Source organism: Ralstonia chuxiongensis (assembly GCF_024158925.1).
In the GTDB taxonomy this organism is placed as follows: Bacteria; Pseudomonadota; Gammaproteobacteria; order Burkholderiales; family Burkholderiaceae; genus Ralstonia; species Ralstonia chuxiongensis.
The window spans coordinates 518,384-574,444 of record NZ_JAMYWC010000001.1 but is presented as its reverse complement, the minus strand read 5'-3'; the positions used below and the strand labels follow the sequence as shown (position 1 = coordinate 574,444).

General features: G+C 65.1%; 53 protein-coding genes and 1 pseudogene (2 of these 54 only partly in view). 28 read left to right on the top strand and 26 right to left on the bottom strand.

Annotated elements, in window-relative coordinates:
• Positions 1–575, top strand: the 3' portion of a protein-coding gene (locus NKG59_RS02425) for an alpha/beta fold hydrolase (RefSeq protein ID WP_253534872.1). 238 nt of this gene lie to the left of the window's left edge; only the last 575 of its 813 coding nucleotides appear in the window; its start codon lies beyond the left edge, outside the window; the stop codon is at positions 573–575.
• A 300-nt stretch (positions 576–875) separates the two neighbouring features.
• Entirely contained in the window at positions 876–2,039 is a 1,164-nt protein-coding gene (locus tag NKG59_RS02420) for an alkane 1-monooxygenase (protein WP_253534870.1), read from the top strand.
• 9 nt (positions 2,040–2,048) lie between these two features.
• Here the strand turns inward: NKG59_RS02420 and NKG59_RS02415 are convergent, their stop codons facing one another.
• On the bottom strand, positions 2,049–2,312 hold the full coding sequence (locus tag NKG59_RS02415; protein WP_253534868.1) for a cupin domain-containing protein: 264 nt from the start codon (positions 2,310–2,312) through the stop codon (positions 2,049–2,051).
• A 227-nt stretch (positions 2,313–2,539) separates the two neighbouring features.
• Between NKG59_RS02415 and NKG59_RS02410 the strand changes: the two genes are divergently transcribed.
• The 3 genes from NKG59_RS02410 to NKG59_RS02400 all read left to right on the top strand — a co-directional run bounded on the left by NKG59_RS02410 (position 2,540) and on the right by NKG59_RS02400 (position 5,049).
• Positions 2,540–3,439 (top strand): helix-turn-helix domain-containing protein, encoded by a 900-nt coding sequence (locus NKG59_RS02410; protein ID WP_253534866.1) that lies wholly within the window; start codon positions 2,540–2,542, stop codon positions 3,437–3,439.
• A gap of 95 nt (positions 3,440–3,534) precedes the next feature.
• On the top strand, positions 3,535–4,425 hold the full coding sequence (locus tag NKG59_RS02405) for an NmrA family NAD(P)-binding protein (RefSeq protein ID WP_253534864.1): 891 nt from the start codon (positions 3,535–3,537) through the stop codon (positions 4,423–4,425).
• 102 nt (positions 4,426–4,527) lie between these two features.
• The gene (locus NKG59_RS02400; RefSeq protein WP_253535674.1) at positions 4,528–5,049 is read left to right on the top strand and encodes a BON domain-containing protein; all 522 of its coding nucleotides are present in this window, start codon (positions 4,528–4,530) and stop codon (positions 5,047–5,049) included.
• Positions 5,050–5,082: 33 nt separating this feature from the next.
• Here NKG59_RS02400 and NKG59_RS02395 read toward each other — a convergent pair whose 3' ends face one another.
• Together NKG59_RS02395 and NKG59_RS02390 are read right to left on the bottom strand one after the other, a co-directional pair.
• Positions 5,083–5,562: a YbhB/YbcL family Raf kinase inhibitor-like protein gene (locus NKG59_RS02395; RefSeq protein ID WP_253534862.1), complete on the bottom strand. Its 480-nt coding sequence runs from the start codon at positions 5,560–5,562 to the stop codon at positions 5,083–5,085.
• Positions 5,563–5,781: 219 nt separating this feature from the next.
• Positions 5,782–6,144 (bottom strand): DUF1304 domain-containing protein, encoded by a 363-nt coding sequence (locus tag NKG59_RS02390; protein WP_253534860.1) that lies wholly within the window; start codon positions 6,142–6,144, stop codon positions 5,782–5,784.
• A gap of 184 nt (positions 6,145–6,328) precedes the next feature.
• Here NKG59_RS02390 and NKG59_RS02385 point away from each other — a divergent pair, with 184 nt between their 5' ends.
• Entirely contained in the window at positions 6,329–7,045 is a 717-nt protein-coding gene (locus tag NKG59_RS02385; RefSeq protein ID WP_253534858.1) for a dienelactone hydrolase family protein, read from the top strand.
• Between the two features lie 280 nt (positions 7,046–7,325).
• On the opposite strand, the gene NKG59_RS02380 is transcribed toward NKG59_RS02385, so the two are convergent.
• Positions 7,326–8,948: an NAD(P)-binding protein gene (locus tag NKG59_RS02380; protein ID WP_253534856.1), complete on the bottom strand. Its 1,623-nt coding sequence runs from the start codon at positions 8,946–8,948 to the stop codon at positions 7,326–7,328.
• Between the two features lie 13 nt (positions 8,949–8,961).
• Positions 8,962–10,539, bottom strand: a complete 1,578-nt coding sequence (locus NKG59_RS02375; RefSeq protein ID WP_253534854.1) for a polyamine aminopropyltransferase — start codon at positions 10,537–10,539, stop codon at positions 8,962–8,964.
• A gap of 177 nt (positions 10,540–10,716) precedes the next feature.
• Between NKG59_RS02375 and NKG59_RS02370 the strand changes: the two genes are divergently transcribed.
• The 5 genes from NKG59_RS02370 to speD all read left to right on the top strand — a co-directional run bounded on the left by NKG59_RS02370 (position 10,717) and on the right by speD (position 14,364).
• Positions 10,717–11,115 (top strand): DUF350 domain-containing protein, encoded by a 399-nt coding sequence (locus NKG59_RS02370; RefSeq protein WP_420804011.1) that lies wholly within the window; start codon positions 10,717–10,719, stop codon positions 11,113–11,115.
• 49 nt (positions 11,116–11,164) lie between these two features.
• On the top strand, positions 11,165–12,223 hold the full coding sequence (locus NKG59_RS02365) for an SPFH domain-containing protein (protein ID WP_045201807.1): 1,059 nt from the start codon (positions 11,165–11,167) through the stop codon (positions 12,221–12,223).
• Between the two features lie 88 nt (positions 12,224–12,311).
• The gene (locus NKG59_RS02360) at positions 12,312–13,760 is read left to right on the top strand and encodes a DUF4178 domain-containing protein (protein WP_045201805.1); all 1,449 of its coding nucleotides are present in this window, start codon (positions 12,312–12,314) and stop codon (positions 13,758–13,760) included.
• A complete protein-coding gene (locus NKG59_RS02355; RefSeq protein WP_024978507.1) occupies positions 13,757–13,942 on the top strand; it encodes a hypothetical protein in 186 nt (61 codons plus the stop codon). Before NKG59_RS02360 ends, NKG59_RS02355 begins: the two co-directional genes overlap by 4 nt.
• Entirely contained in the window at positions 13,939–14,364 is a 426-nt protein-coding gene (gene speD, locus NKG59_RS02350; protein WP_045201804.1) for an adenosylmethionine decarboxylase, read from the top strand. The genes NKG59_RS02355 and speD overlap by 4 nt, the downstream gene beginning before the upstream one ends.
• A gap of 1 nt (position 14,365) precedes the next feature.
• Here the strand turns inward: speD and NKG59_RS02345 are convergent, their stop codons facing one another.
• Positions 14,366–15,412 (bottom strand): sensor domain-containing diguanylate cyclase, encoded by a 1,047-nt coding sequence (locus tag NKG59_RS02345; RefSeq protein WP_253534851.1) that lies wholly within the window; start codon positions 15,410–15,412, stop codon positions 14,366–14,368.
• A 95-nt stretch (positions 15,413–15,507) separates the two neighbouring features.
• Entirely contained in the window at positions 15,508–16,893 is a 1,386-nt protein-coding gene (fumC, locus tag NKG59_RS02340; RefSeq protein ID WP_253534849.1) for a class II fumarate hydratase, read from the bottom strand.
• A 179-nt stretch (positions 16,894–17,072) separates the two neighbouring features.
• Between fumC and mdtD the strand changes: the two genes are divergently transcribed.
• On the top strand, positions 17,073–18,503 hold the full coding sequence (gene mdtD / locus NKG59_RS02335; protein ID WP_253534847.1) for a multidrug transporter subunit MdtD: 1,431 nt from the start codon (positions 17,073–17,075) through the stop codon (positions 18,501–18,503).
• 25 nt (positions 18,504–18,528) lie between these two features.
• Here mdtD and NKG59_RS02330 read toward each other — a convergent pair whose 3' ends face one another.
• The 11 genes from NKG59_RS02330 to NKG59_RS02280 form a co-directional block, all read right to left on the bottom strand.
• Positions 18,529–20,679: an ATP-dependent helicase gene (locus NKG59_RS02330; protein WP_253534845.1), complete on the bottom strand. Its 2,151-nt coding sequence runs from the start codon at positions 20,677–20,679 to the stop codon at positions 18,529–18,531.
• A gap of 88 nt (positions 20,680–20,767) precedes the next feature.
• On the bottom strand, positions 20,768–21,085 hold the full coding sequence (locus NKG59_RS02325) for a hypothetical protein (RefSeq protein WP_253534842.1): 318 nt from the start codon (positions 21,083–21,085) through the stop codon (positions 20,768–20,770).
• A gap of 142 nt (positions 21,086–21,227) precedes the next feature.
• Positions 21,228–21,560, bottom strand: a complete 333-nt coding sequence (locus tag NKG59_RS02320) for a YnfA family protein (RefSeq protein WP_253534840.1) — start codon at positions 21,558–21,560, stop codon at positions 21,228–21,230.
• A gap of 71 nt (positions 21,561–21,631) precedes the next feature.
• On the bottom strand, positions 21,632–22,579 hold the full coding sequence (locus NKG59_RS02315; RefSeq protein ID WP_253534837.1) for a carbohydrate kinase family protein: 948 nt from the start codon (positions 22,577–22,579) through the stop codon (positions 21,632–21,634).
• Positions 22,576–24,075: a xylulokinase gene (gene xylB / locus NKG59_RS02310; protein WP_253534835.1), complete on the bottom strand. Its 1,500-nt coding sequence runs from the start codon at positions 24,073–24,075 to the stop codon at positions 22,576–22,578. The genes NKG59_RS02315 and xylB overlap by 4 nt, the downstream gene beginning before the upstream one ends.
• Positions 24,076–24,143: 68 nt before the next feature.
• The gene (gene dalD, locus NKG59_RS02305; protein ID WP_253534833.1) at positions 24,144–25,559 is read right to left on the bottom strand and encodes a D-arabinitol 4-dehydrogenase; all 1,416 of its coding nucleotides are present in this window, start codon (positions 25,557–25,559) and stop codon (positions 24,144–24,146) included.
• 28 nt (positions 25,560–25,587) lie between these two features.
• Positions 25,588–26,688, bottom strand: coding sequence for an ABC transporter ATP-binding protein (locus NKG59_RS02300; RefSeq protein WP_253534831.1), 1,101 nt, complete (start codon positions 26,686–26,688; stop codon positions 25,588–25,590).
• A gap of 34 nt (positions 26,689–26,722) precedes the next feature.
• A complete protein-coding gene (locus NKG59_RS02295) occupies positions 26,723–27,439 on the bottom strand; it encodes an HAD family hydrolase (protein ID WP_045201788.1) in 717 nt (238 codons plus the stop codon).
• Positions 27,436–28,257 (bottom strand): carbohydrate ABC transporter permease, encoded by an 822-nt coding sequence (locus NKG59_RS02290; protein ID WP_024978520.1) that lies wholly within the window; start codon positions 28,255–28,257, stop codon positions 27,436–27,438. The genes NKG59_RS02295 and NKG59_RS02290 overlap by 4 nt, the downstream gene beginning before the upstream one ends.
• Positions 28,254–29,156, bottom strand: a complete 903-nt coding sequence (locus NKG59_RS02285; RefSeq protein WP_253535672.1) for a carbohydrate ABC transporter permease — start codon at positions 29,154–29,156, stop codon at positions 28,254–28,256. Before NKG59_RS02285 ends, NKG59_RS02290 begins: the two co-directional genes overlap by 4 nt.
• A gap of 61 nt (positions 29,157–29,217) precedes the next feature.
• Positions 29,218–30,543: an ABC transporter substrate-binding protein gene (locus NKG59_RS02280; RefSeq protein WP_253535671.1), complete on the bottom strand. Its 1,326-nt coding sequence runs from the start codon at positions 30,541–30,543 to the stop codon at positions 29,218–29,220.
• Between the two features lie 216 nt (positions 30,544–30,759).
• Between NKG59_RS02280 and NKG59_RS02275 the strand changes: the two genes are divergently transcribed.
• Both NKG59_RS02275 and NKG59_RS02270 read left to right on the top strand, forming a co-directional pair.
• Entirely contained in the window at positions 30,760–31,713 is a 954-nt protein-coding gene (locus NKG59_RS02275; RefSeq protein ID WP_253534829.1) for a sugar-binding transcriptional regulator, read from the top strand.
• Between the two features lie 21 nt (positions 31,714–31,734).
• Positions 31,735–32,043, top strand: coding sequence for a DUF1272 domain-containing protein (locus NKG59_RS02270; protein WP_253534827.1), 309 nt, complete (start codon positions 31,735–31,737; stop codon positions 32,041–32,043).
• Between the two features lie 18 nt (positions 32,044–32,061).
• Here the strand turns inward: NKG59_RS02270 and NKG59_RS02265 are convergent, their stop codons facing one another.
• Together NKG59_RS02265 and NKG59_RS02260 are read right to left on the bottom strand one after the other, a co-directional pair.
• Positions 32,062–33,084 carry a TraB/GumN family protein gene (locus tag NKG59_RS02265; protein ID WP_253534825.1) on the bottom strand — a complete coding sequence of 341 codons (1,023 nt, stop codon included), beginning with the start codon at positions 33,082–33,084 and terminating at the stop codon, positions 32,062–32,064.
• Positions 33,085–33,125: 41 nt separating this feature from the next.
• A complete protein-coding gene (locus tag NKG59_RS02260) occupies positions 33,126–33,737 on the bottom strand; it encodes a TetR/AcrR family transcriptional regulator (RefSeq protein WP_024978526.1) in 612 nt (203 codons plus the stop codon).
• A gap of 177 nt (positions 33,738–33,914) precedes the next feature.
• Here NKG59_RS02260 and NKG59_RS02255 point away from each other — a divergent pair, with 177 nt between their 5' ends.
• Positions 33,915–35,369 carry an MFS transporter gene (locus tag NKG59_RS02255; protein ID WP_420804018.1) on the top strand — a complete coding sequence of 485 codons (1,455 nt, stop codon included), beginning with the start codon at positions 33,915–33,917 and terminating at the stop codon, positions 35,367–35,369.
• A gap of 12 nt (positions 35,370–35,381) precedes the next feature.
• On the opposite strand, the gene NKG59_RS02250 is transcribed toward NKG59_RS02255, so the two are convergent.
• Complete coding sequence (locus NKG59_RS02250; protein ID WP_420804017.1) at positions 35,382–36,560, bottom strand: ATP-binding protein; 1,179 nt, start codon at positions 36,558–36,560, stop codon at positions 35,382–35,384.
• 199 nt (positions 36,561–36,759) lie between these two features.
• On the opposite strand from NKG59_RS02250, the gene NKG59_RS02245 reads away from it, so the two are divergent.
• The 4 genes from NKG59_RS02245 to NKG59_RS02230 all read left to right on the top strand — a co-directional run bounded on the left by NKG59_RS02245 (position 36,760) and on the right by NKG59_RS02230 (position 41,320).
• Positions 36,760–37,161, top strand: a complete 402-nt coding sequence (locus tag NKG59_RS02245; protein ID WP_253534819.1) for a DUF2946 domain-containing protein — start codon at positions 36,760–36,762, stop codon at positions 37,159–37,161.
• An 84-nt stretch (positions 37,162–37,245) separates the two neighbouring features.
• Complete coding sequence (locus NKG59_RS02240) at positions 37,246–39,564, top strand: TonB-dependent receptor (RefSeq protein ID WP_253534817.1); 2,319 nt, start codon at positions 37,246–37,248, stop codon at positions 39,562–39,564.
• Positions 39,564–40,817, top strand: a complete 1,254-nt coding sequence (locus NKG59_RS02235) for a sialidase family protein (protein ID WP_253535670.1) — start codon at positions 39,564–39,566, stop codon at positions 40,815–40,817. The genes NKG59_RS02240 and NKG59_RS02235 overlap by 1 nt, the downstream gene beginning before the upstream one ends.
• Positions 40,814–41,320, top strand: a complete 507-nt coding sequence (locus NKG59_RS02230) for a TlpA family protein disulfide reductase (protein WP_253534815.1) — start codon at positions 40,814–40,816, stop codon at positions 41,318–41,320. The genes NKG59_RS02235 and NKG59_RS02230 overlap by 4 nt, the downstream gene beginning before the upstream one ends.
• A 247-nt stretch (positions 41,321–41,567) precedes the next feature.
• Here the strand turns inward: NKG59_RS02230 and NKG59_RS02225 are convergent, their stop codons facing one another.
• Both NKG59_RS02225 and NKG59_RS02220 read right to left on the bottom strand, forming a co-directional pair.
• Complete coding sequence (locus NKG59_RS02225) at positions 41,568–41,852, bottom strand: hypothetical protein (RefSeq protein ID WP_253534812.1); 285 nt, start codon at positions 41,850–41,852, stop codon at positions 41,568–41,570.
• A gap of 17 nt (positions 41,853–41,869) precedes the next feature.
• Positions 41,870–42,628: a sulfite exporter TauE/SafE family protein gene (locus NKG59_RS02220; protein ID WP_253534810.1), complete on the bottom strand. Its 759-nt coding sequence runs from the start codon at positions 42,626–42,628 to the stop codon at positions 41,870–41,872.
• 132 nt (positions 42,629–42,760) lie between these two features.
• Between NKG59_RS02220 and NKG59_RS02215 the strand changes: the two genes are divergently transcribed.
• The 3 genes from NKG59_RS02215 to NKG59_RS02205 all read left to right on the top strand — a co-directional run bounded on the left by NKG59_RS02215 (position 42,761) and on the right by NKG59_RS02205 (position 46,160).
• Positions 42,761–43,645 (top strand): LysR substrate-binding domain-containing protein, encoded by an 885-nt coding sequence (locus NKG59_RS02215; protein WP_039375943.1) that lies wholly within the window; start codon positions 42,761–42,763, stop codon positions 43,643–43,645.
• A 146-nt stretch (positions 43,646–43,791) separates the two neighbouring features.
• Positions 43,792–44,313: a hypothetical protein gene (locus tag NKG59_RS02210; RefSeq protein WP_024978536.1), complete on the top strand. Its 522-nt coding sequence runs from the start codon at positions 43,792–43,794 to the stop codon at positions 44,311–44,313.
• A gap of 149 nt (positions 44,314–44,462) precedes the next feature.
• Positions 44,463–46,160, top strand: coding sequence for an AMP-binding protein (locus NKG59_RS02205; protein WP_253534807.1), 1,698 nt, complete (start codon positions 44,463–44,465; stop codon positions 46,158–46,160).
• A gap of 77 nt (positions 46,161–46,237) precedes the next feature.
• On the opposite strand, the gene NKG59_RS02200 is transcribed toward NKG59_RS02205, so the two are convergent.
• Positions 46,238–46,579 (bottom strand): DUF1488 family protein, encoded by a 342-nt coding sequence (locus NKG59_RS02200; protein ID WP_004627574.1) that lies wholly within the window; start codon positions 46,577–46,579, stop codon positions 46,238–46,240.
• 885 nt (positions 46,580–47,464) lie between these two features.
• On the opposite strand from NKG59_RS02200, the gene NKG59_RS02195 reads away from it, so the two are divergent.
• From NKG59_RS02195 to NKG59_RS02185, 3 genes and pseudogenes are all read left to right on the top strand, one after another.
• A complete protein-coding gene (locus tag NKG59_RS02195) occupies positions 47,465–48,526 on the top strand; it encodes a serine hydrolase family protein (protein ID WP_253534805.1) in 1,062 nt (353 codons plus the stop codon).
• A 132-nt stretch (positions 48,527–48,658) separates the two neighbouring features.
• Positions 48,659–50,071: pseudogene (locus NKG59_RS02190) on the top strand (S53 family peptidase); the annotation flags it as partial.
• A 46-nt stretch (positions 50,072–50,117) separates the two neighbouring features.
• On the top strand, positions 50,118–51,851 hold the full coding sequence (locus tag NKG59_RS02185; RefSeq protein WP_420804010.1) for a S10 family peptidase: 1,734 nt from the start codon (positions 50,118–50,120) through the stop codon (positions 51,849–51,851).
• A gap of 37 nt (positions 51,852–51,888) precedes the next feature.
• Here the strand turns inward: NKG59_RS02185 and NKG59_RS26385 are convergent, their stop codons facing one another.
• The gene (locus NKG59_RS26385; RefSeq protein WP_024978542.1) at positions 51,889–52,020 is read right to left on the bottom strand and encodes a hypothetical protein; all 132 of its coding nucleotides are present in this window, start codon (positions 52,018–52,020) and stop codon (positions 51,889–51,891) included.
• 447 nt (positions 52,021–52,467) lie between these two features.
• Here NKG59_RS26385 and NKG59_RS02180 point away from each other — a divergent pair, with 447 nt between their 5' ends.
• Positions 52,468–52,614, top strand: coding sequence for a hypothetical protein (locus NKG59_RS02180; RefSeq protein WP_253534801.1), 147 nt, complete (start codon positions 52,468–52,470; stop codon positions 52,612–52,614).
• Positions 52,615–52,757: 143 nt separating this feature from the next.
• On the opposite strand, the gene NKG59_RS02175 is transcribed toward NKG59_RS02180, so the two are convergent.
• Positions 52,758–53,384, bottom strand: coding sequence for an FMN-dependent NADH-azoreductase (locus NKG59_RS02175; RefSeq protein WP_253534799.1), 627 nt, complete (start codon positions 53,382–53,384; stop codon positions 52,758–52,760).
• 127 nt (positions 53,385–53,511) lie between these two features.
• Here NKG59_RS02175 and NKG59_RS02170 point away from each other — a divergent pair, with 127 nt between their 5' ends.
• Together NKG59_RS02170 and NKG59_RS02165 are read left to right on the top strand one after the other, a co-directional pair.
• Positions 53,512–54,459, top strand: coding sequence for a LysR family transcriptional regulator (locus tag NKG59_RS02170; protein ID WP_253534797.1), 948 nt, complete (start codon positions 53,512–53,514; stop codon positions 54,457–54,459).
• Between the two features lie 90 nt (positions 54,460–54,549).
• Positions 54,550–56,061 carry the 5' portion of an MDR family MFS transporter gene (locus tag NKG59_RS02165; protein WP_253534795.1) on the top strand. The gene runs 69 nt beyond the window's last position, so 1,512 of the gene's 1,581 nt are visible here — the first part of the coding sequence; the start codon lies at positions 54,550–54,552; its stop codon lies off the right edge, out of view.

The following is a 56,061-nucleotide window of genomic DNA, read 5'->3' as shown; positions in this document are numbered from 1 at the left end:
CCGACGCCTTTGCGGGCCAGCTCGATCCGGGCTTCATTCAGCAGGAAGCGTACGGTGGCTTTGCCGCGCTGACCGAGCAACTTGGCGTGGACCGCTTCATCGTCTTCGGCCACAGCGTTGGCGGTGGGATGGCCGTGTCGATTGCGGCGGCGTATCCGGGCCGCTGCGCGGGGTTGATCACCGAGTCGGCGCAGTCGTTCGTGGAAGAGCAAACGCGCGAGGGCATCCGCGTTGCCCAGGCACAGTTTGCACAGCCCGGCCAGATGGGCCGGCTGGAGCGCTATCACGGCAGCAAGGCGCAATGGGTGCTGGATGCGTGGGTCAACACGTGGTTGTCTCCGGCGTTTGCGCAGTGGTGCCTGGACGATGCGCTGCTTGCCGTGCGCAGCCCCGTGCTGGCGCTGCACGGCACCGAAGATGAATACGGCTCGACTGCGCAACCCGAGCGCATTGTCACGCTGGCCGGTGCACCCGCCACGCTCAAACTCGTGCCGCGTTGCGGGCACGTGCCGCATCGGGAGCAGGAGGCCGCTGTGCTGGATGCGGTCAACACGTTCCTCCCCACATTGGCCTGATTCGCATTGCCCACCGGCGCCCTCGGGCGCTGGCATAAGCGGTTGTTGCGAGCCTCCGTTCAGGTGCGTCGCACCAAAATCGAACGACCGTTTTTAAATCGTCCGTTTCAATCACCTGCTTTTTTCTCGCCTCCAAAGGGCTGCACAGCGGCCGCTTTGTTTGGAGTTTCGCGCCTAGTTTCTGGCGTTGGTCTCTCCTCCTGCTGCGCCTATAACGCAAGTGTCGGGCACGACCCCGGCGGCGCACGCATGTGCGTACACAAGCCAAGCCACCCAGCGGGGCAAAACAGGAGGAAGACAATGGCAACACCCGGCATGGTCGCGTCCGTGGAATGGACCGACGGCAAGCGCTATCTCTGGATGCTCGGCGCGCTGACCATCACGCTACCCATCATCGCGGCCGTTTCGGCGCTTGCGACGGGCTGGCATCCGCTCTGGTGGGCGGGGCCGTTCATCGTGTTCACGATCATTCCGTTGCTCGATTTACTGATCGGCGACGACCGTGACAACCCGCCCGAAGAAGTCGTCCCGACGCTGGAAAAACAGCGCTACTACCGCCGCATCGTTTACCTGGCGACCACCGTGCTCTACGTGAGTTTTGCGGTGTCGATGTGGGTGCTGCGCACGTATGACCTTGCCTGGTACGACTACATTGCGTTCGCGTTTTCGGTGGGCGTGGTGACGGGCATCTCGATCAACACCGCGCACGAGCTGGGTCACAAGACAGACCGTTTCGAGCGGTGGCTCGCGAAGATCACGCTGGCGCCAGTCGCCTACGGGCACTTCTATGTAGAGCACAACCGCGGTCACCATGTGCGCGTGGCCACGCCGGCCGATCCGGCAAGTGCGCGCTATGGCGAGTCGTTCTGGGAGTTTCTGCCGCGCACGGTGGTGGGCAGCGTCAAATCGGCGTGGGCATTGGAGAAGCGTCGGCTGGAGCAGCAGGGCCACTCGGTCTGGTCCTGGCGCAACGATGTGCTCAACGCCTGGGCGATGACGGTGGTGCTGTGGGGCGTGTGCATCGCGTTTGTCGGGCTGAAGGCGGTGCCGTTCCTGATCATCCAGGCCATCTACGGCGCGTCGCTGCTGGAGGTGGTGAACTACCTGGAGCACTACGGCCTGTGCCGCCAGCAATTGCCCAGCGGCCGCTACGAGCGGTGCACGCCGCAGCATTCGTGGAACAGCAATCACGTGGTGACGAACCTGTTCCTGTATCAACTGCAGCGGCATGCCGATCACCACGCCAACCCGACGCGCTCATTCCAGGCGCTGCGGCATTTCGAGCATTCGCCGCAACTGCCTGCCGGTTATGCCGCGATGATCCTGATCGCCTATGTGCCGCCGCTGTGGTTTCGCATGATGAACCCACGCGTGGTGGCGCACTACAAAGGCAACATGTCGCTGGCGAACATCAAGCCGTCGATTCGCGACAAGGTGCTGGCGCAGTATCCGGCGCGCGCCTGATCTGCGGGCCTAGCGCCGCGCCACCAGGTACTGCACACCCTGCGCGCCGTAGCGCTCGGTGTGCGGTGCGTTGGCTGCCAGATGGAATGTGTCGCCGGGCCGGTAGACGCGCTCGGCGCCGTCTGTGCGGATATGGATTTCTCCTTCCAGGATGAGCGCTTTCGCCTCGAACGGGTGCGTGTGCGTGTCCAGCTCGCCTGCGTCTCGCGTAACGACGACAAACTCTGTAAAGCCCTCCGCTCTTAGCGCGCTGACGAATGCGTCACGGTCCATTGACGTGTCTCCGTGTCATGGGTGCCACCGTTTCACCATAAGCGCAGGGCACCGAAATAAAAAGACGGCCCGGAGGCCGTCGGCAATTCGGCTGCGGGAAAGCCAAATACAACGTTCGCAAGTATCTGGCTATCGATATCTGAAATCGAGTTGATCTTTGTTATGGCAACGATAGGGCGCCGTATGGGCGCAGAATGTCGAGGCGCCACCGAACCTCCGCCCCTGCCATGAACGCCATCACGCCCGCCGCCTTGCTTGAACCCGCTCCAGTCAGCCTGCGCTCCAGCGAGGGCCGCGGCTGGGACGGCTTTGCCGCCACCCTGCTCGGCATCCGCCCCGGCACGTACCGGGTGCCCGCCATGGCGCAGCACCGCGTCACCGTGCATGTCGGCGCACCCGTGCGGACGAACTGCGTATGCGATGGCCGCCGTTATTCGGGCATCCAGGCGCACGGCGATGCGAACGTGATTCCCGCCGGCCTGCCTGGCATGTGGACGGACGATGCCGACTGCCGGATTCTGCGCATCGCTATCACCGATACGTTTGTACGCAGCATCGGCGAACAGGTGGGCGCACCGGCAGACATGACGCCGCGTCTGCAATGGCGCGACGCGCGCGTGCACCATCTTGCCGCTGCGCTGGGGGCCGAACTGGAGGCGGAAGACACCTCCGATGCGTTGTATGCGGAAAGCCTGTGCACGGCATTGGTGGTCCGTCTGCTCAACAGCAGTCGGGATGTGGCTGCCGGGGCGGCCAACAGCGCTCGCACGCTGGCGCCCCGTGTGGCTGCACGCGCGATCGACTACATCGAAGCCCATCTGCACCAGCGCCTGACGCTGGCCGAACTGGCGGCGCAGGCCGGCTTGAGCGTGCCGCATTTCAACGTGCTGTTTCGTGCAACGCTGGGCGTGCCGGTGCACCGCTATGTCGTGCAGCGCCGCGTGGAACGCGCGAAAGCGCTGCTGTTGGAAGGCCGCTGCAGCGCGTCGCAGGTCGCGCTCGAGGTCGGCTTCGCACACCAGAGCCACATGACGCAGTGGATGCAACGGCTGCTTGGTGTGGGCCCGCGTGACATCGCGCGCGCGGGCAAGGCTGCGGCCGCTTCTCCGGACATGCTGGCCGGGTAGCCAATCCTCCGAATCTGCCGGATTCCTCCTTTCCTGCAAGTCGGGTTTGCAAGGCCGCTCTAAGCTCGGGCCTCCCACTTGAGAGGAGCGCGAACATGTTTGTCATCTTTGGGGCGTCGGGCAAAGTTGGCCGCACCACCGCCACGGCACTACGCAACGCGGGTAGGCCAGTGCGCGCGGTGGTGCGCCATGCGCGGCAAGGCGAAGCGCTGGCCAAGCTCGGCTGCGACATTGCGATTGCCGAGCTGACAGATCCGGCCTCGGTCGCATCGGCCATCAAGGGCGCCACGGCCGTGCAGATTCTGTGTCCGGTGCCGGTGCGCGATGCGGATCCAGCGTCGACCATGGAGCGCATGATCGACGTGGCGGCTGATGCGCTGCGCGCCAACCCGCCCTCGGCCGTCCTGGCCTTGTCCGATTACGGCGCAGAACTGGACCGGGGCACCGGCCTGACGCGGCTGTTTCATTTGCTGGAAGCGCGACTCAAGCCGCTGGCGACGCACCTGACGTTGCTGCGTTCAGCCGAGCACGCGCAGAACTGGGCGGCGATGCTGCCTGTCATGCTGGCGACAGGACGGTTGCCGAGCCTGCACCAGCCGCTGGACCGCGCGTTTGCGACGGTCGCCACGCAAGACGTTGGTGCGCTGGCCGCCGAATTGTTGCTGGAGGCGCCACCGGTCAAAACGCTGCGCATCGTCAGCGTGGAGGGCCCGCGTCGCGTGAGCTTGGTCGACGTGGCACGCGCATTCAGCGCCGTTATCGGCCGCGAGATTGTTGCCGACGCCGTGCCGCGCACCGCTTGGGCGCCGATGCTGCAACGCGCCGGTCTGAGCGCGAATCACATGCAGCTCATCACCGAACTCTACGACGCGGTCAACGCCGGGCAGATCGACGTGGAGAAGGGCGTGTCGGAGCAGCGTTTCGGTAAGACCGAGCTGCACGATGTGTTTGCCTCGATGCTCGCGGCGCACGTGCAGTCGAGATAGTTTGGGGAGTCGTCCGGGGCGTCTGGATGGTCCGCCGCTTTGCGCCTATGCTTCGCAGCATTGCTCAAGCCGAAGCCCCGTGCGGGCGAGGAGGCCACCGTGATGATTTCCGCACGCAGCCTTGCCGTGGCGCTGCTGCTTGCTGCGCCGGCCACCCACGCTGAAGACGACCTGCAGAACCGCGGTCACGACCCGTTCTTCCAGATTTCGTCAGGCGTAGCCAACTGCCCCGAGCCGGCCGGCCCGCGCATCACCGAGGCGGAATGGAAGCGTGATTCCCACCACCGAATCGAGCACGGCAACCATTGTTGGCTGGAAGGGCGCTGCCGCCAATTCAACTCCTTCGCCTACGACGATGAGATTGCCGAGACTGCGAAGCGGCGCCTGCAATGGATGTCCATCCATGTGCCGGGATGGAAGCAGAACACCACGCTGTGGGTGACGATATGGGAGCGGTGGATGCTGGTGCAGGGCTGCGTGGCGCCGGGTTATGCGCTGGCGCCGTTCATGACCGCCCTGCATGACGTGCCCGATGTCGAACGCTTCATCAACGAAACAACGGCACACCCGGAGCGGGGCGTGCCGTATGCGTTGTTCCACAAGGGCGCGGTTGCCAAGCCTTGAGAGGAAGCCTGCCTCAACTTCTGACGAATCGGCTCAGTGGTCGTGCTTCTGATAGGTGCCGACAAGTTCGGCTTCAGCCAGCACATGGCCACGCATGGCTCGCTCCAACTCGGCCTTGGTAGGCGCGCCAAGCTCCGGCAGTTCGACGTTCAGCGCGTAGAGCTTGTGGTAGTAGCGATGGCGCCCGACGGGCGGGCAGGGGCCGCCGTATGCGGTGCGCTTCCAGTCGTTGTTGCCGGGGCGTGCGCCGGGAGGCAGCCCCTTGCGCGACGCGTCTTCCGCCAGCGAAGTCGTGGCGGGCGGGATGTTGTAGAGCACCCAGTGGACCCACGTCATCTTTGGTGCTGCGGGGTCGGGGGCGTCGGGGTCATCGACGATGAGTGCCAGGCTGCGTGTGCCGGCCGGAGCGCCGGTCCACGCAAGCGGCGGCGATGTATCCGCACCTTCACATGTGAGGCGGCTGGGGATTTCGCCGCCGGCGGCAAAGGCCGGAGAGGTCAAGGTGAGCGTCATGGCGTTCCTCACTTGAGCGGAGACGGGAGAGCCCCACACCAGGGTTGCCAGCAGCAGCGCCCGGCCCAGCATTCGGAGCGTCCGGCGGTCTGCAGGCGGCATGTGTGAGGTCCTGGTTGGCGAGAGCGCATCGTCTAACGCGCTCCTGACTCCTTCCAAGCTAGTGCGCGGCGGCGGGGCAGACAAGCATTGCCGCCGTCGCCTCAGCGCCCACTGCCTTCAGGCGAACCACCCCAGCACCAACGCCGCCACAGCCGGCACCGTCTGCACGAAAAGAATCCGCTTGTTGACGGTGATGGTGCCCCAGATGCCGGCCACCGCCACGCAGATCAGCCCGAACAGCGCGAACGACGCGTTGACGGTCGGGTCTGGCGCCACCAGCCCAATCACCAGCGCAGCCACCAGAAAACCGTTGTACAGGCCCTGGTTGGACGCCATGGCTGCAGTCTCGGCAGCTTTCTCGGGCGTCATGCCGAAGACCTTGGGCCCGCGCGTCTTCCAGAGCACCATTTCGAGCACAACGATATAGACGTGGATCAGCAATACGAGCAGGTAGGCGATGAGGCCGAGGGTTTTGATCATGGGAGGCAATCCGGATGTGAACGTGCCGCCATGATAGAGACTTTGTGCCGCGTATCGGCACCCTGATGGAGGGGTATCGGCAGGGCGGCGGCGCACGCAGCCCATTCCCGCTGATGCGCCGCCTGCAAATTTCATCTGGCAGGACTATCCTGTGCGTTTTCGTTCCAGGCAGAGGAGCCATCGCATGACTGCATCGCAAGGATCCATGATCTCGTTCAAGCGCCCAGACGGGCAGGACGTCCAGGGCTATCTGGCCAAGCCCGCCAAGGCGGAAGGCGCCCCGGGCATCGTCGTCATCCAGGAGTGGTGGGGGCTGAACGACCAGATTCGTGGCGTGGCAGACCGCCTCGCACGCGCGGGCTACGTGGCCCTGGTGCCCGATCTCTACCGCGGCAAGATGACGGTAGAAGAAGAGGAAGCCCACCACCTGATGACCAACCTGAATTTTGGCGACGCAGCTACGCAGGACGTGCGCGGTGCGGTGCAATACCTCAAGCAGACCTGCGCCCGCGTGGGCGTGACGGGCTACTGCATGGGCGGCGCGCTGACGCTTCTGACGCTGAGCAATGTGCCGGAAGCGGATGCCGGCGTGATGTGGTACGGCTATCCTCCGCTGGAATACATCGACGCCTCGAAGATCAAGGTGCCGGTGCAGGGCCACTGGGGCACGCAGGACAACGCCTTCAAGATCGAGGGCGTCGATGCGCTGGAAAAGAAGCTCGTCGATGCCGGTGTCGATGTCGACTTCCACCGCTATCTCGCGCATCACGCTTTCGCCAATGAAACGGCCGTGGGCGAAAACCGCATCGCCATCACGCAGTACGACCCGGTGTGGGCCGAACATGCGTGGGACCGCGCGCTGACGTTCTTTGGCCGAACGCTCTGGCCGCGTCAGGGGTAAGCGCGTAGAGGGAATGTGGGTCTGGCGGTAAGGCGCGATCACGAAATGCTGCAATTTCGCGTGGGGACTGCGCTCTTGCCGCCGTTACATTACGCTTTTGTTCGCCCACGTATCACGGCGGGCCGGATAGGGGACCTTTGGTCGCCGGCGTGCTACGGGCCGGTCTGCTAACCCTGTCGTCTGGCCCGCCACCCCCGTTTAGCAGCGGCTAGTCTGCGCTCTTGCCGCAACTGATGACCACGATCGAGCGGCTGCCTTAGAAGCTGGCGACACGCCGCAATCAGCCGCCCAGAATGCGCCGCGCCGCCCGATCCCCCCACCACGCGGCTTCTTCAAACACGGAGTAGCCGGACAGGTCCGCATGCGCGTAGTGGATCGGCCCGGCGCTCTCACGCAGGCGCGCAATGTTTGGCCGCGAGAGAAAGCCCGGCGAGGGAATCGCCATCGCGTGGCCGCGCAGCGTCAGGTCTGCGCGGCGGATCTGTGTGCGCAGGCGAATGCCGTACACCGTATCGAGATCGGCCAGCGCGCGATCGAGCAGCGCTTGCGGCGATGCCTTCAGCAGCCATTCACGCGCGGTCTTCGGCGTCATGTCCGACAGCGCCACGTAGGCCGTAAACACGCTCTGCGCGGGCGGGCCGACGCGAATGTCCTGGTGATTGGCCACCACGTAGCCCAGGCCCGTGCCGCGATAGACCACGTTGTCCCACGCCAGCGGCGTGTCGTCGTGTTCAGGCGGAAAGCCATCGATGAGCAGGTTGGCGAGCAGCCATGGCGCGGCTTCGGGCAACTCGGCGGCGGGCACATCAAAGCCGTCGACGATGTGTTTGGCAACGTGCAGCGGCATCGCGCTGACCACGTGATCGGCCAGCAGGCGCACAACGCGGCCGTCTGCCTGCAGCACATCGGCGAAGACGCGTGCGCCGGCCTCGTTCGTCATGCAGATGCGCGCGGCGCTGCCAGGTAGCAAGCGGCCTGGCTCGTTCAATCGGGCGGCGTTGAACAGCCGCTCGGCCATCCAGTCCAGCCCTTCCGGCCACGTGAGCACGGTGCCTTGCTCGGCGTTGCTCGCCATGCCGCCGCGGCTGGCGAAGTACGCAATGCCGGCCCAGGCGGAAACATGATCTGCCGTGGCGCCGTAGTCGTCGCGGCAGCAATAATCGGCATACCAGTGCAGCGTGGCGGCGTGGTAGCCCTCGCGGTGCAGCCAGTCGCGGAAGGTGAGCGCATCGAGCGCACGCCATGCCGGGTCTGCGGACGAGAGCGCTGTCGGCACGGCAAAGATGCGGCGGCCGTCGGCGCCCTTGGTTTGGCGCAGGCTGTCGATCTGGGCGAAGAAGCGGGTGTGCTCGGCGCGCTCGTCGGGCGTAATGCCCTCATGCGGCACGAAGCCGTCTTGCCAGCGATTGCCGAGCCACAGGCGTTCATCGGGGGCATGCACGAGCACGCGTTCGTCGTACGTCGGCCGCAGCGCAAATGGGTTACGCTCGATCACGCCAAAGTCGGCCAGCATCTCGCGCACGTGCGTCGATTCCATCGACGGCAGCGGCAGGTAATGCGCACCGGTGGGGAAGCGCTGCGCACCGAAGGCGCCGCCCGCGGCATTGCCATAGCGCTCGGGGCCTTCCACGACCACCACGTCGCGTCGGCCGCTCTTTGCCAGTCGCCACGCGCAGCTCAATCCGCCGATGCCGCTGCCGCAGATGGCCACGCCGACGCGGCGCGTTTCCGACGGCGCGGGCAACGCGCGCAAGTCGCGCAATTGGTGGCCCGCAGCCTGACCCGGCATGCGCACGTTGGGCGTGATTTCCGTAAAGGCCCGAAAGCCCGCCCACGAAGCGGCGCCCGCTGCGGCCACGCCAGCCGCTGCTGCGCCTACCAGAAAGCTGCGTCTGCTGTTCATGATGTGCCGGTCATCAGCGCAGCACGCCGTGCCAGTCTTCTTCGAAATACCGCACCAGCGATTGGTTGTTCAGCCGGTTCGGCTCCACCTGCGGGCGCGGCATGTCGGGCGCAAAGCTGAACATCTGGTGCGTGGTATCGGCATCAAGGAAGCGTGTCGGCACACGGTATGACGTGGGCGGCTTGAAGTCCGCGCGGCCCGGTGCGGCCAGGATGAAGCCCCATTCGCCAAAGGACGGCACCAGCGCGTGATATGGCCATGTACGGTAGCCGGCTTCCTTCAACGTCGCATCCACACACCAGTACGAACGCGGCGCGAAATACGGAGACGTGGCTTGAATGACGACCAAGCCCGTATCCGCCACATGGCGCGACAGCAGCCGATAGAACGGCACCGAATACAGCTTGCCGATGCTGAAGTTCGACGGGTCGGGAAAATCCACAATGGCCACGTCGAACATGTCGGTGGCGGTCTGCATCCATTGCGCCGCATCGGCGTTGACCACCGTCACGCGTGGGTCGCTGAACGAGTGTTCGTTGAGCGCGACCAGCGCTTCCGCGTGCGAGAACAGGTTCGTCATGCGCGGGTCCAGGTCAACCAGCGTGACGTGCTCGATCTGCGGGTACTTCAGGATCTGCCGCAGCGCGAGGCCGTCGCCGCCGCCCAGCACCAGCACGCGGCGTGCACCGCGCACCGATTCCAGCGCAGGCAATACCAGCGCCTCGTGATAACGGTATTCGTCGCGCGAGGAGAACTGCAGGTTGCCATTGATGTACAGGCGCAGGTCGTCTTTCCAGCGCGTCACCACCAGCCGCTGATACGGCGAGGAAATCGCATGGATGATCTCGTCGCCAAAGAGCGCACGTTCAGACCAGTGCGTGAGCTTGTCCGATGCGCCAAAGCCCGCGAGCAATGCCGCTGCCACTGCGCCTGCGCGCCACGCCATCGCCGTGCGCATGCGGGCCGTGAGCGCCAGCTCGGCGCGGAAGTGCCAGAGCGTCCAGACCGCAATCGCCGTATTGAACAGGCCGAACAGGAAGCCGGTGCGCACCAGCCCCAGGCGCGGCGCCAGCACCAGCGGAAACAGCAGCGACACCGCCAGCGCGCCCAGGTAATCGAACGTCAGCACGCGGCTGACGAGTTCGGAGAACTTTGCCTGCCGCCGATGCAGCATGCGCATCACCAGCGGGATCTCCATGCCGACCAATACGCCGATCACCGTCACCAGCGCATACAGCACCAGCCGGAACGGTGCCGATTCCAGCGCAAACAACGCAAACAGCGCCGCTGCAGATACGCCGCCGAACAGCCCGACCAGCAATTCCAGATCGACAAAGCGGGCGAGCAGCGCGTCATCGGCCACGTAGCGCGAGAGCCACGAACCGATGCCCATGGCAAACAGATAGGCGCCGATGATGGAAGAGAACTGCAGGATGGAATCACCCAGCAGATACGAAGCCAATGCCCCGGCAATCAATTCGTAAGCGAGCCCGCATGAGGCGACCACGAAGACGGCGAGGACCAGCAAGGCATTGCTGCGGCCCGCAGGCTGCGTGGGTTCGTATGTGGCGTCAGGCTGCGGCGTCGACATGCTGCGAAGGTGGAAAAATGAAGGTGCGTTAACAAACGGCGGATGCCAAAGGCGAGCGCGATTGTGCCGCCTTTTTTCCCTGCCTGCGAGCCGGCTGGTGCATGGCCGCATCGGGGGGTACGCAAGCGGCGCATCAGCCGCTATAGTGGCGCCACCTATGTACTGCACGGCCTTCCCATGCCCGACATGACCGCTCCCGTGATCGCCTACGCCTCGCACCTGCTGGCGGGCGCCGTGGTGTTCTCCGGCTTCTTTTTCGTCTATCTGCGCCTGACGCCGTATGACGAGTTCAAGCTGATCCGCGAAGGCAATATTGCGGCAGCGCTGTCGCTGTCCGGTGCGCTGCTCGGCTTCGTGCTCACCATTGCGTCGAGCATCACGCATGCCGATGGCCTGGTGCCCTTTCTGTTCTGGGCGGTGATGGCGTCGGTGGTGCAACTGATCGTCTTCCTGGTGCTCACGCGGCTGATGCCGGATTACCGCCTGCAGATCGAGCACAACAGTATCGCCGCCGGTATGCTGTTTGGCGTGAGCGCGCTGGCCGTGGGTGTGATCAACGCGGCGTGCCTGTCCTGACCTTGTCCTGATTGTTCCTGCCCCGCGAATCATCGCGAAGGAGTTTGCTGTGAGCCTGTCCAGTTTCATCAAGAAGCAGTTCATCGACATCCTGCAATGGACGGAGAGCGAAGACGGCGTGCTTGCCTGGCGCTATCCGATGCAGGACATGGAAATCCAGAACGGCGGCACCCTGGTCGTGCGCGACTCGCAGATGGCGATGTTCGTCAACGAAGGCCAGATCGCCGACGTGTTCAGTGCCGGTACCTTCAGGCTGACCACGCAGACGCTGCCCGTTCTCACGTACCTGAAGAACTGGGACAAGCTGTTCGAATCCCCCTTCAAGTCCGACGTCTACTTCTTCAGCACGCGCCAGCAGCTTGGCCGCCGCTGGGGCACGCCGCAGCCGGTGACGGTGCGCGACAAGGATTTCGGCATGGTGCGCCTGCGCGCCTTTGGCGTGTATGCCTACCACGTGGCCGATCCGAAGCTGTTCTACCAGCAGGTGAGCGGCACGCGCGACATCTACACCGTGGATGAAGTCGAGGCGCAGCTGGGGCCCGTCATCATGGGGGCGATGGCCACCGCGTTTGGCGAATCCGGCGTGCCGTTCCTGGACCTGGCCGCCAACCAGATGCTGATGTCGAACAAGGTGCGCGAGGCGTTGCTGCCGCAGTTCACGCAGTACGGCCTGGCGCTCGACAGCTTCCAGGTGTCCAGCGTCACGCTGCCCGACGAATTGCAGGCCGCGCTGGACCGCCGCATCAGCATGGACATGACCGGCGACATGCAGCGCTTCACGCAATACCAGACGGCCGAATCGCTGCCGCTGGCCGCGCGCAACGAGGGCGGCATCGCCGGTACGGGCGCGGGTTTGGCGGCAGGGCTGGCGATGGGCCAGGCGATGGCCGACAGCCTACGCACGGCGGTGCAGGGCAACGCAGGTGGCGCGGCTGCGCCGGCGGCTCAACCTGCGGCTGCGGCACCTGCAGCCCCAGCGGCTCCAGCAGCGGACGACCCCACCGCTCGCCTGGCCAAACTCAAGGAACTGCTCGACAAGGGCCTCATCACGCAAGCTGACTTTGATGCCGGCAAGGCTGCCGTGCTCAAGGCACTGACCGGAGGCTGAGCTTCGGCCCAGCTGATCGGATGACCGGGCGGCACCGCAAGCCGCCCGTTTTTCTGCGCAATTTTTCGCGCAATCGAACGACCTGACCATGTTTCATGCCAACTGCCCGGCGTGTGGCGCGCCGGTGGAACTGAAGTCTGCGGCTGCCGTCATGGCGGTGTGCAGCTTCTGCAAAAGCACGCTGCTGCGCGACGGCGAGACGCTGTCCGACATCGGCAAGATGTCTGCCGTGCTCGAGGATTACGCACGCGTGCAGATCGGCACCACTGGGCGCTACAAGAACAAGGCGTTCACCGTCGTTGGCCGCATCCAGTTGCGCTACGACGCGGGTTTCTGGAACGAGTGGTACGTGCTGTTCGACGACGGCACCGATGGCTGGCTGGCAGAAGCGTCCGGCCAAGTCACGATGACGTTCGCGCGCGGCACACCGGCCAATGCGGTGGCATTCGAGGCGCTGCGTCCCGGCCAGCTTTACGACGCCGAGGGCACGCAATTCACGCTGTCCGACGTGCGCGAGGCCGATTGCACAGGCGGTCAGGGCGAATTGCCGTTCCGCGTGGGCGAGGGCTGGCATGCGCGCGTGGCCGACGGCCGCCGCGAAGACGCTTTCATCACGCTGGATTACTCCGACGGCACGGCGCCCACGCTCTACGTGGGTGAGGCCACCACGCTCGACGTGCTCAAGTGCCAGCTTCTGCGCACCGACGCCGAGATCAAGGAAACCGCCGGCCGCGTACCGCGCAAGCTCACGAATCTCGACTGCCCGCAGTGCGGCACGTCAATTCCGTTCAGCCCCGGCCTGACGGGCCACCTGCTGTGCCCCGGCTGCGGTGCGGCCATCGATGCCGCCACGCCGCGCGGCGACATCATTGCGCGCGCACGCTCGGTGCCGCAGGTGGCCACCACGCTGGAGCTGGGCGACAAGGCGCTCATCGACGGCCTGCAGTGGCAGGTGATCGGCGTGATGCGCCGCGCAGTGGTCGATGGCGGCGGCGAATGGTTCGAATACCTGCTGTACACGCCCAAGCGCGGTTTCAGCTGGATGGTCGAAACCGACGATGGCTGGTTTCGCGCGAGTGTGCTCGATCGCTGGCCCACCCAGAAGGACGGCCGCACCGCGGTGCTCGACGGCAAGGTCTACGCCCGCGACGAGGACTACACCTCGCGCGTGACCTACGCCGCCGGCGCCTTCAACTGGCGCGTTCAGGCCGGTGACCAGATGCGCGTTATCGAATACACCGCAGGCGAGGAAAGCCTGGCTGCGGAGAGCGACGCGCACGAGCTGACGTGGTCCAAAAGCACGCCGGTGAGCGCCGCTCAGATCAAGGCGTGGTTCGGTAAGGTGGTGGCGGAGCCTGCCAAGGCATCGTCGACGAACTACATGACGGTGGCGGTGGTGGCCTGTGTGCTGCTCGGTCTGCTGAACCTCGTACCGTTCTTCATGGCGCCGGGTTCGGTGTTCGGTATCACGTTCTTCGCGGCACTGCTGTTGCTGGTGCCCGCGTGGCTGGTTGCCAAGATCGGGGGCGGCGAATGAAGAACTGGTTCGTTCTCTATGCCGTGGCGGTGGTGATTGGCGCCACCTATATGGACTGGAAAGCCGGCTTTACCGCGCCGCGCACGCCGTCGTACGGCAGCAGCACGGGCGGCTCGTCTTACTGGGGTGGCTCATCGGGCGGCAGCGGTTATGGCGGCGGTTTCAGTGGGGGCCACAAGTGACGCGCACCGACGCAGCGCTTTCAGTGGATGAAGCATCCGCCGCCGTGGGCGAGCATCTTCTGCTCGATCTGTACGGCGTGGCGCCTGCGCTGCTGCGCGATGCCGCTGCACTGGAAACCGCACTGCGCGATGCTGCCGACGCGCTCGGCGCCACCATCCTGCATGCACATCTGCATCGTTTCGATTCCGTGCGCACGGGGTCGTCCGCTGGCGAGCAAGGCGGCGTGACCGGCGTGTTGCTGCTTGCTGAATCGCATCTTTCCATTCACACCTGGCCCGAGCATGGGTTTGCCGCCATCGATGCGTTCATGTGCGGCACCGGCACGACGCATGCCGCGCGCGCAGTGTTCGAGCGTGCGTTGGCGCCCGAACGTGTTGACGTTCGCGTCGCCCGCCGCGGCGGCGAGCCGTCGCCCGCCTGACCTACACCGGCTGGCCGTCGAATATCACGCGATTGCGCCCCAGCCGTTTGGCAGCCAGCAGCGCGGCATCGGCGCGCATGATGAGGTCGGCGGGCGTGCACAGGTTCTTCCCCGGCTCACAGCTCGCCAGGCCCAGGCTGATCGTGCACCGGATGTTGGCCTCGGGCGTGCCAATCTCCAAGGACTCCACAGCGCTGCGTAAGCGCTCCGCAATGCTGGTGGCCTGGGGGTTGTTCGTGTCGGGCAGCACCACCAGGAATTCTTCGCCGCCGTAGCGGCCTACCGCGTCGATGGGGCGCGAATTCACCCGCAGCGCACGTGCGATCTCAACCAATACCGTATCGCCCACGGGGTGGCCGTAGGTATCGTTCACGCGCTTGAAGTGGTCAACGTCAACCACCAGCAGTGAAAGGGGCTGCCCATGCAGCATCGCGTGGCCGCATTCGCGCGTGAGCAGTTCCATCGCAGCGCGCCGGTTCCAGATGCTCAGCATCGGATCGGTCAGGCTCTCGTGGCGCGCGACCTGCAGCTCGGTCAGGATGGAGCGCTGCGTTTCGCTCAGTTCGCGCTCGCGAAAACCCGATTCCACCCAACTGGCCAGGTCGTCGAGCAGCTCTCGCTCTGCGCGGTCGAATGTACGCGGCTTCTGGTCGATCACGCAGAGCGTGCCGACGGCATAGCCCGCGAGGTTCCTGACGGGCCGCCCGGCATAGAAGCGGATGTGGGGCGCGCCGGTAACGAGCGGGTTATCGGCAAAGCGCGGGTCGGCCATGGTGTCGGGAATGACCAGCATCTGGTCTTCGGCCACGGCATGTCCGCAGAACGAGATGTCGCGCGGGGTCTCGCGCACGCTCAGACCGATGCACGATTTGAACCACTGGCGCTGGGCGTCGATGAGCGACACGAGCACCACGGGAGCGTCAAACACCCGTTTGGTCGTGCGCGTGACGCGATCGAACAGTTCCTCATCCGGCGTGGACAGCAACAGCATGTCCTGGAGGGAGGCCAGACGTTCTGCTTCGTTATCCGGAATGGGGGCGGGTTTCATGCGCAGGGGGCGCCGGTCGGGCCGGCGCGCTTGAAACGGGCAATGCGAGAGGGATAGCCCACGCGTAGCAAGCCGCGGGCCCGTGGCACATCACGTTAGCGGCCGACCATGTTCTCTGGCCGCACCCACGCATCAAACTGCTCGGGCGTGACATAGCCCAACGCCAGCGCGGCTTCGCGCAGGCTCGTGCCTTCCTTGTGCGCCTTCTTGGCGATCTGCGCCGATTTGTCGTAACCGATATGCGGGTTGAGCGCCGTCACCAGCATTAGGGATCGCTGCACCAACTCGTCGATACGGTCGTGGTTCGGTTCGATCCCCACTGCGCAATGGTCGTTAAAGCTGCGCATGCCGTCGGCCAGCAGGCGCACGCTGTGCAGGAAGTTGTAGGCGATCATCGGGCGGAACACGTTCAGCTCGAAGTTGCCCGACGCACCGCCCACGTTCACTGCAACGTCGTTGCCGAAGACCTGCGCGCACAGCATTGTTACGGCTTCGCTCTGCGTGGGGTTGACCTTGCCCGGCATGATGGACGAGCCCGGCTCGTTCTCGGGGATGGAGATTTCGCCCAGGCCGCTGCGCGGGCCGCTGGCCAGCCACCGGATATCGTTGGCAATCTTGGTGAGGCTGGCGGCCAGCGTTTTCAGCGCGCCGTGTGCATGCACGAGGCCATCGGCCGACGCCATGGTCTCGAACTTGTTCGGCGAGGTGATGAAGGGCAAGCCGGTCAGTTGCGCCAATTCTGCGGCCACCTGTTCGGCGTAGCCGCTGGGGGCGTTCAAACCTGTGCCGACGGCCGTGCCGCCCAGCGCCAGTTCGCACAGGTGTGGCAGGGCGGCGTTCAGGTGCGTTTCGTTGTGCTGCAACTGCGCAACGTAGCCGGAGAACTCCTGGCCCAGCGTGAGCGGCGTCGCGTCCTGCAGATGCGTTCGGCCGATCTTGATGATGTCGTTGAAGTCCTCGGCTTTCTTGGCGAGCGTCTCGCGCAGCGTGCGCAGCGAGGGCAGCAAGTGCCGCGTGATGGCCGTTACAGCCGCCACGTGCATCGCCGTGGGGAACACATCGTTGGACGACTGGCTGCGGTTCACGTCATCGTTCGGATGCACGAGGCGCGCTTCGCCACGCTCGCCGCCGAGCAGTTCGCTGGCGCGGTTGGCGAGCACCTCGTTCATGTTCATGTTGGTCTGCGTGCCCGAGCCCGTTTGCCAGACCACCAGCGGAAATTCATTCGGGTGCTTGCCTGCGATGACTTCATCGGCGGCACCCACAATGGCGTTGGTTTTTTCGGCGGACAGCAGCCCGAGCCGCTGGTTGACGACGGCGCTGGCACGTTTGATGCGGGCGAGCGCGTCGATCAGCTCGCGCGGCATGCGGTCGCCGGCAATGTCGAAGTTCTGCAGCGAGCGTTGCGTTTGTGCGCCCCACAGGTGGTCGGCAGGGACTTCAATGGGGCCAAAAGTGTCGCGTTCGGTACGGGTGGTCATAGCAGAAGGAAAGGCGCGAGGTGACTGGGATGAACGCTCCAGTATAGGCAGAGCCCAGTGCCCTTGTTGGCGGTAGGGCGGATACGTCAGCCAAGCCGGGTACAGCGTTTGCGGGCTCACGCCAGGCGCGCCACAATGACGGCTGCCTCGCACACCGTGCCGCTCCTGCCCCCCGCCCCATGCCCACCACGCCCTCCGCTTCCGTCGACAAATCCCTGAAACCGCTGCTCTGGCTGGTGGCCATGGGTCTGTTCATGCAGACGCTCGATTCCACCATCGTCAACACCGCGTTGCCGGCGATGGCGCGCAGCCTGTCGGAAAGCCCGCTGAAGATGCAGTCGGTCATCATCGCCTACACGTTGACGACCGCCATGCTGATGCCCGCGTCAGGCTGGCTGGCCGATCGCTTCGGCACGCGAAAGATGTTCTTCGCCGCCATCTTCCTGTTCACCATCGGTTCTTTGTTCTGTGCAGAATCCCGCAGTCTGGACATGTTGATTGCCTCGCGTGTGGTGCAAGGTGTGGGCGGCGCGCTGCTGATGCCCGTGGGGCGGCTCACGGTGCTGCGCGTGGTGCCACGGGAGCAGTTTCTGCCCGCCATGAGTTTCGTCACGATTCCGGGGCTGATCGGCCCGCTGATCGGTCCGACGCTGGGGGGCTGGCTGGTGGAAGCCGTGTCGTGGCACTGGATCTTCCTCATCAACATTCCCGTGGGTGTGATCGGCGCCCTGGTCACGCTCAAGGTGATGCCCGATGTGCACGCTGAAGATGACAACGGTTTCGACTGGTCCGGCTACCTGATGCTGGCCTTCGGCATGGCAGCGGTGTCGTTCTCGCTCGATGGGCTGTCGGAACTGGGCTTCCAGCACGCGACGGTGCTGGTGCTGCTGGTCTTCGGTTTGGCCGCGCTCACAGCGTACTGGCTGCACGCGGGGCGCGTGGCCGGGCCGCTGTTTCCGCGCACGCTGTTCGGCATTCCGAGCTTTTCCATTGGTGTGCTGGGCAACCTGTTTGCGCGCATCGGCAGCGGCGGGATGCCGTTCCTCATTCCGCTGTTGCTGCAAGTGAGCCTCGGGTACACACCGCTGCAGGCCGGGCTGATGATGGTGCCGGTGGCCGCTGCCGGCATGGCCGCCAAGCCGTTGGGCACCTGGGCCATCAAACGCTACGGCTATCGCCGCATGCTCTCTGTCAACACGGTCATGGTTGGCCTGATGATGGCCAGCTTTGCCGTGATGACGCCCGACGTACCGGTGTGGCTGCGCATCGTGCAATTGGCGGTCTTCGGCACCTTCAACTCGATGCAGTTCACGGCCATGAATACGCTCACGCTCAAAGACCTGAGCGGCCCGCTGGCCAGTGCGGGCAACAGCATGCTCTCGATGGTGATGATGCTGTCAATGAGTCTGGGCGTGGCCGCAGCGGGCGCGTTGCTCACGGGCTTTACCGATTTCACCGCCGGGCCGGAAGGGCGCGACACGCTGGCTGCATTCCACAAGACGTTTGTCTGCGTGGGTGTCATGACTTGTGCGGCCGCGTGGATCTTCGCGCAGCTCTCGCGCTTCGAGTCAACGCACGTCGTCAAGCGGCCCGAGATGGAAGTGCATTGATTGCGTGCTTTGGCTGCCGCGCTGGCTACTTTTTCCAGTAGCCGCGCATCTTCTGGCTCAGGTCGACCTTTGCGGCGGCACGCGCTTCGGCCGCGGGGTCCGCACCGGGCTCCGGTTCCGGCCAGGCACACGCTTCGAACATCGGCAGCAGCGCAGGCGGAATGAATCGCGTGCGCGACGCGTAGATGTGCCGATCGCCATTGGCTGTTTGCTGCGTGACGTAGAAGCGCTGGGGCACCAGGATGTCCAGGTGCTCGCGCGCACGGGTCATCGCAACGTAGAGCAGCCGGCGTTCTTCTTCCAGCTCTTCATGCGAACCGGCGCCCAGATCGGCCGGCATGCAGCCGTCCACGGCGTTCAGCACATACACCGCTTTCCACTCCTGGCCTTTCGATGAATGGATCGTTGAGAGGATCAGGTAGTCCTCATCGCGGTATGGGTCGCCTGATTCATCGCTGGTCAGCTCGGGCGGGTCGAGCGTCATCTCCGTCAGGAAGCGCTCACGCGTGGCGTACGTGGCGGCCATGCGGGCGAGCTGGTCCAGATCGCCCTGGCGCACGGCCGCGTCGTCGTGCAGACGTTCCATGTGCGGCGAGTACCAGGCGCCTACGGCTTCGAGTTCACCAGCCCATTCCAGGCTGTCTTTGGGCGTGCGCAGGGCTTGCATGAGTGCCATCAGCGCAGACCAGTCGCCGGCCAGCCGTGCCGGTGGTTCGTGGGCGAGCAGCGCGGCAATCGGGTCCGCCGCTTCCGCCATGGCGTCGAGCACGCGTGCCGCCGTGGCAGGGCCTGCACCCGGCAGCAGTTGGATCACGCGAAACCCGGCGATGCGGTTGCGCGGGTTCTCGGCCCAGCGCAGCACCGAGAGCACATCCTTCACATGCGCGGCCTCCAGAAACTTGAGGCCGCCGTATTTCACGAACGGGATGTTGCGGCGCGTGAGTTCGATCTCCAGCGGCGCGCTGTGGCTCGCAGTGCGAAACAGCACCGCCTGCGATTTCAGCGTCAGCCCGCCTTCCCGTTGATGCAGCACCTGCTCGGCCACACAACGCGCCTGCTCGGCTTCATCGCGCACCGAAATCAAGCGCGGGCGATGCGTCGATGCGCGGTCCGTCCACAACGTCTTGGCAAAGCGCTCCGTTGCGAAGCGCATCACGCCGTTGGAGGCATCCAGAATCGGTTGCGTCGAACGGTAATTGCGCTCCAGCAGCACCGTGTGCGCCGGCCGCGAAAAGTGGCGCGGAAAGTCGAGGATGTTGCGCACCGTCGCCGCGCGAAATGCGTAGATCGATTGCGCGTCGTCGCCCACCACGGTGACGCCGCGGCCGTCCGGACGCAGCGCGCGCAGGATGGACGATTGCAGCCGGTTCGTGTCCTGGTATTCGTCGACGAGGATGTGGTCGAAGCGTGCGCCAATCTCGGCCGCCAGTTCTGCGTCAGACACCATCGCGTGCCAGTAGAGCAGCAGGTCGTCGTAGTCGAGCACGTGCTGCGCCTGCTTGGCTTCGACATACGCATCGAACAGCGTGCGCAGCTGCGTTTCCCACATCGCGCACCACGGGAAGTGGTGCTTGAGCACGACGTTCAGCGGGCTCTCGGCGTTGATGGCGCGCGAGTAGATTGCGATGCACGTCTGCTTGAGCGGGAAGCGGCGTTCCTTGGTCGACAGGTTCAGCTCATGGCGCACGACGTTGAGCAGATCGGCCGAGTCGCTGCGGTCATGGATGGTGAAATCGGGGGCGAGGCCGACGCGCTCGGCGTATTCACGCAGCAGGCGCGCGCCGATGCCGTGGAAGGTGCCGGCCCAGGGGAGGGTGGTTTTGTACGAAGTGCCAGCCGAATTGAGGGCGTTGTTCGATCGCTCGCCTTGCATGGCACGCGCCAGCAGGTGGCCGGCGCGGTTGGACAGCTCGCTCGCTGCCCGGCGGGAAAACGTCAGCAGCAGGATGCGCTGCGGATCGGCCCCATTGGCCACCAGATGCGCCACGCGCCAGCCCAGCGTGTGCGTCTTGCCGGACCCGGCACCGGCCAGCACGAGGAGCGGGCCGGTTTCCGCCGCATCCGCCCCGGAAATACCGAACTCGACCGCCTGGCGCTGCTGGTCGTTCAGTTGGGCTAGATAACCGGGGCCGGCCGCGGCATTGGCGGTGTCAGGGGTGGAGGAGGCGGTAAGCACGGCAGGGCGTCACAGAAAATAACTGTATGAATATACAGCACTGTGACGCCTGCTTTCGGAAAGTGAGGGCGGTGAATGGGAGGGCCGATCAGATCCCGTCCCGCAGCGTCTTCGCGAAGTCCTGCGGTGAGGCCCGCCGGTTGACGGCCTCCACCAGATCCGCCAGGAACCAGGGCAGCACGAGTTGCGTGCTTGGATCGCTCAGCCCGACGCGTAGTCTGTCAGGAGACGCCGGTTCGGCGGCTTTGGCCGGCTGGATCTGCTGCGGAGGCTGGCTGTGCGCGAGCATCCCTTGCAGGTCCTGATCGGTGAATGTGAAGGTCGACGTGGTCAGGGCCGAAGCGGACATTGCTGCCGACATCAGCGTCGCGGCCACGACAAGGTGTTTGAGGGTGTTGGCAGGCATCGTGGCCTCCAGAACAGAACGGTTGGGTGAGTAGGTGACCGGCGCGCTGCGCGATGGCCGCAGCCATGATCCTCCCTCCGATCCTGGCGGTGGCTTAGGGTTCCGTTTCTCTCAGGAAAACCTAAATATCTGCGCAATTCGATCAGTTGGCCTGCGGTTGCAGGGCGATCACCGCCATGCCCGTCAGCGCAATGGCCGCACCGCCGATATCCCAGCGCGTGAGCGTCATGCCGTCGACCAGGCGCAGCCACACCAGCGCCACCGCGATATACATGCCGCCGTATGCGGCATAGGTGCGGCCGGCCGCGGTCGGGTGCAGCGTCAGCAACCACGCGAACAGCGCCAGTGAGGCGGCCGCCGGCAGTAAGAGCCAGACCGGCTTGCCCTGACGCAGCACGAGCCAGGGCAGATAGCAACCGACGATTTCCGCCACTGCGGTGACGGCAAACAGCAAGGCAATGCGAAGCAGTTCCAAAGCGGGCCCCGAAGCAATCAAAACGCGGACGGCGCAGATTGTGGCATGCGGCGCCGCGCTGCCACGTGGTCTCAGGCGTGCGAGGCGGCGTGCGCCTGCAGCAGTGCATCGACTTCCTCTTGCGTGCCCGCATAGGCGCCGGCGCGCGTAGCTGTGAGGGCAGCCGCCGCAGCGGCTTGGCGCAGATGCGCTTGCACGGGCGCATCGGGCGATTGCAGCAGGCTCGCCAGCCAGCTTCCCATGGCGGCATCGCCGCAGCCGACGGTGTCCGCCACCGGCACGGCAAAGGCCGGTTGTGCGACACGGGCATCGTCTTGCCCTCGGTGCGCTGCTGCCAGCCATTCCATGCCATCGGCCCCGAGCGTGAGCAGGATGTCGGCCTGCGGCGCGAGGGTGCGCAGCGTGTTCAGTGGATCGGCATCACTGGGGAAAAGCTGGCGCAGATCTTCATCGGACACCTTGATGACAGACGCGATGGCGGCCATGCGCAGCAGCAGCGGCGCGTAGTGCGGTGCGTCCATCGCCGTGCGCCAGTTCGGGTCGAAGGTGATGCGCGTGCCTTGCGCGGCCAGCGTCTCGGCCAGTGTCACCAGGCGGCTGCCCAGCGGCTCGCGCGCGAGGCTGATGCAGCCGAAGTGGGCGATCTCCACGGCGGTTTGCCAGCCGGCGGGCAGGGCGTGTGCATCGAAATGCAGATCGGCGCTGTCATCGCCCACGAAGAAATAGTGCGGCGGCTGGGTGGACGTGACCATTGCCAGCAACGGCGAGCGGTCGACGCGCTGTAGAAAGCGCAGGTCAAGGCCAGCCGCCTGGGAATCTGCGAAGAGCGCATCGCCGAACACGTCGTTGCTGATGGCGCCCGCGTAGCCCGTGGGCACACCCAGACGCGCCGCCACGCGTGCCACATTCCAGCACGCGCCGCCCGGCCGGGCGAGCCACTGGCCGTTGCCCTGGTGCAGAAAATCAGTCAGCGCTTCACCAAAGACGACGAGGCGGGGCAATGACAAGAAGTCGGTCATGCTGGCAATGGCAGGTCAGTCGTTTGAGCGGAAGGTGTAAGCGGCAGCGGCGACGCACGCCGATACAGCGCACGGAATGTCGATAGCCGTTCAGCCAGGCGCGCGTGGCGTGCGGCATCGGGCCGATACGTGGCTTGCACGGGTGGCTTGGCGCAGACGGCCGCTTCGATGCCGCCGTCGGCCATCCAGCCCAGGCGGGCAGCGCCGAGGGCGCCGCCGGCTTCGCTGCCGACATGCGTCGTCAGTTCGGTGTTGAGCGTGTCGGCCAGCAACTGCGCCCAGAACGGACTGCGCGAGCCGCCGCCCACAAACGACAGCGATGCAACCTGCGTGCCCGCTGCGCGCAACGCGTCCAGGCCATCCGCCATGCCGAAGGCGACGCCCTCGATCACGGCATAACCGAGCGCGGCACGGTCGCTGGCGTGTGTGAGGTTGTGGAAATGCCCTTGCGCAAACGCGTCGTTGTGCGGCGTGCGTTCACCGCAAAGGTAGGGCAGGAAGAACGGCGCTGACTGGCGTTCAGATTCGGCCAGCGCGGCAATTTCAGGGAGCAGCGTGGCTTCCGGCACGCTCGTCAGTCGGCAGAACCAGCGCAGGCAGCTTGCCGCAGACAGCATCACGCTCATCTGGTGCCAACGCCCCGGCAGCGCATGGCAGAACGCGTGCACGGCTTGGGCAGGGTTCGGGCGAAAACGGTCGTTGACCACAAAGATCACGCCCGACGTGCCCAGTGAGAGGAAACCATCGCCTGGCTGTGTCGCGCCGATGCCCACAGCGCTGGCCGCGCCGTCGCCACCGCCGCCGGCAACGATGACGTCATGCGCTAGGCCCCATGCATTGGCCACCTCGGGCAGCAGCGTGCCGCTGGGCGCGCTGCCTTCCACCAGGCGCGGCATCTGGCGGCGTGACAAGCCCGTCGCGGCGAGCAGTTCGTCGGACCAGGTGCGCCGTGCCACGTCCAGCCAGAGCGTGCCGCCCGCGTCCGATGGGTCGGATGCGCGCTCGCCCGTCAGGCGAAGGCGCAGGTAGTCCTTGGGCAGCAGCACGCAATCGATGGCGTTGAACACATCGGGCTCATGGCGTGCGCTCCACAGCAGCTTCGGCGCGGTAAAACCGGGCATCGCCAGGTTGCCGGCGACGGTGTGCAGGTCGGGCACGCGACGGGTGAGTTCAAGGCATTCGGCGGTGCTGCGCGTGTCGTTCCAGAGCATGGCGGGGCGCAGCACACGGTCGCGTGCGTCGAGCAGCACCGCACCGTGCATCTGGCCCGACAGGCCGATCGCGCGTATGGCCGCGAAGGCCTCCGGCGCCGCATTGCGCAGTTTGCCGACGGCGGCACTCGTGGCTTGCCACCAATCTTCCGGCGTCTGCTCGGCCCAGCCCGGATGCAGTCGCGATACGGTGAGCGGCTCGCCCGCCGTGCCGACGATTGCGCCCGCTGCATCGAGCAGCAGCACTTTGACTTCCGAGGTTCCGAGATCGATGCCGAGGTACATGGGGCCGCCGGGTCCGGTTGCTTGAACCGTGGATTGTCGCGCGAATCCGCTGATACGTTGGTTGGCAACTAACCGGCCGTTGCGGCTTGTTCGACTGCCAGCCACGCCCGCACGCGCTCGATGGCGTCGCGAACAAGGCCGGTGAGCGCTTCCGTGCCCGCGAGATTGCCCCACAGTGCGGCGTTCCGGCAGTACACGGCAACCGGGTCGTCTGCGGCGAGCATGGCGTGCGCGGCAACCGGATCGAACTGGCCATCCTGATAGGCATACGGCAGCGCGCCCGCATGCCAGCGCTCCAGAAATACGAAGAACAGTGCCGGCAGCGTCGCCGTGGCAAGCGGCACATGCCCGCGCGCAAAGGACTCCGCCAGCGTGGGCGTGATGAACCCGGGGATCTTCGAAAAGCCGTCTGCTGCCACGCGCTGGTTGGTGTCGCCGATATGCGGATTGGCGAACCGGTCGAGCACGGTGTCGCGGTAGGCCGCCAGGTCGATGGGGCTGGGCTGATTGGCAGTGAGACACGGGATGACATCGTCGGTCACGTAGTCGCACGCCAGGCGCTGGATGGACGGCACGGCAACGCTTTCGTCAATCGTGTGCAGCCCCAGCAGCGTTCCGGCCCAGGCGATGCAGCTATGGCTGGCATTGAGCACGCGGATCTTTGCTTCCTCGTACGGCAGCACCGAAGGGACGAACTCGACGCCCACGCGTTCGAGCGCGGGCCGCCCGGCACGGAAATCGTCTTCCACCACCCATTGCGCAAAGGTTTCGGCCATCACGGGGCAGCGGTCTTGCCAGCCGGTCTGTGCGGTCACGCGATTGCGCAACGCGTCGGTCGGGCGTGGTGTGATGCGGTCGACCATCGTGTTGGGCGTGCTGGCATGTGCGTCGAGCCATGCTACGAGGCCGCTGTCGTCGGGCCTGCCGCGCAACGAAAGGAATTGGCGCAGGCCGCTGCGAAAGCGTTCTCCGTTGTGGCGCAGGTTGTCGCAATTGAGCAGCGTGAGAGCCGCGCCGCCACGCTGCAAGCGCAGGTGCAGCAGACGGGCCAGCGCGCCGTATAGCGTGCAGGCACCGCCGCGCAGGTCAGCGGCGATGTCGGGCTGCGTCGTGTCGAGCTGGTGCTGCTGGTCGAGGTAGTAGCCGCCTTCCGTCACGGTAAAGGAGATCACGCGCGTATCGGGCGCCGCCCCGATCTCGCACAGCGCCGCGAGTTCGGCATCCCACGGCACGACGGCATCGATGGATTGGATGCGCGTGTACGCTCGATGCCCGGCGGTGTCGACGGTCTCCAGCGTGTAAGCGCCGTGCTGAGCGGCAAGGTCATGCAGCAGCGGGCCGGCATCGTCGCGGATATTGGCCAGCGCCAAACGCCACGACGTGTCGCCGGTCTCGCGAAGGCGATGCAGATACCACGCCTGGTGCGCGCGATGGAAGGAGCCGGCACCCAGGTGCAGCCAGGTGGAGGAGGTCGGGGAAGGCATGATCGTGTGCAACGTTGGAGTATGAGCCTCAGGCGGCCAGTTGCGCCTGCAGGCGCGTCAGCGCATGGCCCTCGGCGTCGAACAGGTGGCAGTGCGCAGCGTCGGCAGACAACGTGATGGCGCTGCCGTGCGCGAGCCGGGTCGATTCCGGCACGCGCAGCACCAGGCCGTCGGGTGCGGCTTCGCAGTCGGCATGCAGATAGGCCACGTCGCCCAGGGACTCGATATGCGTGACGGTGCCCCGCAGGGTGCCCGCCGCGTCGAGATGCAGATGCTCCGGCCGGATGCCGAGCGTGACGGCATCCCCCGCACGCAGCTCACCCGGCGATACGGCCACCCGCTGTTGGCCGCCCGCGAGCGCCACGGCCACGCCCGACGTGTCGGCACGCGCGACGGTGCCACGCAGGAAGTTCATCTTGGGAGAGCCGATAAAGCCCGCCACAAACTGGCTGGCCGGGTGGTGATACAGCGTTTGCGGAGAGCCCACCTGTTCGATCCGTCCGTCACGCAGCACGACGATCTTGTCGGCCAGCGTCATGGCTTCCACCTGATCGTGCGTGACGTAGATCATGGTGGTCTTCAGTGCGTCGTGCAGGCGGGCAAACTCCAGGCGCATCTTCACGCGCAATGCGGCATCCAGGTTTGAGAGCGGCTCGTCAAACAGGAAGACCTTCGGTTCGCGGGTGATGGCACGGCCGATGGCCACGCGCTGGCGTTGACCGCCGGAGAGTTGGCGCGGCTTGCGATCGAGCAGCGCATCAATGTGCAGGACTTCGGCAGCGCGGCGTACGGCAGCGTCGATGGCCTCGCGCTTCATGCCCGAGAGTTTCAAACCGAAGGCCATGTTGTCGTACACGCTCATGTGCGGATACAGCGCGTATGACTGGAACACCATCGCAATGCCACGCTTGGCGGGTACCACATCGTTCACGCGCGTATCGCCGATCAGCAGGTCGCCGCCGTCGATGCCTTCCAGACCTGCAATCGTGCGCAGCAATGTCGATTTTCCACAGCCAGAAGGCCCGACGAAGACGACAAATTCGCCATCGGCAATATCCAGGTTGATGTCGTGCAGGACGGTGTTCTGTTCGTAGCGCTTTTGCAGGTGACGCAGGGTCAGGCTGGCCATGTCGAGGTCTCCTTGGGCGTGTTCTGTGTGCGGATCAGGCGGGCGTGGCGAGGGTCGACGAAAGCGCGTCGGCGAGTGCCCGCATGTCGGTAAAGACGTGCCGCGCGCCGGCAGCTAGCAGGCGCTGCGTGGCGACAGCCGGCACATGTGCGACGCCGGCAAAGCCGAATACGGTCAGGCCGGCGGCTCGCGCGGCGCGGACGCCGGTGTCGCTGTCTTCAATGACCAGGCATTGTGCGGGGCTGGCGCCCAGGCCCGCACACGCGGCGAGATACACGTCAGGCGCCGGTTTGGGCCGCGGTGTTTCGTAGGCGCTATAGATATGCTCGCCAAACAGCTCGCGCAGTCCGGCGCGGCGCAGGCTCGCTTCAATGCGCGGGCGGCTGCTGTTGCTGGCGACGGCCTTGGGCTGCGGCAGCGTGGCGAGCAGGTTGGCAATGCCGGGCACCGGCTGCGATTGCGTGGCGCAGTCGTGTTCGACATCAGCCACCACGGTGGCCAGTTGCGCGTCGGACAGGTGAAAGCCGATGCTGCTCTGCAACTCGCTCAGCAGTGCCATCGTGTTCATGCCCAGGCGCGGTTCGAGCATGTCTTCCAGCGCGGCGGATGAAAGGTGCGGTATGTGCGGACCCAGCGTGCGGATCAGCGCGCGCAACGCCACCGACTCGCTGTCGATCAGCACGCCGTCGCAATCGCAGATCAGGTAGGCGGGGGCGCGCTCGTTGGCATATTCGTTGGCGTGTGGCGTCATTTCACGGCCCCGAATGTCAGGCCGCGCACAAGTTGTCGTTGTGCCAGCCAACCCAGCACGAGGATCGGCGCAATCGCCAGTACCGAGGCCGCCGACAGCTTCGCCCAGAACAGCCCCTCGGGGTTTGAGTACGACGCAATGAACACGGTGAGCGGCGCGGCATCGATGCTGGTCAGGTTCAGGCTCCAGAACGCTTCGTTCCACGACAGGATCAGCAGGAGCAGCGCAGTGGAGGCCAGCCCCGGCAGCATCGTCGGCAGCAGCACGTAGACCAGTTCCTGCCAGAGGTTGGCGCCGTCCATGCGCGCGGCCTCCAGAATCTCGCGTGGCACGTCGTTGCAGTAGGTGAAGACCATCCACACGGCAATCGGCAGGTTGGCGAGCGTGTAGACGATGACGAGCGCGGTGATGGAATCCAGCAGGCCCGCCGTCTTTGCCAGCAGGTACACCGGCAGCAGCACGCCCACGGCCGGCATCATCTTGGTCGACAGCATCCACAGCAGCACCTGCTGGGTGCGCTTGTTCGGGAAGAACGCCATCGCATATCCCGCCGGAATGGCAATCGCCAGCGCCAGCAGCGTGGAAAGGATCGACACCGCCAGCGAGTTGCCGAGAAAGCTCGGGTAATGCGCGCGCTCCAGCACCTCGCGAAAGCTGTCGAGCGTGGGCGTAAACCACAGCGTGGGGGTGTAGGCGTCCTGCTCGGTCTTGAAGGCAGTGAGCGCTGCCCACGCGATCGGGAAGAACAGCACCAGGGCAATCGCCCACGCCAGCACGCCGGCAAGCCGTGTGCGCCAGGTTGAGGTGAGGGCGCTCATTGCTCGTGCACTCCCTTCAGGTTGCGGGCCAACATGCGGACGAGGAAGAACGCCACCACGTTTGCCAGTACGACGGCCACGATGCCGCCGGCCGACGCAATACCGATGTCGAACTGCTGCAGGCCGAGGCTGTAGACGAAGTAGGCGAGGTTGGTCGTGGCCGTGCCGGGGCCGCCGGCGGTGGTGGTGTGGATCTCGGCAAAGATCGAGAGCAGGAAGATGGTCTCGATCATCACCACCACGGCAATCGCACGCTTCAGGTGCGGCAGCACGATGTGCCAGAAGATGCGCACGGGGCTCGCGCCGTCGAGCTGCGCGGCTTCCTTCTGCTCAGGGTCGAGCGATTGCAGCGCCGTCAACAGGATCAGGAAGGCAAACGGCGTCCACTGCCACGCAACGATGATGATCACGGAGAGCATCGGCTGCGTCGCGAGCCAATCCACCGGCTCGACACCGAACAGGCGTGCCACCCACGCGGCCAGACCGTACACGGGGTGCAGCATCATGTTCTTCCAGATGAGCGCGGCCACCGTCGGCATGACAAAGAACGGGCTGATCACGAGAATGCGCGCCACACCGCGCCCCGCAAACGGCTGGTCGAACAGCACGGCCAGCAACGTGCCCGCCACGACGCTGATCACGAGCACCGAGCCGATCAACACCAACGTGTTGCCGATGGCCGGCCAAAAGGCGGGGTCTTCGATCAGGAAGCGGTAGTTGTCGAGCCCCGCCAGGCCGGTTTGGTCAGGGTTGAGCAGGTTGTAGCGGCTGACGGAGAAATACAGCGTCATCGCCAGCGGCACCGTCATCCACAGCAGCAGAACCAGCACCGATGGCGACACCAGCAGCGTGGGCAGCCAGCGCCGCGCGCGCTGTGGCTGTGCCGGCGTACCACCCATGCCGTTCACCCGCGACTCCAATACATGTTCCATGACACCTCCTGGCGCAGCAGCGGCTGCATCACTTCAGATAGCCGCCTTGGCGCATAGCCCGCTGTGCCTGCGATTGCGAGACACGGAGTGCATCGTCCACGGTCGTTTTGCCCGTGAGCGCGCCGGCAATCGCCTGGCCAACCACCGTGCCCAGCGACTGGAACTCCGGAATCGTCACGAACTGCACGCCGGTGTACGGCACCTTCTGCGCGGACGGATCGTTCGGGTTGGCAGTCTCGATAGCGTGGCGCACGAAGCTCGAGAACGGCGCAGCCTTCTGGTAGGCCGGGTCGTCATACGTCGATGCGCGCGTGCCCGGCGGCACCTCGCCCCAGCCCTGCGCCTTGGCCACGGCGCGAATGTATTCCTTGGATGTCGCCCACGCCGCAAACGTCTTGGCGGCCTCCGGCGATTTCGACGATTTCGGCACCGCAAGCGCCCAGATCCACAGCCAATGCGAGCCCTTCGGTGTGCTGGCGATGGGCGCATTCGCAAAGCCCACCTTGTCGGCCACCTTGGAATCCTTCGCGCTGCTGACCATGCCGGCGGCGACGGTCGCGTCGATCCACATGCCGCACTTGCCGCCCGAGAACAGCACAAGGTTCTCGTTGAATCCGTTGCTGCTTGCACCGGGCGGGCCGTATTTCTTCAACAGGTCGACATACGTGTTGACCGCCTGTTTCCACTGCGGCGTGTCGATGGTCGGCTGCCATTTCTCGTCGAACCAACGGCCGCCGAACGTGTTGACCATGGTGGACACCAGCGCCATGTTTTCGCCCCAGCCGGCCCGGCCGCGCAGGCAGATGCCGTACACACCCTTGGCGGGGTCGTGCAGCTTGGCGGCGAACTTGGCAATGTCGTCATACGTGGGCTGCTCGGGCATCTTCAGGCCCGCCGCACTGAACAGATCGCGCCGGTAATACGTCATCGAGCTTTCGGCATAGAACGGCACGGCGAAGAGTTTGCCACCCTGCGAGAGGCCATCGCGCACGGTCGGCAGCAGGTCGGCCGCGTCGTAGCTGGCGGGCATGTCCAGCGGGGCGAGCCAGCCTTTCTTGGCCCACAGCGGCGCTTCATAGCCGCCAATCGTCATCAGGTCGAACTGGCCGCTGCCGGTGGCGATGTCGGTGGTCACGCGCTGGCGCAGTACGCCTTCTTCCAGCGTGACCCAGCGCAGTTTGATGTCGGGATGCGCCTGCTCGAACTGGCTCGACAGTTTCTGCAGCACGATCATGTCGGGGTTATTGATCGTGGCAATCGTGAGCGTGGTGGGTGCGGCATGCGCAGAGACAGCGCAGAGAGCGGGGAAGGCAGCGAGGGCGGCCAGCTTGAGTAGTTGGGATGGGCGGGCCATCCCGCGCAGAAGCGTGCGGAACATGCAGTCGTCTCCTTTCTTGGAATGTGGCGATGCGGGCGCACCGCCTGGACTTGCTTCGGGTTTTGAGCAATTGTCCGTGTTGTGAGCAAATAATCGGATGCGATGTTGCGCTTGTCAAGCAAATGCTCGGTGAAAGGGCAAAAGCACGCTACGATGCATGCCATATCGCCAAGGTTCTAGAGGAGGCGCTGCGTGTCCAAGCAGCAGGAAAAACGAGACCAGGCCGCGCGTGCGGCGTGGCTTTACTACGTGGGCAACCACACGCAACACGACATCGCCGAGCAGTTGGGCGTGTCGCGCCAGATCGCGCAGCGGCTGATCGCCTATGCGGTGGAGCACGGGCTGGTGAAGGTGCGCGTGACGCACCCGGTGTCAGCGTGTCTGGAGTTGGCGGAGAACCTGCGCAGCCGTTTCCGGCTGGAGACCTGCCATGTGGTGCCGGCCAGTGCCGACGATGCAGACGCTGCACAACGCATGATTGCCGTGGCCGCTGCAGAAATCATGGAGCGCCACCTGCTGGCCGACGCGCCGCGCGTGGTGAACGTCGGCTCGGGCCGCACGCTGCGCGCCGCGATCGACCAACTTCCGGATCTTGACCGGCCGCAGCATCGCATCGTCTCGATGGTCGGGGCGATTGCGGCGGATGGCTCGTCCAACCGCTACGACGTCGCGCTTGCCGCGGCGGAGAAAACCCGCAGCCGCTATTACCTGCTCCCTGCGCCGCTCGTTGCGGACAGCGCCGAAGACACCCGGCAGTGGTGCCAGCACCGGCTCTACGGCGTGGTGGCCGATTTGGCTGCGCAGGCGGATGTCACCTTCATTGGTGTCGGCACGATCGGGCCCGGTTGCGCATTGCAGGTCGACGGCTTCATCAGCGCGAAGGATGTGGAAGATCTGCTTGCCCATGGCGCGGCAGGCGAGTTGATCGGCCGGCCGATCGACGCCCAGGGGCGCTTGCTGGATGTGGCGCTGCAGAGCCGCATCACCAGCTTGCCGCTCAAGCCGATGCCATCTCGCCCCGTGATCGCCATTGCTGGCGGCGTGGCCAAGGCGGGCGCGATCGGGGCGGCGTTGCGAGGCGGCTGGCTGACCGGTCTTGTGACCGACGAAGCGTGCGCGCAGCGGATTCTGGCTGCAATGGACTGAACTCACCACACCGAGAACGTGATGCTCGAACTCCGCCCGACCTGCGAACACTGCAACACGGCGCTGCCGCCCGATGCGACCCACGCGCGCATCTGCTCATTCGAATGCACGTTCTGCGCGACCTGTGCAGACGGCGTGTTTGGCAATGTCTGCCCGAACTGCGGTGGCGGCTTTACGGCGCGGCCGATTCGCCCGTCGAAAGATTGGAGAAACGGCAACTTCCTGGGCAAGCACCCGGCCAGCACGACGGTCAAGCATCGTCGGGCCGACCTGGCAGCGCATGCCGAACTGGCGGCGGCTGTCGGATCAACGCCGCCGGAAAGGCGCTGACTGGAAAACGCGTGCGGGCTAACGCGGTACAGCCGGCGGCAACACTGGCGTGACTTTATATCCGCGCGCGGCCAGCAGCGCCGGAATCCCTTTCGGCCCGATCATGTGCAACGCGCCCACAGCAGCAAACACGCGTTGGCCGCTGTTGTGCACGCGCGCAATGTTGTTAGCCATGGCGCGGTTGCGGTTCGTCACCAGACGTTGGAAGGCGCGTTTATCCGTCGCGGTCTTCAGGCAATCGCACCACCGGGGGTAGTGCTCCAGCGTGCTGATGTCGCTGTCGGCCCAGGCGTTGGCGAGCGTGAGCGTCTGCGTGCGCGCCTCGCCCGATTCAATCGCGTCGAGCACGGTGTCGAATTGCTGCGCGACCTCGTTCTTCGGCACGATCTCGTTGAGCACGCGCACCTGCTGCGCCAGCGTTTCTAGCGGCACGATGGGCAAGTGCACGCTCTTGGCGTAGGTCGTCAGAAACAGGTCGATACCGAAATCGGGATAGAGCCCGTCCGTGCGCACCCCCAGCACCGCCAGCGAGGCCAACTGCATGGTCGGCTGGAATTTGCGGATCTGTGTGAGCGCCGTGTCGGGCAGGCACGCGGCAGAAAGCAGCTTGTTGAAGCGTTCACCGCGCCGGCCGGCCATGAGGCGGCGATCTTCTGCGCTGTTGTGCGTGGTGAGCGGTTTGCGGTCGGTGTCCTTGTCGAGCAGGTCGAGTTCGAGCGCGATGCTATCCACCTGTTGAAGCGCGCTGCGCACGGCGGGGCCGGGCAGCATCCAGTCGGCCCGCGCCACATGGATCGTCCCGTAGAGCCACGAGGTGTGACCGTTCTTTTCGATACGCCAGAGCAGGCCGTGGTCGGTCGCGCGTTGCGCGGCGGCGGCCCAGCCGTCCTTGGGGATGAAGCTGGAGGCCGGGGGCGGACAGTTCGTGGCCGGTGCCTGTGCCTGCGCGGGCGTTGCGTCTTGCGCCACAGCGGCGCCCGTGCCCGTCAGCAGAAAAAACGCGGCCGCCAGCGCGCGCCACGTGGTGCGATTGCGTGCCATTTGGCTGCTCCCCGAAATATTGTTGTGGTCGTCTGTGCAGTTTAGCGGGCGCAGACCATCGCGTCCCACGCGGCCATCGCGCAATCGACGGTCGCGATCAATGCTTCACGCGGGGCGCCGTCGCGCGCCTGGATCGACAGGCCGTTGAGCACGGTCGCGTAGTAACCGCCAAGTGCATCGGCGTTGGCCGTGGCAGGCACGTCGCCTTCGTCCATACCGCGGCGGATGCGCGTTCGGATGGCCTCGATGGTTTCCAACCGGATCGCGCGCAAGTCCTCCTGCACCTGCCGATTGGGGGCCGAACACAGCAGCGCGCCGAGCACCACCATGCAGCCGCGCGGCGCGTCGGGCTGGCTGAAGGCAAGGGCGTTGCTGCGCAAAAGCGCGTCGATGGATTCGCGCGCCGTGGCTGGTTCCGTCAGGGCGATGGCCGTGGTGCTGCCGGCCGTCTGCCGATACAGCGCAACGGCCTCGCGAAAGAGCGCTTCCTTCGAACCAAATGCCGCGTAGAAGCTCGGCGCGGTGATGCCGCCCATCGCCAGTTTGAGTTCGTCGAGCGTGGTGCCTTCGTAGCCGCGCGCCCAGAACACGGTCATGGCCTGGCGCAAGGCTTCGTCGCGATCAAAGGTGCGGGGGCGTCCGCGTGTCGCCATGATGAAGTCCTGAAATCCCTATTTCTGTACCGGTCAATATATTAATCCTTGACGCCGGTCGTGTCGCCTCGTTAATTTGTATACCGATCGATACAAAAATAAGAGGCTCCCTTGAATACGACGATTTCGCATCGCTCAGAGCACGCCGGGCGCTGGCTGGTGCTGGCGGCGGTTTGCATGGCGGGGCTGGTCCTGCCGCTGTCTTTCACCGGTGCGGCGGTAGCCACGCCGGCCATCGGACGCGCGCTGGGCGGCAGTGCCACGGCGCTCAACTGGGTGGTCAACGGCTTCATGCTGGCCTTCGGCAGTTGCTTGATGGTGGCAGGCGCGATGGCTGATTCGTATGGCCGCAAGCGCGTGTTCGCCTGTGGGATCGCGCTGTTCGTGCTGGCATCGATTGGCGTCGCGCTGGCGCCCAGCGTGAACGCCATCGGGTGGCTGCGCGCGCTGCAGGGCGTGGCGGCGGCGATGTCGCTGGCGGGTGGCTCGGCTGCGCTGGCACAGGAGTTTGACGGGCATGCGCGCATTCGCGCCTTCAGCCTGCTGGGGACGACCTTTGGCGTGGGTTTGGCCTTCGGGCCGTTGATTGCGGGTGCGCTGGTACAGACGCAGGGCTGGCGCGCCATCTTCGTGCTGTGCGCGGTGATGGGCGCGCTGGCTTTTGTGTTTGGTGTGCCGCGCATGCGGGAAACGCGCGATCCCGATGCGCGCGGCGTGGATTGGGCCGGCGCCGCAAGCTTTACGGCCACGCTTGTCCTGCTCACGTGGGCGCTGATGGAAGTGCCCGAGCGCGGCTGGGGCGACGGCGTGGTGCTGGCGTTGTTCACTGCGTCGGCGCTTGGGCTGGCCATGTTCGTCGCCATCGAGCAGCGCGTGGTCAGGCCGATGCTGGATCTGTCGCTCTTCCGCTTCCGTCGTTTTGTCGGCGTGCAGTTCTTGCCGCTCGCCACGGCGTGCTACGTGGCGATGCTGGTGCTGCTGCCCGCGCGCCTCATCGGCATCGAGGGGCAGGGCGAAACCGAGGCAGGCATCACGATGATTGCCTTGTCGCTCCCGTTGCTGGTGGTGCCGCTGCTGGCGGTGCAACTCGCGCATCGGTGGTCCGCTGCGGCGCTGACGTGTGGCGGGCTGCTGGTGGCGGCGATGGGCTTCTGGTGGCTGGGCGATGTCGCGCCAGGCCAGCCGGCCGCCGCGTGGTTTTTGCCGATGCTGCTCACGGGTTTCGGCACCGGTTTCGCGTGGGGGCTGATGGATGGTCTGTCGGTGAGCGTGGTGCCCAAGGAGCGCGCGGGTATGGCCACCGGCATCTTCAGCACCACGCGCGTGGCTGGCGAGGCGGTTACGCTGGCCGTGGTGGGCGCGGTGCTGACGGCGCTCATTGTTACGCAGGCCGGCGCGTCGGGCAGTGCGAATGTGGCGACCTGGATGGAGGCCGCACACCGCACCGCCATGGGCAACGTGCCCGCAGCGTTGGCGCTGCTGCCGGCCGGATCGGCGCCGACGCTCATCTCGGCCTACGTTGCCGCGTTCGCTCAGATTGCGCATGCGCTGGCCGTCGTATCCGTGGTGTCGGCGGCGGTGGTGTGGGGCCTGCTCGGCCGCACGCAGGCGGTGCCAGTGGCAGCGGTTTGACGATCAGAGGCGCTACGTGCTCAACTTCGGTGGCACGGCATGGGCGCCCCGCGTCTCGCGAAACCACAGCGCCAGGCTTTCGTCTTCCAGCGCGTAAGCGCCGCGTGACTCCTTCCAGATCAGGTTCTTGTCGCGCAGCGCGTCAAGCGCGGCTTGCACTGTGGCGGTGGAAAACTCGCTGTGGCCAAGCTTGGCCGCATACGCCTTCATCGAGTCTTCCGAGAAAGGCGAATAGCTTTGCCCGCGCTCGATCAGCACCGCCAGCACGGCGCGTTGGATTTCGGTCAGCGCGCTGTAATCGCTCTCGATCTCGCCCCAGATGCGATCGCGAAAACCCTGCGCGCCGCGCTTGAGCAACTCGCCCAGGCTGGCGGCTTCACCCAGCTCCAGGGCGATCTCGCTGACGATGCCCTTGAGCATCTCGGGCCGGTGGCCGACCAGCTGGAAGGCGGCAAACATGTCGTCTTCCTTGAACTGGTTGTTCGGCGCCAGGTGTTGATTGACCCACGCCGTGTACGCCGACACATACGGCCGCCCCAGCAGCGGGAAGTTCGTCACGCGCGAGCCGAAAAACGGCTGTGTGCGATTGAGCAGCAAGTTGGCAAGCTTGTCGCGGTTCGACCCCGTAAAGACGAGGAAGAGCCGGGGTTCGTCCACGCCCTGATTCATCTGGTCCCGCGCGGCCTTGAGCGCGAACATGGCGTTGGTGCCCGCCTCGGTGGACAGCGCGTGCTGCGCCTCATCGATGATCAGCACGACAGGCCGCTGCACCGCCTTGTAGAGCACATCCAGCGCGTCGGCCAGCGTGATGCCCGGCGGCAGCCCAATCTTGCCGAGGTTGAAGGTGAAGGTGCGCAGCACGTCCACCTTTTCCATGCCGGCCTGCTTGGCCAGCTTTGCGATCGGCCCGTCGAACTGGGCCAGCTTCGATTTGATGGCATCGGCGATGAGCAAGCCGGGGTCGCGGGCGCGGTCGGCCCATAAATCCACGTAGATGGCGATCCACTTGCGGCGCTCGACCTCGGGCACCAGGTCTTCGCGCAGGAACGTGCTTTTGCCTGTGCGCCGGGGCGCTGCCAGGAAGAGCCCGGAACGCGCGTCGGCCAGACCCTTGCCTTCCAGGCTGTCGCACAGCGTGTTGGCAAGGTCCTGGCGGTGGAAGTTGAAGCGGCCGGTGTCGCCGGAGTCGATTCGGGAATCCATGGAAAGCCCTGTTTTAGACCTGATTATGGAAGTCAGTATAAATTATAGTTGATCCAATAATTAAGGCTAATTCCGATCGAATTGCCAGTCGATCTCGGTCGATTTGCCTTTGCGCGGCACTGTGCCGCAGGCAGTTCGGGGAACTGTGTGCAGCGCTATACTCCGCACATTCTGACGTTGTCCATCCATGCTCCATCGCCGCTGGCTCTTCCTCGTCTGGCTTGCGATCGTACTGAACGTACTGTCGCCGGTGCTCGCTTCCGCTCGCGCGGCGGCCACGGGCACGCTTGCCGTCGAGCTGTGCAGCGCAACGGCACCGCATGGCAGCACCGTGCAGGTTGCCATCGATCTGCAAGGCGATGGCTCTGCCGACGATTCAGCCGCCCACCACAGCGTGGCGCACTGTCTGTATTGCCCGGGGTTTGCGGCCGGGCTGGCGCTGGCCTCGTTGCCGGCGCTGGATGTTCCTTCCGCCCATTTCGTCTATCGCGTGCGGCAGCCGGCCAGCCCGGCGCCCGTGTATGCGCGCAGTGCGCTGCGCGTGGCCGAGTCGCGCGCGCCTCCTGTGTCTCCGTCGTTGTCGATCTGACGCGCCTGCGGAGATGCACTCCGTGGCGCCTTTGCGTCTGGCCCTGCTTGGGGTCAACGCCATCGCAATCCGGAGATCTTTCCGATGTCATTCCACAAGCGCGCCGGGGCCGTCGCCCCTAAGCGCACGCTGGTGTGCCGTGCTGCGCTCGCGCTGAGCGCGGCGGCACCGCTGTCTGCTTTCGCCGCTGAAGACGCGGCCCCCGTGCCCGTGCCTGTCACGCAGGAACTCGCGCCCACCGTGGTGCGGGCCAACGCCAACCCCACGCCGTTCGCCCGCAATACGCCGGCGGTCGTGCAAAGCGTGACGGCCGATCAACTGGCCGACCGCAATGTCGTCACCACCGAAGACGCGGTCAAATACCAGCCCAACGTGATGGTGCGCCGCCGCTTCATCGGCGACCGCAACTCCATCTTCGCCGGCCGCGATTTCAACGAGATTCAAAGCGCACGCGGCCTGCTGTATGCCGACGGCATCCTGCTCTCGAACCTGCTGGGTTCGAGCTACAGCTACCCGCCGCGCTGGTCGATGGTCGGGCCGGACGACCTTGCACGCGTAGATATTTTGTATGGGCCATTCTCGGCGCTGCTGCCGGGCAATTCGATGGGGACGACCATCGCGATGACCTTGCGCCGCCCCGAAAAATTCGAGGCCGCCGCGCAGACGCAGGTGATGAGCCAGCATTACAACGATGCATATGGCTTTTCGCGCAACGTCACCGGAAACCACGAAAGCGCGTCGCTGGGTGACCGCATCGGCAAGTTCTGGTATGCGCTGTCGGTCGACCGGCTGGAGAACGACAGCCAGCCCATGCAATACGCCACGCCCAACTCCAGGTTCACGGCGGGCGGCACGCCGGTGCCGGTCACGGGTGCGCGGCAGGATCTTGGCCCCAACGGCCAGCCGCACGTGATTCTCGGGCCGCAGATGCTGGAGCGGACCCAGCAACTGCAAGAGACGCTGCGCCTGGGTTACGTCTTCAGCGACAACCTGGAGGCGTCGCTCACGCTGGGTCACTGGGAAAACCATTTCAACGATCAGGCGCTCAGCTTCCTGCGCGATGCCGCCGGCAACGTCGTCACGGGCGGCAATGTGCTGATCAACGGCACGCCTTACACGATCGCCCCGAACACCTTTGCCCCACAAAACGGCGATCAGGAAAATTGGCTCTACGGCCTGGGCGTGAAAGGCAAGATCGGTGGCTGGAAGATCGACACCAACGCGTCGGCCTACAACGTCTCGCGCGACATTCTGCGCGCGTCCAACACGGCGGCCGGCAATGGGCCCGGCACGGTGTTCTATGGCGACGGCACGGGCTGGTCCAACTTCGATATCAAGGCGACGTCGCCCGCGGTGTCCGGCCATACCTTCACGACCGGCTACCACTACGACCAATACCACCTGCGTAACCAGACCTTCAACGCGACCAACTGGTCAACGGAAACGCTGTCGACGCTCAAATCCAGCTACCAGGGCGACACGCAAACGCAGGCCGTCTTCCTGCAGGACGCGTGGGCGTTTGCACCGCGCTGGCTCGCCACGCTGGGCCTGCGCTACGAAAGCTGGCGCGCCTACAACGGCCAGCTCGGCAACGGCGCGAGCACGTTGGGCTACGCCAGCCGTACTGAAGACGCGTTCTCGCCCAAGGCGGCCATCCAATGGCAGGCCACGCAAGACACGCTGCTGCGCCTGTCGTACGGCCGTGCGGTGCGTTTTCCGACGGTGGCGGAGTTGTTCCAGGGCACGATCAGCGGCAACGCGATCGTCAACAACGATCCGAGTCTCAAGCCTGAACGCGCCAATGATTTCGACTTCACCGTCGAACAGGCCGTGCCCTACGGCGTGCTGCGTACCAGCCTGTTCCAGAGCGACGTGCGCGACAGCATCTACACGCAGACCAACATCACCGTCACGCCCAACGTGACGAACGTACAGAACGTGGACCGCGTGCGCACGCGAGGCATTGAACTGGCGTATTCGGGGCAAGACGTTCTGCAGGATGGGGGGGTGCGCGGTGTGGACGTTGAAGCCAACGTTGCCTTCACGCAATCGAAAACGCTGGCCGACGCCGCCAACCCAACCTACGTCGACAAGACCTGGCCGCGCATGCCGCGCGTGCGTGCAAACCTGTTTGCCAGCTGGCACGCCACGCAGGACTGGACGGTGGGCGCAGGCGTGCGCTATTCGGGGCGGCAATACGGCACGCTCGACAACACCGACGTGCTGCCGAACGTCTACGGTGGCACCAGCAGCTTCTTCACCGTGGACCTCAAGGCCAGCTACCGCATCGACAAGCACATCACGCTGGCGCTGGGCGTCGACAACCTGACCGACCGGCGGTACTTCGTGTACCACCCGTATCCGTCACGCACCTTATATGGACAACTGAAATGGCGTCTGTAATGCAGTCGATTCCTCGATTCCTTGCCGGTGCGCTGCTGGCTCTTGCGGCAACGGTGGCGCTCGCGCACGAAGGCCATGACCACGGCGCCATGGCAGGCAAGGCTGCCGCAAAACCGCAGCTTGCGACGACCGCGGCGTTCGACAAGGCAGGGCGCTTGTGGGTGACGTGGGCGGAAGGGCAGCACGTGGTGGTCGCCTCGTCCGACGATCTCGGCAAGACGCTTTCCAGGCCGCAGCGCGTGAACCCGCAACCCGAGCCGATCTACACCGACGGCGAGAACCGTCCGAAAATTATCGCCAGCCTGGACGGTGCGTTGTATGTGAGCTGGTCGCGCCCGCTCGATGCGCCGTACACGGGCTTCGTGCGTTTCTCGCGCTCGCTTGACGGCGGCAAGACGTGGAGTGCGCCGGTCACTGTCCACCACGACCGCCAGCCGATCACGCACCGCTTCGATTCGATTGCAGTCGACAGCGCCGGCCATATCTTCGTCACGTGGATCGACAAGCGCGACCTGCTGCGCGCGCAGGCAGCCAAACAGCCGTACGACGGCGCGGCGGTGTATTACACCGTTTCGACCGACCGCGGCGCCACCTTCGCACCCGAGCGCAAGGTCATCGACCAGACCTGCGAATGCTGCCGCATTGCGCTGGCGCCCGATGCCGATGGCCACATGCTCGCGCTGTGGCGCAACGTGTTTGCGGGGCAGATCCGCGACCATGCATTGGCGACATTACCGATCGATAACACGCCGCTTACCGTCACGCGTGCAACGTTCTCGGAATGGCGCGTCGATGCGTGTCCGCACCATGGCCCCGCATTGGCCGTCACGGCGGATGGCGTGCGGCACATGGCGTGGTTCTCGGTGCTGCAGGACAAGCCTGGCCTGTTCTACAGCCGGCTCTCGGCCGACGGCAAGCCGATCGGTGGCGCATGGTCCTTTGCCGGTTCGGCACAAGCAGGCGCGCAGGCATCGCACCCCGCGTTGCTCGCGGCGGACGGCGCACTGTGGCTGGTGTGGAAACAGTTTGCCGAAGACCGCATGCAGATCCTGCTGCGTAAATCTGCCGATGGCGGCGCGCACTGGACAGCGCCGGCCAGCGTTGCAAATACCGATGGCGGTAGCGATCACCCGCAACTGCTCGCGCACGATGGCCATGTCTACCTGTCGTGGCGCACGCAGGCCGAGGGCTACCGGCTGATTGATATCGGCAATGTCGCTCCGTCCAATCCCTCATTGGAGGCATCGGAATGAAGATTCGATGGAAATTGTTTGCGATGGGCGTGGCGCTGACCGCCGTCGCTTTTACGGCGCAAGCCGCCGGCGCGCTACAGTTTCAGCCGCTGCATGCCCGCGATGTGCCTGCGCTGCTGCAGACGCCGCACGCGCGCCCGCTCATCGTCGAAATCTGGTCATTGGAATGCAGCTACTGCCGCGAGAACATCGCCCGTATCGCGCAATGGCGGCGCACCGCCAAGCAAGATGTGGATGTGGTGATGGTGTCGATGGACGGCCCCGACCAGGCCGAGATGCTGAACCGCGCGCTGGCGCCGCTGGCCCGCGACAGGAAGATCGGCATTGCACGTGTGCCGCAATACGCTAATGCCGAAGACATGCCGGAGCGCTTGCGCGCCGCGCTCGACCCCGGCTGGCAGGGCGAGATGCCGCGCACGATCATCCTGCGTCCTGACGGCAAGCGTCACGCATCGAGCGGGTTGCTGACGCCGCAGGCGCTGGACACAGCGCTCAGGGATTAGTCAGAAATGACACGGACCCCCCTCGTTGTTGGGGTATGGCGGGGGGCGAGCACTTTTTATAATGGCCTCGCTTTGTGAATTCCGGCGCATTGCTCGTTCACAAAGCACACCCGACCATCTTTCGTCGTCAAAGGCTGAAGATGTTAAGCCCGCCCGCCCCCCGGCCCGCGGGCTTTTTCTTTGCCCGGTCGATACTGGATTTGTATTGAACGGGCCTGTGCTGCGGGGGGCGGATGATAACGCGCCCTCAGCGCGCTGTCGCGTGCGAAGAAGGGGGGTATTGCGCGGAGGGGCGCTCCGCATCATCGGATGCCGCACCCAGGCCCACCGCCACGGCAGCGAGCAAAAGTGCAACACCACGCGCGATGTAGAACACCGCCTGAGCACCCACCATTTCCGGCTTGGCAGAGGGGGTTTCAGCAAGATGGACGTGCCAGCCATTGCGCGTGGCCCGATCCCGATAAGGAAGCGGATCACGATACGCGCGTGGCGCGAGCGTGCGGTGCGTCGGATGAGGCTGCGTGTGCGGCATGGCGGTTCTCCTCACGCTCAAACGTGTGACCAGGCGCGCCAGAACAGCAGCGCTGTCATCGAAAAGCCGAAGGTGGAAATCAGCGCCCGCACAACCGCCACCGGCAAACGCTTGCCGACGTGCGCGCCCAGATAACCGCCCAGCGCGGCAGCCACCAGCATGACCAGCGTCTGTGGCCACCACACCATCTTCGCCAGGGAAAAACAGACCACGGCTACGAGGTTAGTCGCGCCCACGAGCAGCGTGCGCGAGGCGTTCAATGCTTTGATGTCGTCGTGGCCGAACAGTGCCCAGACGGCCATCATCATGATCCCCACCGCGCCGCCAAAATAGCCGCCATAGATGGCCAGCGCACCTTGCGCGACCAGCAATGTTGTCCGCCCGATCTGCATGCGCTGGCGCAGCCATACACCGGCCTGTTTGCCGAAGGTAAATGCGAGCGAGCCGATCAGCAGCAGCCACGGCACGATGAAATCGAACGCGCGGGACGACGTGTTCATCAACAGCAGCGCGCCGAGCAGCCCGCCCACAAGGCTGATCCCCACCATGGCGCGCATCGAGACCTGCCCGAACCCGCGATAGTCCGCGCGATACGCCCACGCCGATGTGGCCGCGCCGGGTAGCAGCGCCACCGTGCTCGACGCATTGGCAAAGACCGACGGCACACCCGCGAACATGAGCGCGGGCAGGGTGACAAACGAGCCGCCGCCCGCCAGCGCATTCATCATGCCGGCGAGCAGGCCCGCGCCAAAAAGCAGCAGCGTGGCGGATTCCATTGGGGGCGAATTTTGGGGTGTTCTGTTTCTGGGATGCCTCAGTTTCCGGCACTGGGAATTGCGCGGCAATCTGCGATACATTGACCCTGCCTCAGCGTGAAACTGAGGCTCACGCCAATTTTGAGATGCATCGTGCGCTTCGACCTGACCGACCTGCGACTCTTCCTCCATACCGCCGAAGCCGGCAGCATCACTGCGGGGGCTGAGCGTGCCCACCTGACATTGGCGTCGGCCAGCGCGCGCATCCGCGGCATGGAAGACACGCTGGGCGTGCCGCTGCTCACGCGCAACCGGCGCGGCGTGGAAACGACCGCCGCCGGCCGTACGCTCGTCCATCACGCCCGCGTTGTCCTGCAGCAGATGGATCGCATGCGTGGCGAGCTGGGCGAATACGCGCGTGGCCTCAAGGGCTACGTGCGGTTGCTTTCCAACACGGCAGCCATGACCGAGTTCTTGCCGGAAACGCTCAGCGCGTTCCTGGCCGCACATCCTGAAGTCGATATCGACCTGGAAGAGCTGGTCAGCCACGAGATTGTCGAAGCGATTGCGCAGGGCCGGGCAGACATCGGCATCGTCAACGACGCGGTCGATTTGTCGGGGCTGGAGACCTTTCCGTTCCGCCACGACCGCCTCGTGCTGGTGACCGCCCGCGATCACCCGCTGGCCGAGCGCCGGGAGCTGGCCTTCGTTGAAACCTTGCAGGAAGATTTTGTCGGCCTGACGGGCGACAACGCCTTGCAGGCGTATCTGGCCGGGCATGCCGCGCGCGCCGGCCATCGGCTCAAATACCGCGTGCGGCTGCGCAGCTTCGACGCCGTGTGCCGCATGGTGGAACGCAACGTGGGCGTGGGCGTCATTCCCGAGCATGCGGCAATCCGTCTGCAGCGTTCCATGGGCATCCGCCGTGTCCGCCTGACCGACGCCTGGGCGACGCGCCTGCTGCGCATCTGCGTGCGCCATTTCGATGATCTGCCCGTCTTCGCACGCCAGTTGATCGAGCATTTGCGCGAGGCCTGAGGGCGTTGCGCGTCCGTCATTTGGCGGAGGGATGCTGTTTGAACTCGCGCGGGTGTAAACGCGTCGGTACACTGCAAGCAGTTGCGGGCCGCACAGCGCCACAGACGTGCGGCGGCGCACCAACCCCTCCGCTCATGGAGCACATCATGGCGTCTGCCGGTGTTCCCCCTGGTGTTCCGCCGATTGGCCTGCTGCACGCGGCGCGTGCGTTGCGCATCTATCGGCGCCACGAGATCAATGCGCTGGCGTGGATCGCGCTGGGCGTGTGCCTGCGCACTCCGGCGCCCATGGCGGCCATCAGCGTTGCGTTGCTCATCGTATGCGCGTGGTCGCTCACGCGGCACATCCAGTATCTGAAGCCCCTATATGAACTGCCGGTGTTCAGCCGCCTGCTGGCACACAGCGGCATGGCGTTCGCGGCTATCAATGCGGCGCTGTTGGCGGTCGAACTGGCCACGGGTGCCGGACGCGGCGCATGGTTCGACGCCGACGGCTGGCTTGCGCCCGCCTGGCCGCAGATCCTGCCGGACATGGCCGGCACGATTGAGCTGATGCTGGTCAGCGCCCAGTGGATCGTCGTGTTGGGTGTCGTGGTTGCCGCAACGGCCTGGGCGTGGCTAAGCCTGGGTGGCGGCCGTTCGCTGCGCTTCCCGCCGCGCTCGCAATGAGCGCACGGCTCGGGAGAATCCGGGCTGGTCTGGCGGAAGAATTCCTCCTATAAGTGGCGATGTCGGTTGCAGGTGCGTTTCCGTAGCGCCCGGACGAGGCGCGTGCAGTTAGAGCGTGCACAACACGCTCCGAACCCCAGGAGACAGGCATGACATCGCTGGACGCTTTCCTGCGGTGCCGCGACTTTCTGCTCGCGCACCGTGAGGATTACGACACCGCCGTGCGCGATTTTGCGTGGCCCGAGTTGGACCGCTTCAACTGGGCGCTGGATTATTTCGACACCATGGCGCGGGGCAACGACGGTATCGCGCTCTGGGTGGTCGACGATCAGGGCAACGAGACGCGGCTGTCGTTCGCGCAGATGGCCGAGCGCTCGGCGCGCGTGGCCAACCACTTGCGGGCGCTTGGTGTGCAGCGCGGCGATCGCATCCTGCTCATGCTCGGCAACGTGCCCGGGCTCTGGGACGTGATGCTCGCCAGCATCAAGATCGGCGCGGTGATCATCCCGGCCACGACACTGCTCACCGCCGAAGACCTGCGTGAGCGCATTGCCATGGGTGAGGTGAGCCACGTGGTGGCGGGCGCGGTGGATTGCGCCAAGCTCGACGTCGTATCTGGCACGTTCACACGCATTGCGGTCGGGGCGGACAAGGCGCCGCCCGGCTGGCACCGCTTTGAAGATGCCTACGATGCATCCGCCGAATTCACGCCCGATGCACCAACGCAGGCCAACGATCCGTTGCTGCTGTATTTCACTTCCGGTACTACGTCCAAACCCAAACTCGTGATGCATACGCATGCGAGCTATCCGGTCGGGCATCTGTCCACTCTGTACTGGATCGGCCTGCGTCCGGGTGATGTGCACTGGAACATCAGTTCGCCAGGCTGGGCCAAGCACGCGTGGAGCTGCTTTTTCGCGCCGTGGAATGCCGGCGCAACCGTTTTCATCTACAACTACGCGCGCTTCGAGCCCAAGGCGGCGCTCGATGTGCTCTGCCGCGCCAAGGTGACGACGCTGTGCGCACCGCCCACGGTGTGGCGCATGCTGATCCAGGAAGACTTGGCCGCATGGAATCCCGCGTTGCGCGAACTCGTGGGCGCGGGCGAGCCGCTCAATCCAGAGGTGATCGAACGTGTGCGCGCCGCCTGGGGCATCACCATTCGCGACGGCTACGGCCAGACCGAAACCACCTGCCAGATCGGCAACAGCCCCGGGCAACCGGTCAAGGCGGGCTCGATGGGCCGGCCGCTGCCGGGCTACCGCATCACGCTGCGCGACCCCGACGGGCACGAGGCGGAAGAGGGCGAGATCTGCATCGAATTGAATTCACGCCCGACCGGCCTGATGGAGGGCTACGCCGGAAACCCCGACAAAACCGCCGAGGCCATGCGCGGCGGCGTGTATCACACCTCCGACATTGCCGCGCGCGATGCCAGCGGCTACCTGACCTACGTCGGCCGCGCCGATGACGTGTTCAAGGCATCGGATTACCGTGTCAGCCCATTCGAGCTGGAGAGCGTGCTGATCGAACACCCGGCAATCGCCGAGGCCGCCGTTGTGCCAAGTCCCGACCCGTTGCGCCTGGCCGTGCCGAAAGCGTTTCTGGTCCTGCGTGCGGGGCACGAAGCCGGCCCGGAACTGGCGCGCGACATCCTCGGGTTTTGCCGTAGCCGATTGGCTTCCTACAAGCGCGTGCGCCGCATCGAATTTGCCGATCTGCCCAAAACCATCTCGGGCAAGATCCGTCGCGTCGAACTGCGCATGCGCGAAGCCGCGCGCAGCGAAAGCGCCGCGGGCGTACGCAACCTGCAGGAATATTGGGAAGAGGATTTCCCGGCCGATTGATTTGCGTGGTTTGCTTGGCACCCACGGAACGTGCGGCCCCCCGACCGCACGTTCCGCCGCGCCAGCGCTGACGGATATCAGCGCGACGAGCGTGGGACCAGGCGCAGTTGACGCGCGCGATCCAGATCGTAGGCCGGTACGCCACCGTGCGGCAGCGATGCGCGTGAAGCGGCCAGGTCGCGGCCGCGCACGATGACCGGGGCGAGCGAGCCTGCCCGGATCAGGTCCGAGGCAGCCAGTTCGATCCAGTCGCGGTAATTGCGATAAACCTCTTCGGCCGTGATTTTCTGATGTGCGCAATCGCAGAGCGACAGCGCTTCAGACGTGACGAAACAACTCACGACCTTGCCGTCGACAATGGCTTGGAAGAACAGGTCGCCTACGGACCTGAAGGTCTTGCCAGTGAATGAAATGTTCATGATGCTCCCCCATTGATCAGGCGTGCCGTTTGAGCGGCGTGCCCCACATGCCGCTTTCGCGGCGCAATGATCACATGCAGGAGCGTGTTTCCGAATGGAGGGATGACGATGCTCCAGATGTTGAATCCATCCGGATGCGATTGACCCAGTGAAGCGGGTCGGACTATCCCTCGGTGCCGTTCTACGGTCTGTCAATTCGGTGGTTGACTGCGGGTTCGCTCTCGCGCTGCGACCTTCCCCGTACAAAATTCCGTTATGTTTTTTTGGTTACCACAATTGGTGCATCAGCCCGACACCGACGGTAATCGAGATGGCCAGAACCCAAAGCAAAACGGTGGAGGCGCGCGTGGCCGGAAGGCGTGTTTGAAAAAGGCGCCGACGCGTAGGAATTACCTGCCAATTAGCAGGGTGTCGTTCCCACCCCAGGCGAGCACTCAAGCTCGCTGTTCCCCGTTTGATTGTTCCCATGGCCCGCTCCCGAAAGCTCGCCGCTGCCGCGTATTTAGTTTTATTTAAATCTACTATTCTTCGGTTGCATTCTAGAACACTCTCTGCAGACCGCTAGCGACCCTTGGCATGATTCTTATCCTCCATTTGGCTCATAAACGGGAGGTTTAGGACATATTGGGGGTTCAAATATGAAGCGATTTTCATCACCTGCCAAGATGATTAATCGATGCGCAAACGCTTACGTTTGAAACGCACGCCGATCGTGCCTCGCAACCTGCCTGCAAGGTACCGCCGATACAGTCATGCGCGTCCGGGTCCCATGTTGTAGGACTGCACAGCAACAGGCGCCCCAGCGTAAAACAACGAAATGCCACGCGCGCTGCGGTACAGTGCCGCCGGGCTGGCTAGGCATCAGAAAACGAGCAGGACATCGACATGACGCAAGTAAGACGCGCCCAGAACAACAGGGCGTTCGCAGGGTTCGGGCGAGGGGCGAGCGCCGCTTTGGTGGCATTGGCAGCGTTGGTGGCAACGGCCGCCGCGCACGCTGCCGCGCCGAGCCTGGCAACGCGCCGTGCTGCCGTGGAATCCACACTCGCGAATGCCGGCAGTTGTCAGCGTCTGGGCGATTACTACTGGGAAATCGGTGACGCCCATGGCGAACTGATGCACGGGCAGCGGGGCCAGCGGATCGGCCCGAACAAGACGGTGCGGCTGGCATCGGCATCCAAATGGGTGTTTGGCGCCTACGTGGTGGAGCGTGCGCAAGGCAAGCCCACACCTGCCGAAATCGACGCGCTCACCATGCGCTCCGGCTACGACGGACTCAATCCTTTGCTGTGCAACCGCAACGACACCGTGCAAAGCTGCTTTGGGCGCGGTCGCAACGCCACCTTCACGCCGGGCCACGTCGGCCGTTTCAGTTACAACGGCGGCCATGATCAGAAGCTGCTGATGGATCTCGGTCTGGGCCGGGCCGACGCCGAGGCGCTCAACAACGACCTCGACCGCCAGCTTGCCAATGCGCCGGGCCTGCGCGATGCCGGCCGGCCGCTCGGCATCCGCTACCTCGCACCCGAGCCGGCGGGCGGAATGATCGCCACGCCGGCGGCTTATGGCCAGTTCCTGCGTCGCCTCATTCGCGGCGAATACCAGCTCGGCAAGATGCTCGGCCAGCATGCCGTTTGCACCGAGCCGGGCACGTGCTCGACCGCTGTCAGCACCCCGGCCGCACTGCCGTGGCATTACGCGCTCAACTACTGGATCGAGGACCAGCCCGGCGGCGACGGTGCGTTCAGCTCTGCCGGCGCATTCGGTTTCTATCCGTGGATCACCGCTGACAAGCGCCATTACGGCATGCTCGTGCGCGAAACCCTGGCCCCCCGGGCCTATGTGCGCAGCGCGGCATGCGGCGCACTGATCCGCCGTGCCTTTGCCGAGGGCAAGCCGCAGCATGCAGCAGCAGAAGGTGCCAGCAGCCCCGATTTCACCGACTGACGAACGCTGTAGATCAAGCGGGCAAGCCATCGCCTAACGTGGTTGGAGGTGGCGCCGCATCCTGTCGGCACCTTCCGTACCTCGGCACGCCGGTTGCGACGCACAGGCCACCTACCTACATGGAGATGGCCCATGGTCCGGCACCCCCTGCGCGGCAGCGAGCGCACCATTCCTGAAGACGCGCGCATCCTTGGCGATGCGCATCCGGCAGAGCAGATCCGGGCGCTCGTGCAATTGCGCCGCCCTAACGAGGCTGAGCTCGATGCGCGGCTGTCCGGATTTGTCCACGCGCATGGCGCCGGAACGCCACCGCCCACCCCCCTGAGCCGCGAAGAGTGGGCCGCCCAGTTTGGCGCCGCCACGGACGACATCGATGCCGTTCGCACGTTTGCCCGCGAACATGGCCTGCAAGTGGCCGAAGTGAACGTGGCCGCCGCTACCGTCATGCTCGAAGGCTCCGTCGAACAGTTCTGCCGGGCGTTCGATACGCACCTGCACCGCGTGGAACATGGTGGCAGCGAATATCGCGGACGTTCCGGCCCGCTGCGATTGCCGGACGCATTGCAGGACGTGGTGGTCGCCGTGTTGGGGCTCGACTCGCGCCCACAGGCGGCGCCGCACTTTCGCTTTGTGCCGTTGCCCACCGGATCGGTCGAGCCGGGAGGCATCCGGCCCGCGCGTGCGGCGCCCACCGCGGCGTACACGCCGGTGCAACTCGCGCAGCTCTACGGCTTTCCGCAGGGCGACGGCGCAGGCCAGTGCATTGCGTTTGTTGAGCTTGGCGGTGGCTATCGGGAAGACGATCTGCGTGCGTACTTCCAGGAGGTGGGCGTGCCGATGCCGACAGTGACGGCCATACCGGTCGGGCAGGGCGCCAACCGCCCAACGGGCGACCCGAGCGGGCCCGACGGCGAAGTCATGCTCGACCTGGAAGTGGCAGGCGCCGCAGCGCCGGGCGCCACGCTGGCTGTGTACTTCACCGTCAATACCGACGCCGGTTTCGTGCAAGCCATCAACGCCGCCATCCATGACACCAAGCTGCGGCCCTCGGTGGTTTCCATCAGTTGGGGCGCGCCCGAAAGGGCTTGGACGCCGCAGGCCATGCAGGCCGTCAACGCCGCGTTGCAGAGCGCCGCAACGATGGGCGTGACGGTGTGTGCGGCCTCGGGCGACAGCGGCTCCAGCGATGGCCAGCCTGATCGTGTGGATCACGTCGACTTTCCGGCCTCCAGTCCGTACGCGCTCGCATGTGGCGGCACCAGCGTGCGTGCCAGCGGAAACCGCATCGCAGAGGAAACCGTCTGGAACGATGGCGCACGAGGCGGCGCGGGCGGCGGCGGGGTGAGCACGGTTTTCGCGTTGCCGAGTTGGCAGCAGGGCCTGGCCGCGCAGCAGACCGGCGGCGAGAGTGTGCCGCTGGCGCGGCGCGGCGTGCCGGATGTCTCGGCCGATGCCGACCCACTGACCGGCTATGTCGTCCGCGTGGATGGCGAGTCCGGCGTGGTGGGCGGCACCAGCGCCGCGGCACCGTTGTGGGCCGCGCTCATCGCGCGCATCAACGCCATCAAGGGGCGGCCGGTGGGTTATCTGCATGCGCGGCTGTATCAGAACCCCGCCGCGTTCAACGACATCAAGCAGGGCAACAACGGCACCTTTGCCGCCGCGCTTGGTTGGGACGCCTGCACAGGCCTGGGCAGCCCCAAGGGCGACGCGATCGCGAATCTTTTCTAGCAGCGAGGCACGCATGACCACCACTGACCAGCCGTTCTTCGACCCCACCGCTTACGGCAACGGCCCCGACGACAGCGTGACCGACACCAGCGAGGGCATGGCGATCACGCACCACACCGTGCGCATCGGCGGACGCGACATCGCCTACACCGCGCATGCCGGCCACCTCGTCACGGTAGACCCGAGCAGCTCGCAGCCCGTGGCCAAGATGTTCCACGTGGCCTTTGTGGCGGACACGCCAGCGGGTGGCGCGCAGGCGCGGCCGGTGACGTTCTTCTATAACGGGGGGCCGGGGTCGTCGGCGGTGTTTGTGCTGCTGGGGTCGTTTGCACCGCGCCGTATCGTGACGTCGATGCCGTCGTTCACGCCGCCCGCGCCGTATCGCATGGAAGACAACCCCGACAGCCTGCTCGATCGCTCCGACCTTGTTTTCATCAACCCGGTCGGCACCGGCTATTCGACGGCCATTGCGCCCAAGCGCAACCTCGATTTCTGGGGCGTTGACCAGGACGCACGCAGCATCGCGCAGTTCATCAAGCGCTGGCTGACGGCCAATGATCGATGGAATTCGCCCAAGTTTCTGTTTGGCGAGTCTTACGGCACGGCGCGTTCCTGCGTGCTCTCGTATGTGCTGCATGAAGACGGGGTCGACTTGAACGGCATCACGCTGCAGTCGTCTATCCTCGACTACACGCAGGCGGGCAACCCGGTCGGGCTCTTGCCGACGTGTGCCGCAGATGCGTGGTTCCATAAGCGTGCAGCCTCACCCAAAGGCGGCCCGCTGCCCGCAGACGTGGGCGACTTTGCAGAAGCTGCTGCCGTATTTGCCAGCACCGATTACGAAAAAGCGCTCGCCAAACCCACGCATGCCGATCCGGCCGTGCTGAAAACGTTGTCTGCCTACATCGGCATCGATGCGGCGACGTTGCAAGGCTGGCGGCTGGATGTGGCAGCGTCTGACGGTGCCGGTACGTCGCTGTTCCTGACCACGCTGCTGGCGGACAAGGGCTTGTCGCTGGGTGCGTACGACGGTCGCGTCACGGGTATCCACACCGGCATTGCGGCCAGCGTTGATCCGAACTCCGGCGGCAATGATCCGACCATGACGGCGGTGTCCGGCGTCTACACCGCCATGTGGAATACCTACCTGAACGACGACCTGAAGTTCACGTCCAACTCCGCCTTTACAGACTTGAACGATCAGGCCTTCCGCCATTGGGACTTCCGCCACACCGACCCGACCGGCGCGCAGAAGGGGCTTGATGCCAACGGCAACGTCGCGCTTTACACCGCCGGCGACCTTGCCGCCACGATGAGCTTGAACGTGGATCTGAAAGTGTTCTCTGCCAACGGCTATTACGACTTCGTCACGCCGTTCTACCAGACCATGCTGGACCTGAAGGCGATGCCGTTGCTGGATGCGGGTGTGCGCAAGAACCTCTCGGCGGGGTTCTATCCGTCGGGGCACATGGTGTATCTGGACGGTGGTTCGCGCACGGCATTGAAGGCCGATCTGGCACGCCTTTACGACGCCGCCACGACCGACCATCAGGCCGTCGCGCGCATCCGCATGCTGCAGGCACGCAAGGCTTAAGCGGCGGGCATGCCGGCCGCGCCGCACACTGCGTGAATCAATAGCCGCGGTAATACGGATGGTAGTAATGCGGGCGTTCGTAATAGCCGCCCGCCGGCACCACCACGCATGCGCTCAGCGCAGAGGTAGCGGCAGCAGCAAGGATGAGCAGGGCGATGGTGCGTTTCATGGTGAGGCTCCGTTGTTATCGTTGGACTTGGCCTCACTGTATGGACACTCCTCGAAACCGCGCTTTACCGTTTGTAAGAAAAACTGTGACGTTCAGGCCGGTAATCGACTGCCCGCCCCGTGCTGGCAACGCTCGCGTTACGGCGGCCGTAATTTGCCGTTACCTTTGCGATCAGACTGTGGAGCCGGATCGGGCGTCTTCAGGCACTGTCAGCACAGCGCCACAATGTTCCACGAACTTATCGCCACACTATTGACAGATCGTCGAGATCGGCGGGAAATACAACAAACGGCAAACGTTGGGCTTCAAGTTTGAACGCACAGCGCCGATAGCCGTCCATATAGATGTCAGGGCGTCTCGGCCCAGTCGAGACAGCAAAGCCCTGCGGGGACTATGCGATGCGCGCCGCCCAACCGTGCGCATCGGCAACACATCGGGGGACGCATCATGACGAATTTTCTGGAATCCACCATTGCCTGGGTCGCACCGTGCCTGATTGCCACTGCGATCATCGTGCCGGTCATGTGGAGCAAGCTGCGTACGCGCCGGATGCTCGAAGCCATGCACCAGGCACGCGAACACCGCGACGAGTGATTTGCCGATCGGCCATCTGCGCCGATCCAATCTTCTTGCCACGCCAGTAAAAACGAAAACGGGCGCCGCATTGCTGCTGGCGCCCGTTTGGCATTCTGCGAGGCCGGTTGCGGCGCGTCCCGTTGCGTCGCAATCGTGTCCGCTCAGGCTGCCACGGCCTGGCTCACCACGTCGCGCATGGCGGCGTGTGCTGCTTCCAACGCTTGCGTGCGGGCGTCCGGGCCCATCGCCAGGCGTTCTGCGCGTACGAACTGCACATCGGTGATGCCGAAGAAGCCGAACACCGTCTTCAGATACGCCTCTTGGAAATCCATGGCAGCTGCCGGGCCGGCGGAGTACATGCCCCCGCGCGTCGACGCAACGATCACCTTCTTGCCACCGGCCAAGCCAACCGGGCCGTTTTCCGTGTACTTGAACGTGCGGCCGGCTTGCGCCACGCGGTCGATCCAGGCCTTGAGCTGGCTGGGCACCGAGAAGTTGTACATCGGTGCGCCGACCACGATCACATCGCTGGCGAGCAGTTCGTTCACGAGCGTTTCCGAGCGGGCATGCTCGGCGCGGGTGGTATCGTCAAAATCATCGGCGCCCGTGGCGCGAAAGCCGGCGGCAATGGCGCCGTCCAGGTGCGGAATGGCTTCGACCGACAGGTCACGTTGGACAACGGTGGCGCTGGGGTTTTCGCGGCGCAGCTCGTCAACAATGGCGGCGCTCAGGATGCGCGAGGCCGAGGCGTCACCGAGGATGCTGGAATCAATGTGAAGGACTTGCATGGTGTCTCTCCAAGAAAAAGGTGGGTTGCTGCAAAGATAGTGCGATGCAGCAGGTTCCAGTAGTGGGTCGAATCGACACACATCGTTCTACGAGTGGGACAATGCGCCCGTGCTTTGGAGAACGGCCATGGAAGACCTGAACGACCTAGTCCTGTTTGCCAGTGTGGTGACGCACGGCAGTTTTTCTGGTGCCGCGCGGGCGCTGGGGATTCCCAAATCGCGCGTGAGCCGCCGCGTGGCCGATCTCGAAACGCGTCTGGGTGTGCGGCTGCTGCAGCGCTCAACGCGGGCGGTGCACGTAACGGACGTGGGCTCGGCGTTCTTTACGCATTGCGAATCGATGACGCAGGCGGCCCGCGCCGCCTTCGAGGTGGCCGAGCACGCCGGCGAAAAACCTTCTGGCCGCCTGCGCGTGAGCTGTCCGGTGGGCGTGGCGCACGTGTTCATCGCGCCCGTGCTGTCGAAATTCCTGCGCGCGCAGCCCGATGTGCGGCTGGAGTTGGACGTGACGAACCGCCGTGTCGACGTGATTGGCGACGGCTACGACGTGGCGCTGCGCGTGCGCTCGACGCTGGACGATTCCAACCTTGTCGTGCGCAGCTTTGGCGTGAGCGATCAGGTGCTTGTGGCCAGCCCGTCATTTGTTGCCGAGCATGGCCCGTTCGAGACGCCGGAATCGATGCGCGGAGCAATTGGCGTGGGCGTTGACGGCGCGGCCGGCGAGCGGACGCGCTGGCGCCTGACCGCCCCTGAAGGCGGCGCAGTGGACATCGAATACACCCCCGCACTGGTAACCGACGACTTGTATCTGATGGGACAGACCGCGCTGGCAGGCATTGGTGTTGCACAACTGCCGTTCAACCTGTGCGCCGAGCCGGTTCGCGATGGCCGGCTGGTCGTGCTGCTGCCGGAATACCGCTTGCCGGTGCACCAGTTTCACGCGGTGTTTCCGTCACGCCGCGGGCTGGTGCCGGCCGTGCGCGCGTTCATCGAATTCCTTGCAGAAGAGTTGCCCGGCATGACGGCAAATGTCAGCCGTTGTTATGAGGACATCGTCCGGCAACCCGATCGTTGACTCTGCAACGAATGCGAATCGGCAGTATCATCAACGGCTTCGCTTTTCCCATTGGCGCGGGTGCCTTGAGCGGCATTCGCGCACATTCCCATGTCCTCCCGCCCGAGCATCGAACCGCCCAAGCCAGACACGCCTACCGCGCCCATCGCAGCGGTATCCAGCCCGCTGGATACCCCACCGGTGGCTGAAATTCCGGTGATGGCGGTGATGGGCGGGCTGATGCTCGCCATCTTGCTGGGCGCGCTGGAGCAAACCATTGTTGCGGTGGCGTTGCCCGTAATCGCAGGCGAATTCAACGGCTTTGCGCTGATGGCGTGGCTGGTGTCGGCGTATCTGGTGGCGTCTACCGTGGTGACGCCCATCTACGGCAAGTTGAGTGACCTCTACGGCCGCCGCGCCATGCTGACGACGGCCATCGTCCTGTTCGTGCTGGCCTCCGTGGCGTGCGCGTTGGCGACGAGCATGCCGATGCTGCTGTTCGCGCGCGTGCTCCAGGGGCTGGGTGGCGGCGGGCTGATTTCGGTATCGCAGGCCACGATTGCCGATGTGGTGCCGCTGCGAGAGCGTGGCCGCTACCAGGGCTATGTGAGCGGCATGTGGGCGATGGCCAGCCTTGCCGGCCCGGTGATTGGCGGCTATCTCACGCATTACCTGTCGTGGCGCTGGATTTTCTGGATCAACCTGCCGCTGGGCATCGTCGCGCTGCTGGTCGTGCGCCGCACGCTGCGGCATCTGCCGGTGGCGCATCAGCGTCGCCCCATCGACGTGCCGGGCGTGGTGCTGTTTGCCGGCGGGCTGACCGCGCTGTTGTTGATGATTACCCGTGTGGGCCAGGGCACGCCGCTCACGCAGCCCGAAAACCTTGGCCTGCTGGCGGGTGCCGTGGTGTTGCTGGGCGCGTTTGTCTGGCAAGAGAACCGTGCCGTCGAGCCCATCATTCCGCTGTCGATGTTCCGGGTGCGCACGGTCACGATCTGCTGCCTTGCGCTGTTCCTGTGCTTCTTCCAACTGATTGCCACGTCGGTGCTGATGCCGCTGCGCTTCCAGATGGTGGCCGGTGCCAGCCCGGACGCTGCGGCGCTGCGCCTCGTGCCGCTCACGCTGTCGATTCCGCTTGGCGCCTTCATTGCCGGCAAGTGGATGACGCACAGCGGCCGCTACAAGCCGCTCATGCTGGGTGGCGCATGCGTGGTGCCGTTTGCCGTGGCTTCGCTTGGTTTGCTAGACCCGCATAGCGTATTGGCGTTGACCCTTGCGATGATCGTGCTTGGCCTGGCGATTGGCGTGCAGTTTCCGACCGGCTTGGTCGCCACGCAAAACGCTGTGCCGCCGCAGACAGTGGGCCTGGCCACGGCGCTGACGGCCTTCTCGCGCCTGCTGGGTGGCGCAGTGGGTGTGGCGGTGCTGACGTCCGTGCTGATTGCGCTGCTGCGTCAGGCTGCGCCTGAAGCGCATGTGGCGGCCGGCGGCGATGTGCTGATGGACCTTTTCCACGCCGCGCTTGCCAGCAGCGGCGCCGATGCCGAGGCCTTGCAGCGCGCGGGCGAAAGCGCCTTCAGGCATCTGTTCTTCTTTGCGGCTGCCGTGTCGGTGGTCTCGCCG

What these genes read in the sequence shown, in the direction of transcription:
- NKG59_RS02195 (WP_253534805.1), top strand. Translation starts at nt 47,465, where the DNA reads ATGACGCAAGTAAGACGCGCCCAGAACAACAGGGCGTTCGCAGGGTTC.
- NKG59_RS02180 (WP_253534801.1), top strand. Translation starts at nt 52,468, where the DNA reads ATGACGAATTTTCTGGAATCCACCATTGCCTGGGTCGCACCGTGCCTG.
- NKG59_RS26385 (WP_024978542.1), bottom strand. Translation starts at nt 52,020, where the DNA reads ATGAAACGCACCATCGCCCTGCTCATCCTTGCTGCTGCCGCTACCTCT.
- NKG59_RS02300 (WP_253534831.1), bottom strand. Translation starts at nt 26,688, where the DNA reads ATGGCCAGCCTGACCCTGCGTCACCTGCAAAAGCGCTACGAACAGAAC.
- dalD (WP_253534833.1), bottom strand. Translation starts at nt 25,559, where the DNA reads ATGCCTTCCCCGACCTCCTCCACCTGGCTGCACCTGGGTGCCGGCTCC.
- NKG59_RS02395 (WP_253534862.1), bottom strand. Translation starts at nt 5,562, where the DNA reads ATGACGCTCACCTTGACCTCTCCGGCCTTTGCCGCCGGCGGCGAAATC.
- NKG59_RS02170 (WP_253534797.1), top strand. Translation starts at nt 53,512, where the DNA reads ATGGAAGACCTGAACGACCTAGTCCTGTTTGCCAGTGTGGTGACGCAC.
- NKG59_RS02375 (WP_253534854.1), bottom strand. Translation starts at nt 10,539, where the DNA reads ATGTCGACGCCGCAGCCTGACGCCACATACGAACCCACGCAGCCTGCG.
- NKG59_RS02385 (WP_253534858.1), top strand. Translation starts at nt 6,329, where the DNA reads ATGACTGCATCGCAAGGATCCATGATCTCGTTCAAGCGCCCAGACGGG.
- NKG59_RS02200 (WP_004627574.1), bottom strand. Translation starts at nt 46,579, where the DNA reads ATGAACATTTCATTCACTGGCAAGACCTTCAGGTCCGTAGGCGACCTG.
- NKG59_RS02280 (WP_253535671.1), bottom strand. Translation starts at nt 30,543, where the DNA reads ATGGCCCGCCCATCCCAACTACTCAAGCTGGCCGCCCTCGCTGCCTTC.
- NKG59_RS02185 (WP_420804010.1), top strand. Translation starts at nt 50,118, where the DNA reads ATGCGCGGCTGTATCAGAACCCCGCCGCGTTCAACGACATCAAGCAGG.
- NKG59_RS02270 (WP_253534827.1), top strand. Translation starts at nt 31,735, where the DNA reads ATGCTCGAACTCCGCCCGACCTGCGAACACTGCAACACGGCGCTGCCG.
- NKG59_RS02225 (WP_253534812.1), bottom strand. Translation starts at nt 41,852, where the DNA reads ATGCCGCACACGCAGCCTCATCCGACGCACCGCACGCTCGCGCCACGC.
- NKG59_RS02355 (WP_024978507.1), top strand. Translation starts at nt 13,757, where the DNA reads ATGAAGAACTGGTTCGTTCTCTATGCCGTGGCGGTGGTGATTGGCGCC.
- NKG59_RS02240 (WP_253534817.1), top strand. Translation starts at nt 37,246, where the DNA reads ATGTCATTCCACAAGCGCGCCGGGGCCGTCGCCCCTAAGCGCACGCTG.
- NKG59_RS02400 (WP_253535674.1), top strand. Translation starts at nt 4,528, where the DNA reads ATGATTTCCGCACGCAGCCTTGCCGTGGCGCTGCTGCTTGCTGCGCCG.
- NKG59_RS02230 (WP_253534815.1), top strand. Translation starts at nt 40,814, where the DNA reads ATGAAGATTCGATGGAAATTGTTTGCGATGGGCGTGGCGCTGACCGCC.
- NKG59_RS02315 (WP_253534837.1), bottom strand. Translation starts at nt 22,579, where the DNA reads ATGACCGACTTCTTGTCATTGCCCCGCCTCGTCGTCTTTGGTGAAGCG.
- NKG59_RS02325 (WP_253534842.1), bottom strand. Translation starts at nt 21,085, where the DNA reads ATGCCTGCCAACACCCTCAAACACCTTGTCGTGGCCGCGACGCTGATG.
- NKG59_RS02220 (WP_253534810.1), bottom strand. Translation starts at nt 42,628, where the DNA reads ATGGAATCCGCCACGCTGCTGCTTTTTGGCGCGGGCCTGCTCGCCGGC.
- NKG59_RS02245 (WP_253534819.1), top strand. Translation starts at nt 36,760, where the DNA reads ATGCTCCATCGCCGCTGGCTCTTCCTCGTCTGGCTTGCGATCGTACTG.
- NKG59_RS02405 (WP_253534864.1), top strand. Translation starts at nt 3,535, where the DNA reads ATGTTTGTCATCTTTGGGGCGTCGGGCAAAGTTGGCCGCACCACCGCC.
- NKG59_RS02360 (WP_045201805.1), top strand. Translation starts at nt 12,312, where the DNA reads ATGTTTCATGCCAACTGCCCGGCGTGTGGCGCGCCGGTGGAACTGAAG.
- NKG59_RS02370 (WP_420804011.1), top strand. Translation starts at nt 10,717, where the DNA reads ATGCCCGACATGACCGCTCCCGTGATCGCCTACGCCTCGCACCTGCTG.
- NKG59_RS02390 (WP_253534860.1), bottom strand. Translation starts at nt 6,144, where the DNA reads ATGATCAAAACCCTCGGCCTCATCGCCTACCTGCTCGTATTGCTGATC.
- NKG59_RS02345 (WP_253534851.1), bottom strand. Translation starts at nt 15,412, where the DNA reads ATGAAACCCGCCCCCATTCCGGATAACGAAGCAGAACGTCTGGCCTCC.
- NKG59_RS02415 (WP_253534868.1), bottom strand. Translation starts at nt 2,312, where the DNA reads ATGGACCGTGACGCATTCGTCAGCGCGCTAAGAGCGGAGGGCTTTACA.
- NKG59_RS02235 (WP_253535670.1), top strand. Translation starts at nt 39,564, where the DNA reads ATGCAGTCGATTCCTCGATTCCTTGCCGGTGCGCTGCTGGCTCTTGCG.
- NKG59_RS02265 (WP_253534825.1), bottom strand. Translation starts at nt 33,084, where the DNA reads ATGGCACGCAATCGCACCACGTGGCGCGCGCTGGCGGCCGCGTTTTTT.
- NKG59_RS02410 (WP_253534866.1), top strand. Translation starts at nt 2,540, where the DNA reads ATGAACGCCATCACGCCCGCCGCCTTGCTTGAACCCGCTCCAGTCAGC.
- NKG59_RS02210 (WP_024978536.1), top strand. Translation starts at nt 43,792, where the DNA reads ATGGCGTCTGCCGGTGTTCCCCCTGGTGTTCCGCCGATTGGCCTGCTG.
- NKG59_RS02260 (WP_024978526.1), bottom strand. Translation starts at nt 33,737, where the DNA reads ATGGCGACACGCGGACGCCCCCGCACCTTTGATCGCGACGAAGCCTTG.
- NKG59_RS02205 (WP_253534807.1), top strand. Translation starts at nt 44,463, where the DNA reads ATGACATCGCTGGACGCTTTCCTGCGGTGCCGCGACTTTCTGCTCGCG.
- NKG59_RS02255 (WP_420804018.1), top strand. Translation starts at nt 33,915, where the DNA reads ATGGCGGGGCTGGTCCTGCCGCTGTCTTTCACCGGTGCGGCGGTAGCC.
- fumC (WP_253534849.1), bottom strand. Translation starts at nt 16,893, where the DNA reads ATGACCACCCGTACCGAACGCGACACTTTTGGCCCCATTGAAGTCCCT.
- mdtD (WP_253534847.1), top strand. Translation starts at nt 17,073, where the DNA reads ATGCCCACCACGCCCTCCGCTTCCGTCGACAAATCCCTGAAACCGCTG.
- NKG59_RS02380 (WP_253534856.1), bottom strand. Translation starts at nt 8,948, where the DNA reads ATGAACAGCAGACGCAGCTTTCTGGTAGGCGCAGCAGCGGCTGGCGTG.
- NKG59_RS02290 (WP_024978520.1), bottom strand. Translation starts at nt 28,257, where the DNA reads ATGAGCGCCCTCACCTCAACCTGGCGCACACGGCTTGCCGGCGTGCTG.
- NKG59_RS02295 (WP_045201788.1), bottom strand. Translation starts at nt 27,439, where the DNA reads ATGACGCCACACGCCAACGAATATGCCAACGAGCGCGCCCCCGCCTAC.
- NKG59_RS02420 (WP_253534870.1), top strand. Translation starts at nt 876, where the DNA reads ATGGCAACACCCGGCATGGTCGCGTCCGTGGAATGGACCGACGGCAAG.
- NKG59_RS02175 (WP_253534799.1), bottom strand. Translation starts at nt 53,384, where the DNA reads ATGCAAGTCCTTCACATTGATTCCAGCATCCTCGGTGACGCCTCGGCC.
- NKG59_RS02285 (WP_253535672.1), bottom strand. Translation starts at nt 29,156, where the DNA reads ATGGGTGGTACGCCGGCACAGCCACAGCGCGCGCGGCGCTGGCTGCCC.
- xylB (WP_253534835.1), bottom strand. Translation starts at nt 24,075, where the DNA reads ATGTACCTCGGCATCGATCTCGGAACCTCGGAAGTCAAAGTGCTGCTG.